The following is a 56687-nucleotide window of genomic DNA, read 5'->3' on the forward strand; positions in this document are numbered from 1 at the left end:
GGGGGGGGGGGGGGGGGGGGGGGGGGGGGGGGGGGGGGGGGGGGGGGGGGGGGGGGGGGGGGGGGGGGGGGGGGGGGGGGGGGGGGGGGGGGGGGGGGGGGGGGGGGGGGCGCGCGCGCCCCCCCCGCGGCCCCTGCGGAGGAACTGGTTCCGGCGGATCCCGGGGATCCGGGAGAACCGGCGGATCCGACGGGCCCGGGCGCACCGGCGCGCCCGGAGGAACCGGCAGGGACCGCGGACCCGGTGGCGCCGGTGGAGCCGGTGGAGCCGTGTGGCGGGGCCGGGTGCGGCGGACGGCCCGCGGGCGCGGCGACCTCGGTCGCCGCGGCCGCGGGCCGCCGCCAGGGAGTCGTGTCGGTCACCGGGCCGCCGGTCCCTCAAGGGCCCTGCCGCCCGGAACACCCGGAATGCCCGGACCGCCCGCGCCCCCGGGCGACGGCAGCGCCCACCAGGCCGCCAGGCCGATGATCACTCCGGTGAGCACGGTGGACGGGCCTCCGATGTCCGCGTACAGGAAGTCCGTCAGCTGCCACACCAGGAGGCCGAGCGCGATCAGCCCGCAGTCGCGGATCCCCCGCGCCGGGCGGTCGGCGGCGTACCGGCGCAGGCCCGCGACGAGGAGCGCCGCCCAGCCGCCCGCCAGGGCGAGCAGTCCGGTCAGGCCCTGTTCGCCGAGGATGAGGAGGTACATGTTGTGCGGGGACAGCAGCGGCTGCTTGATGAACCCCTGGCCCGCGCCGGCGGTGTCGCTGCCGGAGGACAGGCCGAGCGAGGAGTGGCCGTCCCGGTGGGCGGGGAAGCCCTTGAGCCCCACCCCCACCGCCGGCCGCTCCCGCCACATCGCCACGGCGGCGGCCCACATCGTGTAGCGGTCGGTGACCGACTGGTCGGGCGCGCTCGACACCTGGGTGATGGAGGTCAGCCGCTCCGCGACCATCTCGGAGCCGACGCCGAGCCCGCCGACCAGCACCACGCCCAGCGCGGTCAGCGCGGTCAGCACCGTCAGTGCCCGCCGGATGCCGGCCAGGCCCATCACCAGCAGCGCGGCCCCCGCAGTGGCGATCCAGGCGCCCCGGCTGAAGGACAGCACCAGCGGCACGACCAGGACCAGCGCGCAGCCCCCGGCGATCCTGCGGACCCTGGCCGGGAGGCCGGGCGCGAGGGCGGCGGCGGTGGCCGCGATCAGCCCGTACGCGACGACGGTGGCCATGCCCATGACGTCGCCGGGGCCGAAGGTGCCCACGGCCCTGATGTCCTCGCCCTGGTAGGAGGCGCCGGTGTGGGTCGCGAACTGCGCGACGCCGACGGCGCCCTGGACGAGGGCCAGCACCACGAAGCACCCGGCGGCGAGCCGGAATTCGCGGGCGTCGCGCACCAGCAGCACCACGGCCGCCGGGACGAGCACGAAGACCTGGAGGTAGCGCACGAACCCGGGCAGGGCGGCGTACGGGTCCCCGGCGGTCATGGTGGAGACGGCAAGCCCGACGCCCGGGGCCCCGAGGACGAGCACGCCCAGCGGGGTCAGCGTCCGTACCCGGCCCCGCAGGGCCTGTACGGCGCAGACGAGGGCGAGCAGCAGCGAAGCGGCGTCGGCGGGGCCGACCTTCCCGGAGGCGGTGGCGTCCCCTGCGGGGAGCGGGGCGAGGAGGAACAGGACGGTCGCGGCCAGCGGCAGCAGCGGCCAGTGGCGGCGCAGCGGGCCGGCCAGGTCCGTGATCCGGGCGGGCCCGGCGGTGGCGAGGCTCATCGGTCAGCTCCCTCCCAGCCGGAAGCGGAAGAAGGAGGCCGCGGTGCGCGCCAGGATCCACAGGTCCTGCCACAGCGACCAGGTGTCGATGTAGTGGTTGTCGAAGCGGGCCCGGTCCTCGATGGAGGTGTCCCCGCGCAGTCCGTTGATCTGGGCGAGTCCGGTGATCCCGACGGGCATCCGGTGGCGGGCCTCGTAGCCGGGGTGGACGCTGCTGAACTTGGCGACGAAGAAGGGCCGTTCGGGGCGGGGACCGACCAGGCTCATGTCACCCCGTACGACGTTCCACAGTTGCGGCAGTTCGTCCAGGGAGGACTTGCGCAGGAAGGAGCCGACGGGGCTCATCCGGCGGTCGCCGGCGACGGTCCAGCGGGTGGCGGACTCGTGCTCGTCGGCGCGCAGGGTGCGGAACTTCAGCAGGGTGAAGGGGCGTCCGTAGAGGCCGACCCGTTCCTGGTGGAAGATCACCCCGGGTCCGTCGGAGAGCCGTACGGCCAGCGCGCAGGCGCCCATGACGGGGGCGGCGGCGAGGAGGGCGAGGGCGGCGAGGAGGGAGTCGATGGCCCGCTTCGCGGTGCGTTCGGCGGTCCGGGCGGGGCGCGGCAGCAGCGGCTGTACGGCGTACCCCCACAGCTGGTCGGCGGGCTGCGCGACGCGCATGCCGGTGACCTTGGCGGTACCTGCGGGGTCGGCGAGCCAGAGCCGGCAGCCGTGGTCGTGGAAGAGGCGGACCAGGGAGGCGGTGCGTTCGTCGGCTTCGGGGGGCCGGGTGAACACGGCGTGTCGGACGGAGTTCTGGATGACGGCGCGCCGGACGTCCTCGTGGGTGGCGAGTACGGGGAGCTGGCCGCGTTCCCCGTCGGCGGGTGCGGCGGTGTCGGCGATGCCCACGGGCCGCAGTCCGTACTCGGGGCGTCCGTGCAGTGCGGCGGCTACGGCGCCCGCCCCGTCCCCGGGGCCGACGACGAGGGTGGAGACGGGGTGGCGCAGGGCCGAGCGGCGGCGGAGCGCGTGGACGGTGCCGCGGCCGGCGCAGACCAGGAGGGTCTGGAGGGCGACGGCGCCCAGGAGGGTGCTCCAGCCGAGGGACTGCCGCGGCCCGGTGGTGGCGAGGACGGCGGCGGCCCCGCACCACAGCACGGCGGCCCGCCCGGCCAGCGCGGGCAGTTCGAGCAGGGCGGAGGGGGTGAGCCGGGGCCGGTAGAGGCCGCCCTGCGCGTGCAGGGCGGCGAGGAGGACGAGGAGCAGGACGATGCAGGGGCCGGTGGCCGACGGCGGCAGGACGTCCGCGGGCAGGGTGGCCGCGGTGACGGCGACGGCCAGGGCGTCGGCGGTCACCAGCGCGGCGGCGCCGTCGCGGCGGATGGTCCGCCGGGGCCGGACGGCGGGCCGGGCCCGGTCGGTCCGGGGTCCGCGCGGGGGGTGGATCGCGGGCACGGTGCGGCGGGCTTCCGCGGGTGGCGCGGGCGCGAAGGCGCCGCCGCCGGCGGGCGCCGTGGCGCCCTGCCCCGTGTGCCGGGCGGGTGCGCTGTCCATCGTCATCGGCTGACGCTCTCCTGGTTCAAGGGCCGGGGCCTGCCAAGCAGTTCGTGGTACAGGCCGGTGACCGCGTCCGTGGTCCGCCGCACGTCGAACTCCGTCCGGGCGTACTGCTGGGCCTGCTCCCCGAGTTCGGTGAGCAGCCGCGGCTCGGTGAGCAGCCGTCCCAGGGCCTTGGCCAGCGCCGTCGGGTCCTCCGGCGGTACCAGGCAGTGCCGTCCCTGGCCGGGCGGCAGGCTCTCCCGGGCACCGCTGACGTCGGAGACCAGGACCGGGCGGCCGCAGGCCATGGCTTCGAGCGGGGCGAGCGCCATGCCTTCCCACCGCGACGGCAGTACAACGAGATCGGCGGCCCGAAGCCACGGGCGGATGTCGGCGGCGGCCCCCGCGAAGTGCACGCCGGGCGGCGCGGCGCGGCGCAGCCGTTCGGCGTCGGGGCCGTCGCCGACGAGGGCGAGGCGGGCGCCGGGGACGTTGCCCAGCAGTTCGGGCCAGGCGCGCAGCAGGACGTCCTGGCCCTTCTGGGGGCAGAGCCGGCCGACGCAGACGGCGAGCGGCCCGTCGCCGGTGAGGCCGGCGGGCAGCGGGAGGGCGGCCCGTGCCTCGGCGCGTTCGCGGTCCGGGTCGCGGTGGGCGGGGCGGAAGCGGTCGAGGTCGACGCCGTTGCGGATGACGGACCAGCGGGCGGTGACGCCTTCGGATTCCCCGGCCCGGCGTTCGGACTCGCTGACGCAGAGCACCCGGTCGGCCCAGCGGGCTGCGGTCCGTTCCCAGCGCAGCGCGAGGGCGGCGGTGGCGCCGCCGACGGCGTCGAAGGACCAGGCGTGCGGCTGGAACACGGTGGGTACGCGGCCTCGTACGGCGATCCGCCCGGCCAGTCCCGCCTTGGCGCTGTGGAGGTGCAGCAGGTCGGGGCGGACGTGGCGGATCAGCCTGGCGGCGCCGAGCACTTCGGCGGGCAGGCCGGGGCCCGGGGAGCGCCCGGCGTGCCAGGTGAGCACCTCGGCGCCGGCGGCGCGGGCGTCGTCGGTGAGCCGCCCGCCGCGCGGGCAGCCGACGAGCACCCGCAGTCCGGCGGCGGCCTGGGCCCGTACGAGGTCGGTGACGACCCGGGCGACTCCGCCGTCGACGGGCTGCACGAGGTGCAGGACGGTCAAGGGCTCCGGGGCGGGTGTGGGGGCTGGTGAGGACTGTTTCCGCACGGGAAGTGGTCTCCTGCGTTCAGCGGCGCGCGTCTGTCTGAACGAAGAGCACACCGAGGAATTGACCCTGACTTTCGCCCGTGAACCTGAAGTTCAGGGTGTGGGCGCCCCCGGACAGGGCGGGGCTCAGATCGAACACGTCCGCGTCATATCCGAGGTTATTCATATGTTCGGGCTGTCGCACGAACGAGGGACGTCCGAATTCTGTGATAGTAGAATTCATCACATCATTGAAAGGGTTTTCGGCATCGCTGATGCTGATCCGGCGGCCACTGTCGGCGGTCACCGTGAGCGAGTCCCCGAGGGTCCCGCGGTCCCCGTCGTACGCCACCACCCCGGCGCGTCCCGCAGCCCCGGCCGGCACGTTCAGCCCCGCGATCTCCACGGTCTCCCCGGCGGCCTCCCCGGCGCCGGCGGCCAGCGACTCGAAGCCGTCCCACAGGGAGATCCGGCGCAGCGGCTCCTGGGGGTGCTCGTACGCCACGACCAGGGTCCAGCCGCCCCAGGCACCCACTTCGGAGTGCCCCATGGCGATGTTGAGCTGGGCCACCGTCCACAGGCCGGCGCCGCCCTTGCGCACCATCGGGGTCACGTCGGCGGAGGCCTGATAGGCGTCGCTGCCCGCGTCGGTGTGGTGGCCGACCACGGTGTCGGCGAGCACCGCCTTGTAGGCGCCGCCCGGTTCGGCGACCAGCACCCGGCCGTTGTCCTCGGGCGGCTTCTGCTCGCCCACGCGCAGGTTCCCGCCCCAGTACAGCCGGGCGTACGAGACCTTCGCGCCCTGCGGCACCTTGAGTTCGGCCCGGGTGGAGTTGTAGGTGTCGGGGTCCTTGTCGACCTCGTCGTAGAACATCTCGAAGTCGCCGTTGACCCCGGCCGCCCCCTTCTGCACCTCCGGGCACGGCTCGGCCTGGGGGGACTCGGCCGAGCGGCAGCTGATCGAGGAGTTGGAAGCCCGGACCAGGCCGCCGTGCTGGACCGCCTGGTAACGCTGCGTGAAGGGGATCCGGGGTGATTCGCGGACGGCGGCGGAAGGGGCCGGGGGCGCGGCGGCCTCCGCCACGGGGACGAGTGCGGAAAGCGTGAGGCAGGACAGCAGGCCGACTGTGCCGAGGATTCTGCGGGAGGAACCCATGACGCCTGTCTCCATTTTCGATCAAGGGGACAAAACAGAAGTGCACTTTGTCAGAAATCAGGCGGGAAATCACGCCGGACTCGCTCATACGGCCTTTTGGGCGATGAATCGCACCCTCGTGTCGGGCGGGTCGTTATGGGTTGCACCATTGTTCGAACCGAAAGGAAAAGCGGGGATGGGGAAGGGACCGGTGCGCGGCACCACCACGGCCGTCGCGAGCGGCGCCACGCAGCCGGCCGCCGCGAGCGCCGCGACGCCGCCGGGCGGCGCGGGCCTCCCCTGCGCGCGCGGCGGGGACGGGGCGACCGCGCGCGGCGGCACCGTCAACGCGACCGCCCTGCTCAACCCCCCGTTCGGCGACACCCGCGTGAACGCCTGAGCGTCAACCGTGCCGTCCGAAACGGCGGCATCCGAGTGAAGTCACGCAACCCGGGCCGGGGGCGGGCCGTTGATCCGGGTGCTCCTGTACCGGGCAATCCTGCAAAAAAGGGACGATAATGATCAAGAAGTTTGTGGCCGGCGCAGCGGTTGCCGCCTCCGTCGTGGGTCTCGGTGCCGCCATGGCCCCGCAGGCGATGGCCATCGGGAACGACAACGGCATCAACACCGTGAACGGCAACAACTCCGCGCAGATCTATGGCAATCAGGCCACCTACGGCAACATGAGCCCGCAGATGGCGCTGATCCAGGGCTCCTTCAACAAGCCCTGCATCGCCCTGCCGGCCAAGGCCAACGTCCAGTCGGTGCTGGCCCTCCTCAACGTCGGTGTCCAGGACATCCCGGTCCTGTCCAGCCCGCAGAACCAGCAGTGCACCGAGAACTCCACCCAGGCCAAGGGCGACGAGGCCCTCTCGCACATCCTGGACAACATCCCGGTCCTCTCCGGCAACGCCTCCGCCGGCAGCTGACCGCACCCAGCGCCCCGCGCCAGCGAGGCCGCCGCACCCTCGGGGCGCGGCGGCCTCGCCGCATGTCGGGACCGCGCCAATTCCACCACCGCAAATGGGGGCGGGAATTGCACGGACGAGCGGCCGGACCATCGGAGTGAATTCGTCCACACCCTCCGGAAAATCCCGGTTTCTTTTCCCCCGGCCGCTCGTTGTTATTTGTGCAGCGGATACACCTCTGCGGGAAGGATTGAAATCAAATGACCTACAAGAAGGCAGTCGTCCTGGCCGCCGGCATCCTGATGGCCGCCGGTGCCGCCGCCCCCGCCATGGCTGACGCGGGTGCCGCGGGCCAGGCCGTCGGCTCCCCGGGCGTCCTGTCCGGCAACCTCGTGCAGGTCCCGGTGCACGTCCCGGTGAACGTCTGCGGCAACACCGTCAACGTGATCGCGCTGCTGAACCCCGCGTTCGGCAACACCTGCGTCAACGCCTGACGCAGCGCCTGTGCCCACCAGGGCAGACCTCCTCGGGTGGCCTCGGAGTGCACGGCGGTGCACTCCGAGGCCGTCTTCGATTGAGCACCGGCCCCCGCGCCGGTAGACAGGGAAAGACCCATGCGACAGGTACTGAGCCGACAGGTACTCGGCAAGGGGGTGCTCACGGCGGCGGCCGCCTCCAGCCTGCTGTCGATCGCGGCCGGCGCGGCCTACGCGCATCCCGGGGCGATGTCCGAGGCCTCTCATTCGCCGGGCGTGCTGTCCGGCAACAGCGTCTCGGTACCGATCACGTTCGCGCCCAACGTGTGCGGCAACAGCGTGGACGGGGGTGCGGCGCTCAACCCCGCGATGGGGAACACCTGCGTCAACACGACCGGCTCCGACGCCGGCCACGACTACGAGCGCTACCTGAGCCCCGAGAGCTCCGCGGCCCTGGAGCGCTACCTCGACGAGCGCGACGAGCGCGAGCAGCACCGGGGCGGCCGGCACGCCCTGCCCGCGCAGCGCCAGGACGAGGAACGCGGCTACGGGGGCGGCGGCCACGAGGAGCCCCGCTCCCACGCCCCCCGGCACGCGGCACCCCGCCCGCAGCAGGACCCGCACGAGGACCGGGGCGGCTACGGCGGCCCCGGTGACGGGGACCGGGGCCCCCAGGGCGAGGAGGAGTGCGACGACCACCCCCCGCAGCCCGCGCCGCACGCCGGACACCCCGCGCCCCACCCGGCCCCGCCCGCCCCCGCCCCGCACCACCCGCAGCCCAAGCCCCTGCCGAAGCCCCAGCCCCAGTCGCACCCGCACCCCGCGCCCCACCCGGCGCCGGTCGCGGAACACCCGGCCCCGGCCCCGCACGTCCCGGCAGCGCAGGCACCCGCCCCGCAGCCGGAGGAGCAGCCGGAGGAGCAGCCGCACACCCTCCCCGCACCCGTACCGGCCCCGGAGGCTCCCCGGCCTCCGCACCCGGTGCAGCAGCCCGAGGAGCAGCCCCACACCCTCCCCGCGCCCGTCCCGGCGCCGGCCCCCGCACCGCCCGCCGCGCGGGAGGAGGCACCCGCTCCCCGGCCGCCGCACGGCAGCCTGCCCGTGGAGCGCCCCGCGCCCGCCCCCGTACCGGTTCCGGAGGCCGTGCCCGCGGCCGACCAGCCTCCGGCGGCCCCCGCCGGTGACGTCCCGGTGCACCTGCCCCCGGTGCCGGCTCCCGTCCCCGCGCCGGCTCCCCCCGTGACGGCCGCCCCCGCGCCGGTCCCGGCGACGGCTCCGGCACCCGCCCTCGCGACGGCCCCGGAGCTGGCCGCGACCGGGGCCGGCCAGGCCGGAGCCGCGGCGGCCCTCGCCGCGGCCCTGGTCCTCGGCGGCGCGATCCTGTACCGGCGGTCCCGGATCGCCTGACCGGGAATACCGGTAATCAGAAGAATCGCAGGAATCGCAAGAAATAGCGGCCGGAGAATCCCTTGACGGATTCTCCGGCCGCTGCCGTGTGCCCGGTCCGCGTTTCCGCGGCGGCGGGTAATCGTTACCCAGGGCGAAAGCGGCGCGACGGGCGCCGCCGATGCCTCCGCCCCCGAAAAGAAGAGGATTTCGATAATGAAGCTCTCCCAGGTCGCCGCTGTCGTCGTCGGCTCCGTCGCCGCCCTCGGCGCCGCGACCCCCGCCTTCGCCGCCGACGCGCCGGCCTCCATGCCCCCCATGAGCGCGACGGGCGGGCTGACCGAGGTGCTGAACGCCGCGGGTCCCGTCACCGAGTCGCTCCCCCAGACGGTGGGCAACGGTCTGGCCGAGCAGGGTCAGACGGTCGACAAGGCCGTCGACACCGTGCAGAAGGTCAACACCATCCGCAACAACGCCCCCGGCGAGGTCCTCGGTCTGGCGAACGGCGCCACCCAGGCGTCCCCGCTGCTCGGCGGGGTGAAGCTCAACGGCGGTCAGTGAACCGGCCCCGGACATGACCGTGGGCGCCCCCGGCGAGGCCGGGGGCGCCCACGGTCACGTGGTGCCGACTGGGACGTACGTACGTCAGTCGTTGACGCAGACGTTGCCGAACGCGGGGTTCAGCAGGCCGATGACGTTCACGGAGTTGCCGCAGACGTTGACCGGAACGTGGACCGGGACCTGGGCCAGGTTGCCCGAGAGAACACCGGGGGAACCCACGGCCGCGCCTTCGGCCGAGGAGTCGGCGGACGCGGCGCCCGCGGCACCCGCAACGGCGAGACCGGCGGAGGCCAGGGCCACGGCGGCCTTCTTGGCAGCAGAGTTCATGGGAAGTGCACCTTCTCTTCGATGTCCTGCCCCGATCCCGGGGCTCACACCGAGCGAAACGGTCCACCACCCGAGACGACACGGTTCCGGGCCGGATCTGACCTGTTCAGCCCAATAGTCGTAACCATCGGACCCGGAACCCGCCGTCCACGCAGGCTAGTTGCGCAGGGGAATGTCCGGAATCGTCGGGATTGACGGGATCGCGGGAACCAGGGCGTCCACCGGCGGGACGGCCGGAGTCGACGGCAGGGCCGGAACCGTGACCGGGAGCCTGGGGAGCTCGATCGGCGGGAGCTTGAGGTCCGGCAGACCCGGGATGGCCGGCAGGGCGGGCAGTTTCGGCAGCTGGATCGACGGCAGGTTCACCCCGGCGGGCAGCAGGCCCGTAAGGGACTTGAGGAGGTCCTCCAGCGTCTTGGCGAGGCCTGCGAGCAGGTCGTCGACCGGGCCCGCCGCGACCCGCTCCTCGATCCTCTCCACCTGCCGCCGCACGGAAGCCACCCGTTCGGTGACGGTGGCACCGGAACCGTCCGCGGCGCCCGCGGGGGCGGCCGCGCCGGACAGTATGACGACCGCGAGGGCCGACGGGACGAGGACGCGGGCGCGGGACGGCTTGGTGCGGTGCATGAGGTTTCCTTCTGTGGTCGCACAAAAGCGGAACAAATTGATCCACTCCTTCACCCACCGTGCGAACACCTCGTACGGAGCGCAACCGCATCGTGAGCGCGCGGCCGGCGCCAGGGGCTGCGTACGGGCTTCGCGCAGGCGTCCGGAGCGACCTCACCCGGGTTGGGGAAAAAGCGCCGCGCGAACGGGCCGATTGAGTGAAGGGGCGGAACCAACCCCCCGGCTGGCCAGTTGACCAGGGCGCTCCACACGTGGGCACTCGTGCGAAAGAAGGACCAGTGATGTTCAAGAAGATCATGACCGCCGCCGCGGTCTCCGCCGTCGCCGTCGGGGCGGGCGCGGCCCTCGCGACCCCGGCCATGGCCATCGGCAACGACAACGGGATCAACACCGTCAACGGCAACGGCGCCTCCCAGATCTACGGCAACCAGAAGACCGAGGGCGACCTGAGCCCGCAGCTCGGCCTGGTCCAGGGCAGCCTGAACAAGCCCTGCATCGCCCTGCCCGCCAAGGTCAACGCCCAGTCGCTGGTGGCCCTGCTCAACATCGGCGTCCAGGACATCAACGTCCTGTCCAACCCGCAGAACCAGCAGTGCACCGAGAACTCCACCCAGGCCAAGGGCGACGAGCCGCTCTCGCACATCCTGGACAACATCCCGGTCCTCTCCGGCAACGGCTCCATCGGCAGCTGATTCCCGCTCTCCCTCCCGGTCAGGGCCACGGCGCCCGTGGAGCGAAGTGACGGGGCCCCGGCGGCGTCCGGCCGCCGGGGCCCCCGCACGTGCGCGGCCGCCGGGTCAGCCGGTCCAGAAGTCCCACCACCGGGTGAGGACCAGCATGCCGATCACACCCAGGTGCAGCGCGGGCGGCGCCCAGCCGAAGTCGGCGAAGAAGGTCCGCAGCGGGCCCGGGGCGGGCAGGATCCCCGTACGGACGGTGTACGCCGTGACCGCCCAGAACATCAGCAGCGTCGCCGTCCAGGCCAGGCAGCACCACAGGCACAGGGCGTTGATCTCGTAGAGCGACTGCACCATCAGCCAGGCGCAGAAGCCGGTGCCGAAGAGGGAGCCGGCGTTCAGTCCCAGCCAGAACCAGCCCCGGTAGCGGGCCCCGGCCAGCAGGCCCGCGGCCGCGCAGACCACGACGGCGTAGCAGGCCAGCCCGAGCATCGGGTTGGGGAAGCCGAACGCGGCGGCCTGCTCGCTCTTCATCACGCTGCCGCAGGAGACCACCGGGTTGAGGCTGCACGCCGGCTTGAAGTCCGGGTCCTCCAGCAGGAGGAACTTGTCGAGGGTGATCACCCAGGAGGCCAGCAGTCCGGCGGCCCCGGTGACGGCCAGCAGCCAGGCCAACGTCTTTGACGGCGGGGCCGGTTCGCCCTCGGGGCGGTTGCCGGAGCGGCGCTGCTGGCGCGGGACGCTCACTGTATTCGTTGCCATGCCGCCCATATTCCCCCCATTAACCACATAACGGCGCCAACCCTGCCCAAACGTGCGCAAGTTGACCTGAAGGTGTGGTGGGAACCCCTGATACTTCCCGGACGTTTTACCGAACCCCGGACGTGATGTCAGCGCCAGGGGCTACGTTGTGCTTCCGCGAAGTGACAAGCTGCGACGGCCTGGAGACCCACCTTGAGCGATCCGTACGAGACAACCGAGGCGCACCTCGAGCGACTCCTGGGCCGCGCCCTCAACTCCTTCGACCTCCCGGACCCGCTGGTCGAGCGCCTGGGGGCGGCGCTCGCCCACAGCTCTTCGCTGTACACCACGCACCACAGCCCCTCGGCGGGGCTGTGGCGGGAGACCCACCGGCACACCTACCTGCTGCCCGACGGCGCCGCCGTCTCCCTCTGGGAGCTCGCCTACCGGCTGAAGGGCGACCGCGGCACCCGGTGCGAGGTGTACGCGGGCAAGGACGAACTCCGGCTCGCCGTGGCACGGATCTTCGGTGAGACCCCGTCGGACGCCGTGCTGTCACCGCTCGGGGACCGCGGGGACGAGGACGGCCTCGACGGCGATCTGGCGCTCCTAGGAGCCCTGTTCGCCGCTTCGGCGCCGAGGGAGCGGCACCGCGAGTACACGGTGGAGCAGTCCGCGGACCACGCCCGCCGGGTGCTGCGCCGGGCGGAGAACGCCGACCGCCCCGGGGAGCGGGTGGCGGCACTGCTGCGCTCGGCCTACGCGCACCAGATCACCCAGGCGTTCGGCGGCCGACGGTGCCTGGCCGACGGCCGGGACGCCGGTTTCAGCCTGTACGAGCACTCCTTCGTGCTGCTCGACGGGACGGAGCTCAGCCTGTGGGAGGTCGAGCACACGGCCACGCCGGACGGCCGCCACATGTGCGAGGTCTACGAGAGCGAGGCCGCCGCGCGCGGGGCGATGAAGATGCGGACCCGGGTCCGTTAGCCCCGGGCCGGACTCCCCCGCCTCCGCTCGGGCTTCCGTCGTCGGCCAGGCGTCGGTCAGGGGGAGGTCCAGCGGCGGGTCGGCGGTGACGCGGACCGCGTCCGGGCGCAGGTCCGCGGGCGTCGGCATGGCGCTGCCCGGCAGCTGGACGGCGGCCGCCCCGTGGGCCAGCGCCGAGGCGAGGGCGGCCGGGCCCGCGCCTCCCGCGATCAGGAATCCGTGATCTTCGTGAGGGTGCCGTCGGGTTCGGCGACCGCGATGTTCGACCGGGTCCTTCCGGCGATGGAGACGGCGGTGACGTCCACGCCCTGTGCGCCGAGGAGTTCGGCGAGCAGGGCGCCGGAGGCGCCGCCGAGCGGGAGGACGGCGGTGGCGTGCACGCCGGCCGCCGCGACGGCCCGTGCGACGTTGACCCCCTTGCCGCCGGGGTCGACGCGGTCCCCGGCGGTGCGGTGCACCTCGCCCCGGACGAGTGCAGGCACTTCGCAGGTCCGGTCGAGGGAGGGGTTGGGGGTGACGGTGAGGATCATACGAGCACGACTTCCGTACCGGCGGCCTCGATCAGGGCCTGGTGGGCCGGGTCGAGCCCGGTGTCGGTGATGAGGACGTCGACGTCCGCGAAGGAGCCGAAGCGGGAGAAGCGTTCCTGGCCGGCCTTGGCGGAGTCGGCGAGGAGCACCACGCGGCGGGCGGCGGCGATCGCGGCGCGTTTGACGGCGGCCTCGGCGGGGTCGGGGGTGGTCAGGCCGACCTCGGCGGTGAAGCCGTTGGTCGCGAGGAAGAGGACGTCGGCGCGGATTTCGGAGTAGGCGCGCAGGGCCCAGGCGTCGACGGCCGCGAGGGTGCGGTGGCGGACGCGGCCCCCGACGAGGTGGAGGTCGACGCCGGCGTGGTCGGCGAGTCCGGCGGCCACGGGCAGGGCGTGGGTGACCACGGTGAGCGCGAGCGTCTCCATGCGGGCCATTCCGGCCGCGACCCGGGCGACGGTGCTGCCGGCGTCGAGGATGACGCTGCCGCCGACGGGAAGCCGGGCGAGGGCGGCGGCCGCGATGCGGTCCTTCTCGTCGGGGGCGGCGGTCTCGCGGGAGGTGAGGTCGGGCTCGAAGCCGAGCCGGCCGGCCGGGATGGCCCCGCCGTGCACGCGGCGCAGCAGCCCGGCGCGGTCGAGGGCGGTGAGGTCGCGGCGGACGGTCTCGGAGGTGACCTGGAACCGCCCGGCGAGGGAGAGCACGTCGACCCGTCCGACTTCGCGTGCGAGGCGCAGGATCTCCTGTTGGCGCTCGGGTGCGTACATGTGGGTTTACGTCCGTTCGATGCCCGGTTGTGTGACCTTGGCTCCGACGGTACCCGCATATGGGGGATATGACCAAGCGAAACGGACATGCCCGCCCACGAGGGCGGGCATGTCCGTGCGCGGAGCCGGAGCCTAGGCGGCCGGGGTCGGGGTCGGGGCGACCGCGTCCTCGCCGCCGCTCCCGCTCTCGTACTCGCGCTGCTGGTCGGCCATCGAGACCTGCTTGCGCGGCAGCAGGAACATCACCGCGAAGATCAGGACGAGGACCGCCACGACCCACCACAGGGCGCTGCGGAAGGCCTCGACGTAGGGCGGGCCGTAGATCATGTCGTCGTCGAGCACACCGAAGAAGACGACGGAGGTCAGGCCGAGGCCGAGGGCGTTGCCCATCTGGCCGGTGGTGTTGATCAGGCCGGAGGCCGATCCGGCGTGCTCGCGCGGCACCTGGGAGAGCACGGTGTCGGTCAGCGGCGCCACGATCAGGCCCATGCCCAGGCCCATGACGATCAGCGGGGCCGCCATCTGCCAGGACGCGATGCCCATGCCGTAGTGGTCGGACTCCCAGATGTAGAGGAGCAGGCCGGCGGCCATGAGCAGCGCGCCCGCCTGGAGCACCTTGCGGCCGAAGCGCGGGACGAGCTTCTGGACGGAGATGCCCGCGGCCACCGAGACGGCGATCGAGAAGGGGATGCCGGTGGTGCCCGCGCGCAGGGCGCTCCAGCCGAGGCCCATCTGCATGTAGAGCGTCCAGACGAGGAAGAAGATGCCGGTCGCGATGCCGAAGGTCAGCTGGACGGCGATACCGCCGGCGAAGCTCTTGACCTTGAAGAGGGACAGCTCGACGAGCGGGGAGCCGTCCTTGCGGATCTTGTACTTCTCGTAGAGGACGAACGCGGCGAAGACGACGGGCGCCAGGCCCATGCAGACGAAGCCCCACAGCGGCCAGTCGTTCTCCCGGCCGTGGGTGAGCGGGAAGATCAGCATGACCAGCGCGAGGGTGGCGAGCACGACGCCGACCAGGTCGAGGCGCAGGGCCTTGGGGGCCTTGGACTCGGTGATGAACCTGCGGCCCATGAGGATGGCGGCGATGCCGACGGGCAGGTTGATCAGGAAGATCGGGCGCCATTCGAGGCCGAGGATGTTCCACTCGGTGAGCAGCGCGCCGAGCATCGGGCCCGAGACGGCACCGAGGCCGATGATCGCGCCGAACATGCCGAAGGCCTTGCCCCGCTCGTGCGGCGGGAAGGTGACGTGGATGATCGCCAGGACCTGCGGGACCATCATGGCCGCCATGGCGCCCTGGAGGATGCGGGAGGCGACGAGCATGGAGGGGTCGGCGGCGATGCCGCAGAGCAGCGAGGCGGCCGTGAAGCCGGCGACGCCGAGGAGGAAGAGGCGCTTGCGACCGTAGATGTCGCCGAGACGGCCGCCCGTGATCAGGCCCGCCGCGAAGGCGAGGGCGTACCCGGCGGTGATCCACTGGATCGCGCTGGTGGAGGCGCCGAAGTCCTGGCGCATGCTCGGTATCGCGATGTTGACGATCGTGACGTCGACCAGGTCCATGAAGGCCGCGGTCATCACGATGGCGAGCGCCAGCCAGCGGCGCGGGTCGACGGGGGAGCCTGATGCTTCTGCCGGGGCGGCGTTCCGCTCTTCTCGTACGGGCCCGTTCGTTCTTTCGGGCGATGTCTTGGACGTCTCGGTGCTCATGGAGAGAAACCTAGACGGGATGTAGGTCAGATGGTGTCCGCATTCGCTGGCAATCTGGATCCATGAACGACACCCCTGCCCGGCTGCTCACCCTGCTGTCCCTGCTCCAGACCCCGCGCGAATGGCCGGGCAGCGAGCTGGCGGTCCGGCTGGAGGTGAGCCCGCGGACGATCCGGCGGGACATCGAGCGGCTGCGCGACCTCGGGTACCCGGTGGAGGCCTCGCGGGGCGCGGAGGGCGGGTACCGGCTGGTGGCGGGCGCCGCGATGCCGCCGCTGCTGCTCGACGACGAGGAGGCGGTGGCGATCGCGGTGGGGCTGCGGGCGGGCGCCGGACACGCGATCGAGGGGGTGGAGGAGGCCTCCGTACGGGCCCTGGCGAAGCTGGAACAGGTCCTTCCGGCCCGGCTGCGGCACCGGGTGGGCGCCCTGCAGTCGGCGACGGTCGCCCTGACGCGGGGTGACGGCCCGAGCGTGGACCCGCGCACGCTGACCACGATGGCGGGGGCGGTGGCCGGCCCGGAGCGGCTGCGGTTCGCCTACCGGGCGCGGGACGGGGCCGGCTCGCGGCGGCTGGTGGAGCCTTACCGGCTGGTGAGCACCGGCAGCCGCTGGTACCTGGTGGCCTACGACCTGGAGCGGGAGGACTGGCGGACCTTCCGCGTGGACCGGGTGAGCGAACCGTTCGCGACGGGGGCCCGGTTCGTCCCGCGGGAGCTGCCCATGGACGCGGCCGCTTTCGTGCGGCGCGGGCTGCAGGGCGGGGAGACGTATCCGGTCGAGGTGTCCTTCGCCGTGCCGCCGCGGGAGCTGCCGGGGTGGCTGCGCGAGACGGCCGTGGCGGAGGGTGAGGGCTCCCTCGTGTGCTTCGAGAGCGGGGACGCCCCGGAGTGGGTGGCGGCGCGGCTGGCGCTGACGGGGATGCCGTTCACGGTGCGCGGGCCGGAGTTCCTGGCGCGCAGCGCGCGGGCGCTGGCCGGCCGGCTGGCGGCGGGGGCGGGTGCGTGCGGCCCGGCCCCGGACGGGGAGCGGGCGGGGCCGGGGCGGGCATGAGGGAGCCCCGGCACCTGGGGGGGGTAGGTGCCGGGGCTCGTCCGGGGGGCGGGACGCGGGCCGGTCAGGCCACGGCGTCGAAGCCGGTGTCGCGGGCCATGCGCTTGAGTTCGAGCAGCGCGTGCTTCTCGATCTGCCGGATCCTCTCGCGGGTGAGGCCGTGCTGCTTGCCGACCTCCGTCAGGGTCCGTTCGCGGCCGTCCTCGATGCCGTACCGCATCTTGATGATGGACGCCGTGCGCTGGTCCAGCTTGCCGAGGAGGTCCTCCAGCTCCTCGCTGCGCAGCAGCGAGAGCACGGACTGCTCGGGCGAGATCGCCGAGGTGTCCTCCAACAGGTCGCCGAACTGGGTGTCACCCTCGTCGTCCACCGACATGTTGAGGCTGACCGGGTCGCGCGCCCAGTCCAGGACGTCGCCGACGCGCTTCTCGGTGGAGTCGAGTTCGGCGGCGATCTCCGCGTGCTCCGGGTCGCGGCCGTTCTCGCGGTTGAACTCGCGCTGCACCCGGCGGATCCGGCCGAGTTCCTCGACCAGGTGGACGGGGAGGCGGATGGTGCGGGACTGGTCGGCGATGGAGCGGGTGATGGCCTGGCGGATCCACCACGTGGCGTACGTCGAGAACTTGAAGCCCTTGGCGTAGTCGAACTTCTCGACGGCGCGGACCAGGCCGGCGTTGCCCTCCTGGATGAGGTCGAGGAGGGGCAGCCCGCTGCGCGGATAGCGGCGGGCGACGGCCACGACCAGGCGGAGGTTGGAACGGATGAAGACTTCCTTGGCGCGCTCGCCCTCGGCGGCCAGGGCCTCCAGCTCCTCGCGCGCGGGGGCGTCCCCCTCGCGCTCGGTCGCCTCGTCGAGGATCTGCCGGGCGTAGACGCCCGCCTCGATGATCTGCGAGAGCTCCACTTCCCTGGCGGCGTCGAGCAGCGGGGTGCGCGCGATCTCGTCGAGGTACATGCCGACCAGGTCGCGATCGGCGATCTCCCCGCCCACAGCGCGGGCGCTGCTCGCGGACTGACGACGGGCGACGGCGCGGGTTGCCATGCGTGCTCCCTTGCGATGCGGTGAGTCGGTCGCGGTGCGTCCTCGGACACTCTCCCGAGTGCCCGCTTCCGAAGGAAACAACGACTGGAATCGGGACAGAATTCCCCAGCCGGTCCCTGTTTTCCGAGATCTTGCAGTATCCTGCCCCGCCATCCTTTACGCGGATCTGACAGGACCGTCGCGAGAGCCCGTGGAGGCGCAGGTCAGAGCGGGGACGAAGGTCATCGCGCACACCCTCGCCGGCCGACCCGGCCACCGCTCCCGTGAGACCGCCGTCACATCCGCGGGGCGCATTTCACCCAGGAGCGGCACCGCTCCCGGCCGCACTTCCACCCCTGAAGACGGGCCGCACCGGCCCCCGGTTGCCTGGACTGGCGATCGAATGCCCGAATACGTCACAAGTGGGATGTTTCACTCCTGCCCGGCCCCCGCCCCCACCCGTCCGGGTGAGCTTTCGGCATATCCCACCGGCACGGGACACCCCTCCCTGGCGTCGGAGGGTCGCTTGTGCCGCCCGGTCGGCGACGCCCACACTGAAGGAGGTGCTGAACCATGACCGCCCTCGCCCACGAGACGCTGGAGGCCGCAATGCCGAGGGTCACGACTGCCCCGTCGGACCTGGACGACGTCCTGTGGCAGGCATGGAAGGCCATGGAACTCCCCGAGGGCTACCGCGCCGAGATCATCGAGGGGTTCATCGAGGTGTCACCCACGGGCCGCTACACACACGGACAGGTCGCGAACCGGCTGCGGGACGCGCTGGTCGTCCTGCTCGCGCGGAGCGGGTTCGTCGCCCGCCAGGACATGAACGTCATCCACGAGCGCAAGGTGTGGATCCCCGACGTGTTCATCACCCTGGAGGACGCCGAGGAGCACGTCACCGAGGACGGCCTCGGGATCGAGGCCTCGGCCGTCCGTCTGATCGTCGAGGTCGTCTCCCCCGGCGGGGACGGCATCACCCGCGACCGCACCCGCAAGCGCCGCGCCTACGCGCGCGCGGGGATCCCCGTCTACGTCCTGATCGACGACTACGACGACGGCGGCACCGTCACCGTGCTCAGCGCACCCGATCCCGAGGCGGCCATCTACGCCGACGAGGTCAGGAGCGCCTACGGGTCCGGCGCCACCGTGCCGGAGGGCCCCGCCAAGGGGTTCACCATCGGCGAGGAGATCACCGGGCCCCGCCGGGGGGCCTAGCCGAACTGGAGGGAGCGCTTCGAGAGGCCCATCCAGAAGCCGTCCACCGGGGTCCGCTGGGCGTGGAGGTCGTCCTCGGCGGCGCCGAGGGTGACGAAGAGCGGGGCGAAGTGTTCCGTGCGGGGGTGGGCGAGGCGGCCCGCCGGGGACTTGGCCTCGAAGTCGAGCAGGGCGTCGACGTCGCCGGCGGCCAGGGACTCGCGGCCCCACGCGTCGAACTCCGCCGACCAGCCGGGCACGCCGGGGCCGGTGTGCCGCAGGGCGGCCAGGTTGTGGGTGAAGAAGCCGCTGCCGACGATCAGTACGCCCTCGTCGCGCAGCGGGGCGAGCTTGCGGCCGATGTCCATGAGCCGGGCCGGGTCCAGGGTGGGCAGGGATATCTGGAGCACCGGTATGTCGGCGTCCGGGTACATCTCCACCAGCGGGACGTACGCGCCGTGGTCCAGGCCGCGGTCCGGGATGTCCTGGACGGGGGTGCCGGGGGTCCGCAGCAGCTTGCGGACCGAGGCGGCCAGCTCCGGGGCGCCGGGAGCCCCGTAGCGGACGCGGTAGTAGTGCTCGGGGAAGCCCCAGAAGTCGTAGACGAGCGGCACCGGTTCGACGGCGCCGAGGGCGAGCGGGGCCTCCTCCCAGTGGGCGGAGACCATCAGGATCGCGCGCGGCCGGGGCAGGTCCGCGGACCAGGCGGCGAGCTCGGACGGCCAGAGCGGGTCGTCGGCGAGCGGCGGGGCCCCGTGACTGAGGTACAGCGCCGGCATGCGGGGGGTGGCGGTGGTCATCGGGGCGCTCCTCGGTCATCGGTGCGGGGCCGCGGCGGGCGGTGCGGTACCGCTCCACAAAGACTAACCCCGCTTCGTTCAAATTTGAACGAAGCGGGGTGTTCAGTCATTCCCGTACCGGCTGCGCCCCCGTCAGTGGGCGATCACCGGGACCTTGAGCCCGGCGTCCTCGGAGTCGGCGCCCGCGCCGCCGGCCACCGGACCGCCGGAGCCGGGGCGGCCCGTGTTGATCAGTGTGAACGCGATGGTCGCACTGATCGCCAGGATGCCGACGGCCCACCAGATGGCGGCGGAGTAGCCCTCCACCATCGCCTGGGCCTGGACCAGCTTCCCGGCCGCGCCGCCCGCCGCGGCCTGCGCCGCGTGGTCGGTCAGGTACGCGGTGGTCGCCGAGGCGGCGATGGTGTTCAGCAGAGCGGTGCCGATCGCGCCGCCGACCTGCTGGGAGGTGTTGACCATGGCCGAGGCGACACCGGCGTCGGCCGGGTTCACCCCGTACGTGGCCAGGGACATGGCCGGCATGAAGGCGGTGCCCATGCCCAGACCCAGCAGCAGCTGCGCCGGCAGGATCAGCGCCGGGTACGAGGAGCCGACCTCCAGCTGGGTCAGCAGCAGCATGCCGGTGGCGGCGAGCAGGAAGCCCGGCCCCATCAGCAGCCGCGGCGCGACGCGGGTCATCAGGCGGGCGCCGATCTGGGTGGAGCCCGTGATCATGCCCGCGATCATCGGCAGGAAGGCGAAGCCGGTCTTGACGGGCGAGAAGCCCTTCACGACCTGGAGGTAGTAGGTCAGGAAGAGGAACAGGCCGAACATCGCGATGACGGCGAGACCCAGCGACAGGTAGACGCCGCCGCGGTTGCGCTCCAGCAGCACGCGCAGCGGCAGCAGCGGGGACTTCACCTTGGACTCGACGGCCACGAAGGCCAGCAGCAGCGCGGCGGAGGCGATGAACAGGGACACGGTGATCCCGTCCGACCAGCCCGCGGACTCGGCGCGGGTGAACCCGTACACGAGCGAGACCAGTCCCAGGGTGGAGAGGATCACGCCCGGGACGTCGAGGCGGGCGCTGTTGCGGGAGCCGGCCGGCTCGCGGATGACCATCCAGGCACCGGCGGCCGCGACGATCGCGAAGGGGATGTTGACGAAGAAGGTCCAGCGCCAGTTGAGGTACTCGGTGAGGAAGCCGCCGAGGATCAGGCCGACGGCGCCGCCGCCGCCCGCGATCGCCCCGTAGATGCCGAAGGCCTTGGCGCGCTCCTTGGCGTCGGTGAAGCTGACGGCCAGCAGGGAGAGCGCGGCCGGGGCGAGCAGCGCGCCGAAGGCGCCCTGCAGGGCGCGGGCGCCCAGCATCATCGCCTCACCGGTCGCCGCGCCGCCCAGCGCGGAGGCCAGGGCGAAGCCGGCGAGGCCGGTGATGAAGGCGTTCTTGCGGCCCCACTTGTCGGCGATGCGGCCGCCGAAGAGCAGCAGTCCGCCGAAGGCCAGCGCGTACGCGGTGATGACCCACTGGCGGTTGCCGTCCGAGATGCCGAGGTCGGTCTGGGCGGAGGGGAGTGCGATGTTCACGATGGTCGCGTCGAGGACGACCATCAGCTGCGCCAGCGCGATGAAGACCAGGGCCTTCCAGCGACTGGGATCGGCGCCGGCCGGCGCGGGGGCCGCGGCTGTTTTGGACATGGGGGTACCCACTTCACTGTGCGGAATGACTGAAAAGAACTACTGAGAAACGAAAAGACCGAAATGCGATATCGAAGCTAGGGGACGCCGGGTGGTCGCGTCACATGGTTTTACGCCGCAGGTCTTGCAACGTGGTTGCGGCTCCGGGCAGTTGGGATCGAGCCGGGGCCCGCAGCCCGTCGAGGAAGAGCTGGAGGTGGCGGTGGGCGAAGCGGTCCGCGCCCATGCAGTCCGTCCCCGGCAGGGGGCGGCTGAGCTGGGACAGGGCCACCATCAGGTCACCCACGCCGATGTCGGTGCGCAGCAGCCCCTCGCGCCGGCCGGCGGCGACCAGGCTCTCCACGGCCACCCCCAACGCGTCGCGGGCGGCCAGGAGTTCGGGGTGCTCGTGGTCGAAGTCGGCGGAGAGCATGGGGCACAGGGCGCCGATCCGCTCGTCGGCCGCGGCGTGCGTGAAGCGGCAGAGCGCGGCGAAGGCGTCGGGCTCCTCGGCCAGGGAGTCCTCGGCCTGGGCCGTGACCCGGTCCATCACGTAGAGCACCACGTGGTGGACGAGGGCGGCCCGGTCGGGGAAGTGCCGGTAGAGGGTGGCGTTGCCGACGCCCGCCCGGCGGGCGATCTCGTCGAGCGGGGCCTCTGCTCCGGTTTCCACCAGCATCTCGCGGGCCGCCGCCAGGATCCGCTCCCGGTTGCGCACCGCGTCGGCGCGCGGCTTGGGGACCCGGCCGGGGGCCGCGGCGGAGCGGGCGGCGGGGGCGTCGAGGTCCACGGACGCCTCGGGGGCGGTCGCCGGCGTACGGCTGGGGCTTTTCATCCGGGGCCTCCCTGGGGCTGGGACTCGTACGGGCCAATCGGCGCCGCCAAACGGGGAGCCGGTCCCCGCTTAGCGGGACTCCCATGCAAACGGGGATTGCGTCCCCGGTTATTTCACTCTTGAGTGTGACCCCGACCACATATAAATTTGGGCTGTTTCGTCTCGTTTGGGCGCTTCCGACGGGCGGGTGCGCCGCGGCCGACGGAGGGTGAGCGCACAGAGCGCAGTCCGGACCCGGCCGGCTGCCGCGGACCCGAAGGCGATCTCCATGCCGCAGACCCGCCACCGGATACGCAGACCCTGCCGCACCGGCGCCTACATCGGCCTGACGGCACTGGCCCTGGGCCTCACCGCCACCGCCAGCACCGGCATATCCGGCCGCGGACACTCGGCCTCCGGCCCGGTCGCGGCCAGCGCGGAGTCCGTCCTGGCGCCCTGCCGGATCGCCGGGACCATGGGCGTCCAGATGTCGGAGGGCCTGCCGACGCCCCCCGGGTACTCGCGGTCGACCGGCGAGGTCCGCGCACTGAACCTGATGATCGACTTCCCGGACGCCAAGGGCGAGGGCTCGGCACTGGACCGGCTGGCGGAGTTCTTCCCCCAGACCTCCGACTGGTTCCGCACCAGCTCCTACGGGCGGCTCACCTACCGGGCCGAGGCCCCGATACGGAACTGGCTGCGGATGCCGATGCCCTTCGCGGCGTACGGGATAGAGCGGGGCTCCGCCTACGAGCCCGGGTACCGCCAGCTCGTCGAGCACATCGCGCGGGCCGCCGACTCCGAGGTGGACTTCAGCCGGTACGACCTGATCAACATCCTGGTCACCCCGAACGCCGGACCGTCCGCCCTGGACACCGTCCTGTCGGTCACCTTCTCCGGCAACGGAGAGGCCCCGATGGCCGACGGGGTGCCGCTCGCGAACACGTCCTTCGTCTACAGCCGGCAGGACGACGGCTCCGGCACCTACCGGGAGACCGGCTACCGGGTGCTCCCGCACGAGAACGGGCACGTCTTCGGGCTGCCCGACCTCTACACCCCGGACGGGGGCGGCACGGTCGGCCACTGGGACATCATGAGCGAGGACTGGGGAGCCAACAACGACCTCCTCGGCTGGCACAAGTGGAAGCTGGGCTGGCTCGACGGCTCGCAGATCAGCTGCGCCTCGAAGTCGGGGGTCAGTGACCACGTCCTGACGCCGCTGGCCGTCGAGGGCGGGACCAAGCTGGCCTTCGTCCCGCTGTCGGAGAGCGCCGGGTACGCCGTGGAGGTCCGCACCCGGGCCGGGAACGACGAGGCCGTCTGCAAGCCCGGCGTGCTCATCTACAAGGTGGACTCCGAGGTGGACACCGGGCGCGGCCCGGTGACGGTCGCGGACAGCGCGAGCGGGAGCGGCGGCTGTACGCGGCGGCCCAACGTGCACGCGGAGCTGTCGGACGCGCCGTACCGGCCGGGCGAGACCTTCACCGACGAGAAGGCGGGGGTCAGCGTCTCGGTGGTGGGCGAGCTGCGCGACGGCAGCTACCAGGTGCGGGTCACTCGGCCGTGAGGGGACGGGCGGGCGGCGGATCCGGCGACCCCGGGCGTCCCGACCGCCCCGACCGCCCCCGGCGGCCCCGCGCCCGGCGGCCCCGCGCCCGGACGGCAGAGCCTCGACGGCCGTACGCCCCGGACGGCCGCGCCGCGGACGTCGGCAACCCGGACGGCCGCGCCCCCGAAACACCCGCGCCCCGGACACCCCGCGCCCTGGGGCACGGCTCCCCGGGGTACGGCTCCTCGGACACCCGCGCCCCGGGACATGGCCGCCACCGGCACGGGCACGCGGGCACCGCTGTGCGGCCCGATAGATTGGCCGGGTGCTCTCTCGCCTCACACGTCTGCCGCGTCCCGCCGCCCTGGCCATCTGCGCCGTGCCCGTAGCCGCGCTGTTCGCGGTGGCCGCCCTCGCGCCACTGCCCTTCGTGATCGCCCAGCCGGGCCTCACGGCCGACGTGCTCGGCGCCCGTGACGGCAAGCCCGTCATCACCGTCACCGGCGCGCCCACCCGGGACACCAAGGGCCAGCTGCGGATGACCACCATCCAGGCGACCGGCCCCTCCAGCACCGTCACCCTGCCCGAGCTGCTCGGCAACTGGTTCGACAGCGCCCGGGCGGTCATGCCGAAGGGGGCCGTCTACCCGTCGGGCGGAAGCGACAAGGAGATCGAGCAGCACAACCTGGAGGAGATGACGCAGTCCCAGTCGGCCGCCGCCCAGGCCGCCCTCGGATATCTCCACAAGGACCCGAAGGCGGTCAAGGCCGACCTCAACCTCGCCGACGTCGGCGGCCCCAGCGCCGGACTGCTCTTCTCCCTCGGCATCGTCGACAAGCTCGACGGCGACGGCAGCGGCGGCGACCTCACCGGCGGGCGCACCATCGCCGGTACGGGAACCATCACCGCCGACGGGACGGTCGGCGCCGTCGGGGGAGTGGGCCTGAAGACCCAGGCGGCCCGCCGCGACGGGGCGACGGTCTTCCTCGTCCCGAAGGCGGAATGCTCCGACGCCAAGGCCGAACTCCCCCAGGGGCTGCGGCTGATCCCCGTCACCTCGCTGTCGGGCGCGGTGGACTCCCTGCGGGCGCTTCAGCGGGGCGGGGAGGTTCCGGCCTGCTGACAGCGAGGACCAGGGGCGAACGGACCAAGCGGGCGTGTCCAGGTGCCTGAGGCTCCCGGACACGCCCGCTCGTCGTCAGACGCTCACCCAGGTCACCACAGAGGTACGGGCAGCGGAGCTGTGCTCAGTGCCGGAATGGTCCAGCGCTGCGGGTTGGTGGCGTTGCAGTCCCACAAGTAGAGCTGGGTGCCGCTCTGCATGTTGCTCGCGTCCACGCACCGTCCGGAGACCGGGTTGTACAGGCTGCCGTCCGCCCGGGGCAGGAACTGCTGGGCGGGGTGGTTGTGGCAGCCCACGATCTGGATCGGTGTGCCGTTGGCGGTACCGGCGCCGGTGGCGTCCAGGCACTTGTCCTGGTGGCGGATGGTCCCGTCGGCTCGGATGTCGAACTTCTGGGCGTTGCCGCCGCCGATCGTGTTGCAGTCCCAGGCCTGGATCCTGTTCCCGTCGACGGGCCGGCCGTTGTCGTTGTCCATGCAATGGCTCGGTTTGGCGGCCAGGGAGATGGGGCCGGTGGCTCCGGGCGCTGTGGGTGGGGCAGCGTAGGGGTAGACGGCCAGGTTGCTGACGCCGCCCTTGAGGCCCTCGTGGTAGTAGTCGGCCCTTCCGTTCTCCTTGTACCGGCCCAGGACGAGGGGGCCGCTTGGAGCGGGGCTGGTAGCCGCGTTGTGGTGGCCGACGGAGGCGAGCGCGCCGTTCACGTAGAGGCTCATCAGCCCGGTCTCGGCGTTGTAGACGGCGGTGAGCTGCTGCCAGGCGTCAGGGGTGTACCTGGCCGCGTCGTTGACGGTCTTGGTGGACCAGTCGTACGCGGAGCCGTCGACGTCGGCGTAGGTGAGCCCGAAGGCCCAGTTCTTCGAGTTGGGATCGGCGAAGATCGCGAAGGCGCTGTTGCGGTTGTTGTCCTGGCTGATGACGGCACCGCTGGCCCCCGGCTTCACCCAGGCGCTGATGGTGAAGCTCTGCCTGGTATCCACGACCGGTTCCGCTGTGTTGATGGACGATGCGGGCCCGTTGAAGGCGGCGTACGGGGTGTTCCGTCCGGCGATGGAGGCGGTGGGCCATGTGATCCCGGCTGCTTCCGCAGGGAAGTCTCCGACACTACTGGGCGTACTGGTGCTGCTGGAGGGGCCGGTCAAGTTCCACTGCGCCTTGGGCGCGACGAGGTTGCCGAGGAAGGACGGCGTCTGATTGATGCCCGTGACATTGAGGGGCTGGCTGGTTCCGGTGCCGTTGAAGGTTGCCAGCTGCTGGTTGGCGTCGACAGCCCACAGGTCGGCCAGCTTGTCCGAGGTGACGTCACCTGCCGAACCCAGTTTCGGGTAGGCGCTCTTGCCGATGCCCGTGGCGATCTTCACACGGCTGGCGGCGCCTCCCCAGGTGGTGGGGTCGAGCAGACCATTGGGGCCCTTGCTGCCCAGAGTGCGGAAGACATCGCCGGAGGCGTCGTCTCGGAGCCACAGGTCGGGTACGCCGTCACCGTTCAGATCTCCGGGTGCGACAACGGTGAACTTGTCCCAGTCGCCGTTGCCCACGAGGACCGGCTCGCCGTTGCTGTCGAGAGTGTTGAAGATGCTGCCGTAGTAGGCCCAGAGCTGCTTGTCCTGCTTGACCAGAAGGTCGGGTGCCCCGTCACCGTTGAGGTCGCCGGGCGTGATGATCTGATCGGCGTTGTGCCAGTGGTCGTCGCCGTTCCAGTCGCTTCCGTAGTCACAACCGATGGCGGGGTCCTTTACTGGGCAGGCTACGGTCAGTTCGACAGGGTTGTTGACGACCGAGCCGAGACCGTTGTTTGGGTAGGTCCAGAGTTTCCTCTGAGCCATGTCGGACGGCTGCCGCAGCGCGACGAGGTCGTTGTAGCCGTCGCCGTCCCAGTCGCCCTGGGTCCCGATCTGGGCCCCGCTGAGGGAGACGCCGCCCTTGGCGGCGGCTGAGAACTTGCCGTTTCCCTGGCCGGCGTACGTGAGCAGGCTGCCTTGGGAGTCGACCGTCCAGATGTCCCGGATACCGTCGCCGTTCAGGTCGTTCGGCCCGTCCTGGGACTGGGAGCGGTTGGCATAGTAGAGGTAGATGGCTGTGTCGGAACGGTTGCCAGCCTTGTCAACGGTCATCGCGTATACGAAGTGTGGGCCGGCCCCCGGTGGTGTGATGTTCACGCTGGTTCCGGGAGCGACGGCCTGCGGTGCTGGTTCGGAGTCCGTGTAGTAGAGGACTTCCTTCGCGTCGGTGACACCATTGGCGGAGAAAGTGAACGCCCCTGCGGTTCGGGCCTTGCCAGTGGTGGCAGGCCATCCGTTTCTGCCATCCGGGAACTGGGGGGAGCTGATCACAGGAGGCTTGCTGGGTCGTGAGCGGTCCATCCTGAACGTACAGGCTGTCCAGTCGGAGTACGTCCTGTCCTGGTCTTTGGCACGGACTGCCCACTTGTAAATGCCGTTTGGCAGGGTCGAATCCGGAACGCTCCAGGTGGCGACTTTGCCGTTGTTGGTCGGGACTGACTGTGTCGCCACCACCTTGAAGCCTCGTTCGCCGGGAGGTCCGATCAGCGACAGCTTGGAGAGCTGGAACTCGGCTTCGAGATTCCCGCTGTCTGGATCCTCGATGGTCGCGAACAGGCTCACGTGGGCATCGCCGATGAGGTCACCCACAGGGCCCCAACCGCAGGTAGCGGAGGGGTTGGTTCCCAGGTTCCGCGGAGTATGCGGCGGGTAGTTGTACTCCGTCTCCAGCGTGATCGTCTTCGGGTCGAAGCGCTTCCACTGGTACACGTCGCCCTCGTTCGAGGCGTAGAGACCCAGTGTCACGCTCGCCCAGCCCTTGGAGGCGGATTCCTTGGCCGCCTCCGTGGCATCGAACTCAAGGTTGCCCTGTGCGCAGCCCTCGTAGCCCTTGGCGGCGGTGACGGTCGTGAGTCGCGCCCCCTTGGCCGGCTGGTTGTTCCACGTGGTCTTGGACGAGATGGGGCCGGTGGTCCACAGTTCCACCGGAGTCGCCGTGCAGGACCAGGACCAGGTCTCCTTCACGCGGAAGGTCGACTTCGAGACCAGAGCCCCCTTGATGTTCGAGGTGTCCAGCTGGAAGAAGGAGCGCGAGAGCCCGTTCGTGTCGCTCTCGTAGCCGACCCGGACGTCCTGCTTGGTGTTCCAGTACGAGTTGTTCGGCCAGCTCCGGTAGGCCCAGGCCCAGTTCTGGCGTTCGCCCCACGCGACCGAGGGGTCGATGTAGACCGGGTACTTCGTCTGAGCGCTGGACAGCAGGGCCTGGTCGGGCCGGATCTCCAGGGCGTCGCCGGCGACGGTCGTGGGCATCTGGGCGTCCTTGGCCCCTGACGGCGTCACGAACGCGTCCGAGGGCGCTCCGCCGCCGGGTCCGGGATCGGCGGCCAGGGAGCGCGCAGATGCCGCCGAGCGGGCCTGGGGAGCGGGGGCGGCTCCGGTGGTCGTGGAGTCCCACATCATGGGGGCCGAGGCGGTGAAGACGTTCTGCCCGGCAGGGTTGACCGCGGTCAGCAGTCCGGTTGTCGGGTCACTGGTGACGTTGAGACCAACCGTGTCGAGCTTGAACTTCAACAGCGCCAGATCCGGATGCTTCGCCGCCTCGGGCGTCTTGACCACCAGCAGCTGTGAGAAGCCCTCGACCTCGGCCTTGAGCTGTAGGTCCACGTCCGGCAGGACGTTCGGGTACGTGGCCACGTTCTCGGCCAGCGTCGGCTTCGGCAGTGGCTTGGGCCAGGTCAGCGACAGCGTCCGTCCGTCCCGTACGCCGGTCAGCAGGGGGCCCATACCGCCGCCCGAGAAGGCGATCGAGACGGCCGACGCGTTCGGCGTGACCTTTCCGTCCGAGCCGAACCGCAGTGTCGGGTCGGACGCGACCCAGACCCCGCCCTGCCGCACCCGCACCGTCGTTCCGTAGCGCTTGACCGACCACTTGCCGCTGGGCAGCGCCCAGGTGTCCGAGGAACCCGTCCGGGCCGACGTCAGCTCGTAGGGCTGACCAGTTTCTTTGGCCTTGGCGAGAGCGAAGTCCTCCGCGCTCATGGAGCCGTCGGCCACCGGGTCGGTGGCGGCGACAGCCGCGGTGGCAGGCTGTAATACGGCCAAACCGCTAGCTGCTATTGCGCCAATGAGAGTCATGGAAATGGCTCTCGACATCCCTTGCCGGCCAAGCTTTCCGGAGGGGGGTCTTTCGGTTTTCACCCGAACTCCAATCATTCGATATTCGCGGCGACTGTACTCGACCGGCCGCGGCAGAGGCACCCTGTGACCTGCAAGATTCGATGCTTCTGGGGTTTAATGTGGCGTTTTGATCCGGGAGATATGTTTTGTATCAATTGGCGTTCCGCAACCTCGAATTCAAGCCAGTGTCGGCGTGTCGGACTCGCGAATTGGGGCTGTTAGTCTGCGCCGGTAATTTCCTGGAAATGTGGGGTGGGGTGTGAGACGATCTCGAATGAGAGGGCTTTCCGCGGCATTGGCCGCAGTGGTCCTCTCCGGCCTGCTACCGAGTGTGGTGGCCGTAGCGGATAGCAAAGGTGGACCGTTACTTCCCGAGCTCAAGCAGCCGAAGGCCGTACCGGTGGCGCCGGTCCGGACCGGCGGAACGAAGAAGCCCGATGCCGCGGTGGAGAGACCGTGGCGGGCTCCGAAGGTGGCCTGGCCCGCAGCGAGTTCGGCCGAGGTGGACCTGGCGTCGGGCACGGCCACCAAGGCCATTGCCTCCGGCGGGCAGGCTTCTACTGCCGGGTCCGGCTCCCTGCCGGACGGGAAGTTCCCGGTCGCGGTGCACGCCGCACCGGGCGGCGGCGTCGCGGCACCGGCCAAGGTGAAGGTCGCCGTCAGTGCCCGGGACGGCGCCCGTAAGGCGGGTATCGACGGCCTGCTGCTGTCGGTAGGACGCTCGGACGGGGCCCAGCAGCCCGCGTCGGCCAGGGTCGAGGTGGACTACAACGGCTTCCGTGACGCCTACGGCGGCGACTACGCCTCCCGCCTGCACCTGGTGGAACTCCCGGCCTGCGCGCTGACCACGCCGGACCGTCCTGAGTGCCGTAGTCAGAAGCTCCTGGAGACACGGAACGACACCCGCTCGGGCAAGCTCACGGCCCAGGTCACCGTGCCGGGTTCAGCGCCGCAGGCGGCCAAGCCCGCCGGACTGTGGGCCGCACCGGCGGCTGCCGCCGGATCCACGGGCATGGTCCTGGCGGCGACGGCCGGCGCTTCCGGTTCGAGTGGCGACTACAAGGCGACGCCGATGGGGCCCTCGGGCTCCTGGAACGCCGGTGGATCCACCGGGGCGTTCTCCTGGTCGTACAACGTCGCGACACCTGCCGTACCGGGCGGCCTTGTGCCGAAGATCTCCCTGGACTACAACTCCCAGTCGGTCGACGGCCGCACTGCCGCATCGAACACCCAGGCGTCATGGATCGGCGACGGCTGGTCCTGGGATCCAGGCTTCATCGAACGCAAGTACAAGCCGTGTGTCGACGACAAGACCGGCAGTACGAGCACCGCCAAGATCGGTGACCAGTGCTGGTTCAACGACAACGCCACGCTCTCGCTCAACGGCAAGTCCACGGAGCTCGTCTTCGAACAGGGGAAGGGTTGGCACCCCGCGTCCGATTCCGGGGAGAAGGTCGAGAAGCTCACCGGTGCCACCAACGGTGACAACGACGGTGAGCACTGGAAGATCACCACGACCGACGGCATGCAGTACTTCTTCGGTCTGAACCGTCTTCCGGGCTGGAAGGACGGGTCCACGCCCACGACGAACTCCGCTTGGACGGTTCCCGTCTACGGCAATCAGGCGGGCGAGCCCTGCTACAACGCCTCCTTCGCGAGCGCCTGGTGCCAGCAGGCCTGGCGGTGGCAGCTCGACTACGTGGTGGCCCCGGGTGGCAGCGCCATGGCCTACTACTGGAAGGCGGAGAGCAACAACTACGGGCGGAACGTCTCCCAGACGACCGGCAAGGGCACCGTCACCCCCTACACGCGCAGCGGCTGGCTCGATCACATCGACTACGGCCTGCGCGCGGGGTCGGTCTACGGCGCCAAGGCCATGGGGCAGGTCACCTTCGACGTGTCGGAGCGGTGCCTCACCACCTGCGGGACTTTCGACGAGGCCAATGCCAAGAACTGGCCCGATGCACCCTACGACCAGTTCTGCAAGGACGGCTCCGCAGAGTGCAAGAACCAGTTCTCGCCCACTTTCTGGTCGCGCATGCGGCTCACGGGCATCAACACCAAGGTTCTGACCGGCGGTACGTACAAGGACGTTGACTCCTGGGCTCTGGAGCAGAGCTTCCCGCCCTCGGGTGACGGCATTTCCACACCCCTGTGGCTGAAGTCCATCACCCGCACGGCCAAGGCCGGCGACGCCCCCGACGTGACCCTGCCTCCCGTCAGCTTCGCGGGTGAGCAGAAGGCCAACCGTGTCGACAAGACGGGCGATGGGCTCGCCCCCTTCATCCGCCTGCGCCTTTACCAGGTGACCACGGAGTCCGGCGGCACGATCGGCGTCACCTACTCGCAGCCTGACTGCACCACCGCCACGCTGCCCGCGGCGGACGCTACGAACGCCACCCGTTGCTATCCGGTCAAATGGGCCTTCGAAGGCGAGACGGCGAAGCTGGACTGGTTCAACACCTACGTCGTGAGCCAGGTCGTGGAAGGCGACAACCTGGCCGATTCACCCGACAAGGTGACCTCGTACAGCTACCTCGGCGGAGCAGCCTGGGACAAGAGCACGGACGAGTTCACCAAGTCTGAGGATCGCGTCCATTCCGTCGCCCGCGGATACGAGCGCGTACAGGTCCGCGTCGGTGCCGTCGACGATCCGAAGTCCCTGACCGAGATGCGCTACTTCCGCGGTCTCGACGGCAAGGAGGTCAAGGACGGCACCGGAGCGGCGGTCACCGACCGCCCCGAGTTCGCCGGGCGGCCCCGGGAGTCGGCCACCTACGACGGTGACGACACCGGAAAACCCCTCACCGCGACTTCCAGTACCCCTTGGCGCTCGGACATCGTGGCCAGGCGGGTCAGGCCCGGTCTGCCCGACCTCGTGTCGTACAGGACGGGAGTCGAGAAGGCCTCCACCCGTACCGCTGTGACCGGTGGGACCCGTACGACCGAAGTCACCCGGCACTATGACGACTACGGCATGGTCGACTGGGAATCCCAGTCCGGCGACATCGCGAAGAGCGGCGACGAGACCTGCACGACGAGTAGCTATGCCCGTAACACGGCGAGCTGGATCCTGGACAAGGTGAGCCGTGTCGAGACCGTGGCCGCGCCTTGCGGCACGGCGGTCAATCGGCCGACGGACGTCATCTCTGACAGCCGGACCTACTTCGACAACGGGGCGTTCGGCACCCTGCCGGGCATCGGCCTGCTCACCAAGACCGAAACGATCAACGCGAACGGCGACGGCTACGACACCGTTTCCTCGGTCCCCAGCACCTGCGGCGCCACCAAGGACCAGCTCTGCTACGACGCCTACGGGCGCCAGCTGGCCATCGCCGACGCGTACGGCAGGCTCACCACCATCGCCCTGACGCCCGCCACCGGAGAAGTCGCGACCACCATGGTCGTGACGAACCCGAAGGGCCACGCGGTGTCGTCGGAGCTGGACCCCCTGCGTGGGCAGTCCACGAAGGTGACCGATGCCAACGGCAAGGTGACCACGACTTCCTATGACGCCCTCGGGCGTACCTCGAAGGTCTGGTTGCCCAACTGGTCGGCAGCCGGAAACCCGGACAAGCCGAGCCGCCAGTTCGAGTACGTGATCCGCAACGACGGCCCGAACGTCGTCGTCTCAAAGTCGCTGACTCACGATTACCAGTACTCGGTGGACTACTCCATCCAGGACGGACTGCTGCGCCAGCGCCAGTCCCAGACCGCGTCGCCCGACCTTTCGGGTCGTCTGATCACCGAGACGTTCTACGACACGAAGGGCCGGCCCTGGCGGAACTCGGGCACCTACTACGCCAACGGCCTTCCCGAGGCGCAGCTCACGACCGGCCTGGAGAGTGCCTATCCCGCGTCTGTCGACACGATCTACGACGGTGCCGACCGCCCCACGGCGGTTATCTCCAAGAAGTTCGGGGTGGAGACGAAGCGGACCACCACCAGCTACGGCGGTGACACCACCACGGTCATCCCGCCGCAGGGCGGTACCTCCACGACCACGGTCGTGGATGCCCTGGGTCGGACGGTCGAACTCAAGCAGTACACCGACCCGGGACGCATGACGTCGCAGTCCACCCGGTACACGTACAGCAGGCTCGGACGTCTGGCCCAGGTCACCGATCCGAGCGGTGCCCAGTGGACGTACACCTACGACGTACGTGGCTCTCAGTCAGAGGTGAACGACCCGGACAAGGGCACCACGAAGACCGCCTATGACACGGCAGGCAAAGCCACGGACGTGACCGACGCCCGTGGAATCACCCTGCACACCGACTACGACGAGCTCGGACGCCCCACGGCGGTCAAGCAAGGCGGAACGGTCCTTACGTCGAACCTCTACGACACCGTGGCCAAGGGGCGCCTGAGCAAGTCGACCCGCTACATCGACGGTCGGGCCTACGAGTCGGAAGTCACGGTCTACGACAACCTCTACCAGCCACTGCAAGCACAGGTGAACATCCCGGCGGCACCTGACGCCGGGGCACTGGCAGGCACGTACAAGTGGACGAACACCTACAACATTGCCGGGCAGCTCCTTACGACCAAGCAGCCGGCCATGGGAGATCTGCCTGCAGAGACGGTCGGCAGCACCTACAGACCGGTCTCCGGCCTCCTCAACACCATGGGTGCGGGCAACAGCCGGCTCGTCTCGGCGATGACGTACGACCACTACGGCCGCAGCATCCGCCAGGAACTGGGAGCTACTGGCCAGAGGGTGTTCACCTCGACCGAATACGACGAACACACCGGCATGGTTTCGCGGTCCTACAACGATCGGGAGGCAGCACCGAACAGGCTCGACGACACGCGCTACACCGCTGACCCCGCGGGCAACCTGACGGCCATCGCCACGGCCTACGGCCAGGACTCGGACCGCACCACGGACACCCAGTGCGTCGGTCTCGATGCCCTGCGCCGCATCGTCGAGGCATGGACCAATCAGGGTGAAACCTGTGCGGCAAAGCCATCCGACGCGGTCGTCGGCGGACCGGACGCCTACTGGACGACCTACACCTACGACGCGGTGGGCAACCGGAAGACGGAGACCAAGCACAAGACGGATCCGGCGGCGGCCTCCGACACGGTCCGTACGTACGCGGCGCCGGCGGCGGGCAAGCACGACCTCACCAAGGTCACGCAATCGGGCACCGACGCACGGGACGAGTCCTTCACCTACGACGCATCCGGCAACACCAAGACCCGGAGGATCGGAACAGCCGAGACCCAGTACCTGGAGTGGGACGCCGAGGGGCACCTCAAGGCCCTCGACCAGGGCACGTCCAGCAACTCGTTCGCCTATGACACTGCCGGCCAGCGTCTGCTCCGAAAGGATTCGACCGGCGTCACCCTCTACCTCCCGGGCGGCAACGAGCTCAAGCTCGACAAGTCCGGCAAGGTTACGGGGACCCGCTACTACGGCGGCGTCGCGATGCGTACGGGCGGCAAACTCACCTTCACCCTGGCCGACCACCACGGCACAGGCACCACCCAGATCAGCGCCGATGCGACGCAGACCGTCGAGCGTCGCAAGACGGGGATCTTCGGTGAGGAACGGGGCACCCAGTCGACAGCTTGGACCGGCGACAAGGGCTTCGTCGGTGGAACCAAGGACGCGGACAGCGGATTCACCCACCTCGGAGCCCGCGAATACGACCCTCTGACGGGTCGCTTCATCTCCGTGGATCCGCTGATGGACCTCTCCAGCTCGCAGCAGCTCCACGGGTACGTGTACTCCAGCAACAACCCCGTTTCTCTCAGCGATCCCACCGGCGAGATCGAGCGGGACTGCCTGAACGGCAACTGCGGCGGCCACTACAACCCACGTGACGACAATCTGTCCGTCAACGACCCGGCCCGCCCCAACGGGATGACGGGCGGTTACGACAGTACCCCCGCCGTCTACAGGCCGACTGTCAACGATCAGGTATGGCTCGACAAGAGCGACAAGCCGCTCCGCCTTCCCAAGAACGCCTCGCCGAAATTCGTGAAGGAATACCGGAAGCAGCTCACCATTGAGCTCCGTTTTGTCGTGAACAATGAACGGGGGACGATCTGGACGGCGCAGACGACGGCGCTGCTGAACGCCTGCGAAGCCACCGACTGCGCTGATCTCGGATACTACGCCGAGCTCAATATCGCTGCGAAGCTCGTGAACGGCGAGGTCCAGCCCTATGAGATACCCGGAGGATCCGGCGGCGGCATAAGGCTTCGGGACGGTACCCGGACGAAGCCCGCCAAGGGTAGCGGCTGCAATTGCTTCCTCGCGGGCACTCAAGTGGTCATGGGTGATGGCAAATCCAAGGCCATCGAGACGATCGAGGTCGGCGACTACGTCATCGCTACCGACCCGAGGTCGGGGGAGACCGGAAAGCGTCGCGTAACCCAGCTGATCGTCACGGAAGACGACAAGCACTTCAACAAGCTTGCCATTGCGACAGAGAAGGGGGTCGAGGAACTCACCGCCACACACGAGCACCCCTTCTGGTCGCCATCCCAGAACGCTTGGGTTACCGCTGGCGATCTGACGGCCGGGATGTCGGTGATGGTCGAGGGTGGCGGTACAGCAATCCTCGTCAAGAACGACCCGTATTCCCAGCGCGCGAAGACGTTCAACCTGACAATCGAAGACCTCCACACGTACTATGTACTGGCAGGGGCCACGCCGATACTCGTCCATAACGCGAAATGTGTTATTGACGGTAGTGGTGCGGCCAAGGGTGTTCTTGAAGTGAGCGACCGAGTGAAATCGGTCGGTGCGGTGAAGAATTTCAGCCCAAACGAGCCAAGAGACTTCGTCTTCGATCCGACTACGGGGCGTTTCGCAACTGGCGCCGATCAAGGGGTTGGTGGTCATGATTCTCTTGGGGATGCCATTGGTGCGGACAAATCTGCCATGGTGGGGGGACGGCTACGACGAGGGCCCGGTGGGGAGTTGCAAACCAATGAATGGTCCGGCCATTATGGGATGAACTGGGATGCTTCGAAAAGAAAGGAATTCCAGAGCTTCATGAACCGGCACGGAATATCCGTGAGTCACACTGAGGGTATGAATTGGTGAGTAAGGTGACGTCCCAAGGTGCTCCTCTCTTGGGGTGGCTTCGGTGACAGCGGGCGATCTCACTGCTGAGCTATCGGCCGTGCCTGGGAGGTGCTGGATCGTCTCCTCCTATCCAGGTCAGGCTGGAGTCGTTACGTGGCTGCCGCTGATGCAGATCAGCAGGACCAAAATTTGGTTGGGGCTCGATAGGCAGGGTGTGTGGACGCTCGGTCGACTCGATGGTCCAGTGGAATCATCGGCGACGGATCTTCCCTCGTCATGGGTGACGATTCTTGATAAAGATGAGTCATCATTTCGATCGGATTTGACTTCTGCTGCTGAACGAGTTCAGATTTCAGTTGAAAATCTTCAGAATCTGGTTCCCGTTGAAGATGTACTGGTGATGGCAGTCGGAAGTCGAAGTAATTACTGGGTCGAGCGAGCGGTTCATTGGATGTCCGCAAGGGATCTCTCGCAAGGTGATTTGGGCATTCTTCGAGAATTGTCCACTGCTAATTGGGTGAATCAACGGATTCGTCATGCCGCCAGGCGCCTAGTGAAGCTGTCTGAGTAAGCAAGCAGACGCCCTCCCGAGCCTTCCGGGAGGGCGTCCGTGGTTTTGGTGGAAATGGCGGCAATAGTGTAAGTGTATGGCTGTGGTGAGTGTGCCGTCATGGCAATCGCTGGTTGAGTGGAGGGTGTTGATGGTTTGGCGTTGAGGGCGGAGTCGAATGCGTGTGTAGACATCGATACGTGGCCGACGAGTTCTAGAGGTGCTTGGCCAGGCGTTCGTCGCTGAGGTGACGCGCTCATTCATGGGTCAGTCGACATGATGTTCTCGCCCTACTGCTCCGCCATTCTCCTTGACTGAGTCAGAGCACCCTCATCGGATAAAGCGCTCCTTGAAGCGGTGCGCGTAGTGGCGGTGGAAGGCGAGGGGAGCGGGGCGAGCGTCACCTCGATCTTGAGGTTGATGGCGGAAATATTGAGGTGTCGGCGAGGTGCTTCAGGCTTGGGATGGCTCAGAGGCAGACGGACTCGCTGCGGGCGCTTCAGCGGGGCGGGGAGGTTCCGGCCTGCTGAGCGGGCCGGGCGGGGTGCGGTCGAGGCCGCGCCAGGCGGGGAAGAGGAGCGGGGTCAGGGTGGTCAGGAAGTAGACGGCGCCGAAGGCCAGGAGGGCGTGCGCGATGCCTGAGGCGTCCACCAGGAGGCCCGCCGTGAGGCCGCCCAGGGGCATCACCAGCTCGCAGCCCGCCATGGTCACGCCGGAGACGCGGCTGCGCAGTTCCTCGGGGACCAGCTCGTACATCACCGTGCCGAGGATCGGGTTGAGCATGCCCGCCCCGAGGCCGGAGAGGGCCATGACGACCGCCAGCGGTGGGGCGGTGTCGGTGAGGGCGGCCGTCACGTAGCGGGGTGCGCCGCACAGGAGGAAGGCCACCGCGAACACCGCCCGGCGGGGGAGGCGCTCGCCCCACGCCCCGTAGAGCAGGGCGCCCAGCAGGGCGGAACCGCCGAACAGGGAGATCATCAGGCCGACCGCGCCGGCGCTGCCGAGGTCCTCGCGGCCGTGCACGGGCAGCAGGACCGAACTCCAGCCCTGGTCCAGCCCGTTGGTCATCATCACCATCAGGGTGACGCCCATCAGGAGCCGGGAGCGGGTCAGGAAGCGCCAGCCCTCGGCCATGTCGGCCCGGTAGGCGCCGAACGTCACCTTCTCCGGGGCGAGTTGCGGGTCGGCGGCGGCGACCCCGCGCACGAACGCCGTCATCAGCAGTGCCGAGACGGCGAAGGAGGCCGCGTCCAGGAGCAGGACGGTCTCGGCGCCGACGAACGTGATCAGCAGGCCGGCCGTGGCGGCCCCGAGCATGCGGGCTCCGCGCGAGACGGCGTCGTAGAGGCTGGACGCCCGGCCGATGGTGGTGCCGGCGTGCTCGGCGAGGGCGGGGAGCAGGACGTTGCGGGCGGTCAGGCCCGGGGTGTGCACGAGGCCGCTGACGGCCATCAGCGCGCACAGCATCCAGAACTCCAGCAGTCCCGCGAAGTGGAGCAACGGGATCGCGCCGACCGCGAGTGCGCAGATGAGGTCGGAGGCGGCGGAGACGCGGCGGCGGCCGATCCGGTCGATGAGCGGGCCGCCGACGAGCGCGGCGACGATCACGGGCAGGGTGGCGCAGAAGGCGACGACCCCGGCCCGGCCGGCGCTGCCCGTGGTCTGGAGCACGAACCACGGGACGCCGATCAGGGTGAGCGAACTACCGGCTATGGAGATGGTGTTGGCGGCCAGGAGTGCGGTGAAGGGGCGCCTGTCGGGGCCGCTCATGCCGCGTGCTGCCGGACGCGGGCGTGGACGTGGGCCGGTTCCATCAGGCGCAGTCCGGCGCTGATCAGGGCCTCGCCCAGCCGGTTGCGCAGGGCCGGGACGGCATGGGCGGCGTGGACGGCGGGGGCCCCGGGGGTGGCGCTCTCGTGCGCGAGGTGCCAGGCGGCGGCCTCGGCGGCGAGTTCGGCGGTGCGGGCGGCGTGGATCTCGGCGTGGATCTCGGCGAACGGGAAGGCGTGCATGGCAGGACTCCTTCTGCGGAGGGCGGGCAGGGGTGCGCGGACCGTCGGGGCGGACTACTCGGAGGCGGTGCGGCGCGGGAAGGTGTGCGTGTGGACGCGGACCATCTCGCTGTCCTCGACGGGCGGCAGGTCGCGGTAGCTGTTGATCAGCTCGTGCATCCGGTGGATCAGCTCGTGGCTCTGCTCGGGCGTCAGGCGGAGCGTGAAGTCGCTGAGGTCCGCTCCGCGCCTCCACTGCGCCGTCCACTCGTGGGCCTCGCCGAGCCAGGTGCTCAGCTCCTGCGTGTGGATCTTCATGATCTCGCCCAGGAAGACGTCGGCCGCGCCCCTGGTCTCGGGGTCGTCCGCGAACATGAGCGACTCGTCGAACCGCGTGCCGTCGTGCGAGGCCTTCCACCAGCGTTCGCGCCCCTTGCCGTGTTCGGGAGCGTCCTCGACGAAGCCGTGGGCGGCGAGCTGGCGCAGGTGGTAGCTGGTGGCTCCGCTGGACTCGCCGAGCCGTTCGGCGAGCTGCGAGGCGGTGGCGGGCCCCTCCCGGCGCAGGGCGCCGAGGAGGCGGATGCGCAGCGGGTGCGAGAGGCCGCGCAGCGAACGGGCGTCGAGGGTGCGGACGTTGGGCTCGTGCGCGGGCCTCTGCTGCGGGGCGCCGGATGCGGCGTTCTCTGCGGTTTCGGTGTTCTCTGCGCTCGCTGCGTTTTCGGGCATGGCTCAACAGTAGAGTTGCAAAGAATCTTATGCAAGGGTTTCTTTGCAACGAGTTCTTTGGAACTCCCCGGACGGCTCAGCCCTCGTGCGCCGCCTGCTCCACCAGGGGGATGATCCGCAGCGGCACCGGGTTCTCCATCACGATCGCCGTCGACGCCCGGACGATCCCCTCGAAGCCGACGACCCGGTCGATCACCCGCTGGAGGTCGGCGTTCGAGCGCGCCACGAGCCGGCACAGCATGTCCCCGGTCCCGGTGGTCGTGTGCAGTTCCAGTACCTCCGGCACGCCGGCCAGGTGGGTCCGTACGTCCGAACCCTGGCCCTGCTTGATCTCCAGCGTGGCGAAGGCCGTCACCGGGTATCCCAGGGCCGCCGGGTCGACCTGCGGGCCGAAGCCGCGGATGACCCCGCTCGACTGGAGCCGGTCGAGGCGGGCCTGCACCGTGCCGCGGGCCACGCCCAGCCTGCGCGAGGCCTCCAGGACCCCGATCCGCGGTTCGCGCGCCAGCAGGACGATGAGCCTGCCGTCGAGTTCGTCGATGCCCATGGGAACCTTCCCTCCTTCGGCTGGTCATACTGCACAGATCTCTCAGCCATCCTGCGCCGGTGCTGAGCATTGTGTACAGCAGAAATGGAAACTATTGCGCAGCTTGTGGAAGGGCGGGACTCTGCGCTCATGACTGAGTCTCTGGTGAACCTCGAAACCACCCCGCACACCGCGCGTGAGGCCGACCCCTTCCCGGTGAAGGGCATGGACGCGGTCGTCTTCGCCGTGGGCAACGCCAAGCAGGCCGCGCACTACTACTCCACCGCCTTCGGCATGAAGCTCGTCGCCTACTCCGGACCGGAGAACGGCAGCCGCGAGACCGCCAGCTACGTCCTCACCAACGGCTCCGCGCGCTTCGTCCTCACCTCGGTCATCAAGCCGACGACCGACCACGGCCGCTTCATCGCCGAGCACGTCGCCGAGCACGGTGACGGCGTCATCGACCTCGCCATCGAGGTCCCCGACGTCCGCGCGGCGTACGCGTACGCCGTCGAGCAGGGCGCGCGCGGGCTGGACGAGCCGTACGAGGTCAAGGACGAGCACGGCACCGTGGTGCTGGCCGCCATCGCCACCTACGGCCAGACCCGTCACACGCTGGTCGAGCGCACCGACTACGACGGCCCGTACCTGCCCGGCTACGCGGCCGCCGAGCCGATCGTCGCCCCGCCCGCGAAGCGGACCTTCCAGGCCATCGACCACTGCGTGGGCAACGTCGAGCTCGGCCGGATGAACGAGTGGGTGGCGTTCTACAACAAGGTCATGGGCTTCACGAACATGAAGGAGTTCGTGGGCGACGACATCGCGACCGAGTACTCGGCGCTGATGTCGAAGGTGGTCGCGGACGGCACCAAGAAGGTCAAGTTCCCGATCAACGAGCCGGCGATCGCGAAGAAGAAGTCGCAGATCGACGAGTACCTGGAGTTCTACGGCGGCCCCGGCGTCCAGCACATCGCGCTCGCGTCGAACGACATCGTGGCGACCGTGCGGACGATGCGGGCGGCGGGCGTCCAGTTCCTGTCCGTGCCGGACTCGTACTACGACACGCTGGGCGAGTGGGTCGGCGACACGCGCGTGCCGATCGACGAGCTGCGCGAGCTGAAGATCCTGGCGGACCGTGACGAGGACGGCTACCTGCTGCAGATCTTCACCAAGCCGGTGCAGGACCGTCCGACGGTCTTCTTCGAGATCATCGAGCGGCACGGCTCGATGGGCTTCGGCAAGGGCAACTTCAAGGCCCTGTTCGAGGCGATCGAGCGGGAGCAGGAGAAGCGCGGCAACCTGTAGGCCGCGCGGGCCCGGGTCCCAGGGGCCCGGGCCGGCCCGCCGCCGAGGGTGGGGTGGGGAGGGGCTGCCGCTGCGCGGAGCCCCTTCCCACCCCACCCTTCCTCCGTCAGGTGGTCGAGGGGCTCGGCTTCGGTGGGTTCGGCTTCGCCGGGGTCGGCTTCGGCTTGGGCTTCGGGGGGTTGGGCTTCGGGAGTTCGGGGGCCACCCACGGTGTACGGGGCTGCATGTTCTCCGGGCCGCCCGAGGGCGGCTGGCCGATCGTGGCGAGGGCTTCCTTCGCGAGGGGGCCGCGGACCGGGGAGAAGCCCGGGTTCGTCCGCAGGGCCTCCTCAAGGTGGCGGCGGGCCGCCGCCTCGTCGCCCAGGCCCCGCTCGATCATCGCCCGGTGGTAGGCGAACTCCGCGCTGCGCAGCCCGAGCTCGGTGGCCTTCTTCGCGTGCTCCAGGGCCGCCGTGTCCTCCCCGCCGCGGTGCAGTGCCCAGCCCAGGGCGTCGGCCACCTGCACGCTCTTGTGCCGCTTCCACTCCGCCGACAGGCGGCGTACGGCGGCGCCCGCGTCCCCGTGGTCGGCCTCGAACAGGCCCAGGACCACCGCCTCGTTGACGCCGTTCGCCTCGCCGCGGGCCGCCAGCACCGACACGGCCTCGTACTGGACCCGGGCCTCCTCCGGCCGTCCCAGCGAGTCCAGCAGCTCGCCCAGCTCCAGCGCCAGCCGCGGCTCCGGCGTACGGCCCAGCGCCAGCCGGTAGTCCCGTACCGCCTCCCCGCCCCGGCCCAGCGCGGCCAGCGCCCGCGCCCGGCCGCCCAGGGCCTCCGCCCGTGCCGGGTCCGTGCGCAGCGCGGCCTCCTGCTGGCGCAGCGCCTCCGCCGCGTCACCCCGCTCGAAGGCGAGCTCCCCGAGCCGGTACAGCACGTACGCCTTCTCCGCCGGCGCCTTCGCCGCGCCCGCCGCGTGCTCCAGCGACACCACCGCGTCCTCGCGCCAGCCGCGGTCCCGGTAGACCTGGGCGGCCCGCAGGTGCGCGGCCAGTCCCTCGCGGAGCTCCGACAGCTGCTCCAGCGCCTTCTGGGCGGCCTTGTAGTCGCCGAGGCCCGTGTACGCGTCCACCAGGACCGGGTACGCCGCCCAGCGCCGCGGCGCCTGCGCCCGTACGAGCTCGCCCCACTTCTTCGCCGTCCCGAAGTCCGCGCGGGCGTTGGCGAGGGCTCCCATGCCCGTCATCGCGTCGAAGTTGCCCTTCTCCGCGGGCCGGGTGTCCAGCGACCGCTTGAGCGCCTTCTCCGCCTTCGGGTACCAGTCCGATTCGGCCGTCCGCCGCGCCTGTTCGAGGTACGCGGACCCGAGCACCGCCCACGAAGCGTCGTCGTCGGCGTGCGCGGCGACCCACTTCTCCCGGTCCGCCACCAGCGCCGTCAGGTCCACCGCGGCCGCCGGGGCGCCCACGCCGACCGCCGACGCGGCCCGTTCGCTCGGCCCCGGCGGGCGGGCGTCGTCGCCCGTGCGGGCCGGTCGGATCAGCAGGGCCCCGGCGATCAGGACCACCGCCACCGCGGCCGCCACCACCGTCTTGCGGCCGGTGAAGGTCACGGGCGGCGCGGGCTGCTGCGAATGCTCGTCGAAACCGTCCATGCGCTCACTGTGCGTCAATATGAAGAGTTCGCCGAGGTGTCCGAAGCCGGTCGCGGCCGTGTTCACACCGATGGCCCCGGCTGTCACGCTGGCCCCATGGATGACGATCTGTCGGCACGGCTTTCCGAGCGGTCTCCCGAGCAGTTCCCCGAGGAGTCCCCCGAGGAGTCCCCCGAGGGGTCCTCCGACCAGTGCCCCGAGGACCCCTCCGCGCAGCGGCTCCTCGCGCGCCTGCGCGAGGGGCTCCCGCCCGAGGCCCTCCTCACGGATCCCCAGGTCACCGCCTCCTACGCCACCGACATGGCGAGCTTCTGCGCCGCCGGCACGCCCGCCGCCGTCGTCCTGCCCCGCACCGTGGACCAGGTACGGCACGTGATGCGCACCGCGACCGCCCTACGGGTCCCGGTCGTCCCCCAGGGCGCCCGTACCGGCCTGTCGGGCGCCGCCAACGCCTCGGACGGCTGCATCGTGCTGTCCCTCGTGAAGATGGACCGGATCCTGGAGATCTCCGCGGTCGACCGGATCGCCGTCGTCGAGCCGGGCGTGGTCAACGCGGTCCTCTCGCGGGCCGTGGCCGAACAGGGCCTGTACTACCCGCCCGACCCGTCCAGCTGGGAGCAGTGCACCATCGGCGGCAACATCGGCACCGCCTCGGGCGGCCTGTGCTGCGTCAAGTACGGGGTCACCGCCGAGTACGTGCTCGGCCTCGACGTGGTCCTCGCCGACGGGCGGCTGCTGCACACGGGTCGGCGCACCGCCAAGGGGGTCGCCGGATATGACCTGACCCGGCTCTTCGTGGGCTCCGAGGGCAGCCTCGGCGTGGTCGTCCGGGCCGTGCTGGCGCTGCGGCCGGCGCCGCCCCGGCAGCTGGCGCTGGCCGCCGAGTTCCCCTCCGTCGCGGCGGCCTGCGAAGCGGTCTGCGCCGTCATGGAGGCGGGGCTGGCGCCCTCGCTGCTGGAGCTGATGGACCGGACGACCGTCCGCGCCGTCAACGCCCTCGGCCGCATGGGGCTGCCCGAGAGCACGGAGGCGCTGCTGCTGGCCGCCTTCGACACCCCGGACGCGTCCGACGGTCTCGCGGCCGTCGGCCGGCTGTGCACCGCCGCCGGGGCCACCGCCGTCGTCCCCGCCGAGGACGAGGCGGAGTCGGAACTCCTGCTGCAGGCCCGCCGGATGTCCCTGACCGCCCTGGAGGCGCTGAGGCCCGCGACGATGATCGACGACGTCTGCGTACCCCGGTCGCGGCTCGCCGAGATGCTCGCCGGCACGGAGGCCGTCGCCCGGGAGTACGGGCTGCTCATCGGCGTCTGCGCGCACGCCGGGGACGGCAACACCCACCCGGTGGTCTGCTTCGACCCCGCGGACGAGGACGAGGCGCGGCGGGCCCGGGAGTCCTTCGACGCCATCATGGCGCTGGGTCTGGAACTCGGCGGGACGATCACCGGCGAGCACGGGGTCGGGGTGCTGAAGAAGGAGTGGCTCGCCCGCGAACTCGGGCCGGTCGGCCTGGAGATGCAGCGCAACGTCAAGCGGGCCTTCGACCCGCTCGGGCTGCTCAATCCCGGCAAGCTCTTCTGAGGAGGGGGTCCCGGAGGTGCGGTCGTCGGGCGTGCGCATCACAGGTCACCGTCCGCCGACTCGTCCGAGGGCCACGGGTCGCGCAGCCACAGGTCGTCCGCCGGGGTCGGGGTCAGCAGCTCCGCCAGCGCCGCGTCCAGTCCGAGCCGGTCCGCCTCGGTCCCCGGCGGCACCACGCGCAGGGTCCGCTCCAGCCACGCCGACACCGATCCGGCCGGGGCCTCCAGCAGGGCGTCGCCGTCGGCGGAGCTGAGCGCCATGCACAGGACCGCCCTGTTGTCGATCTTCGTGGGCCAGATCCGGACGTCTCCGTGCCCGCACGGACGGAACACCCCCTCGACGAGCAGCTCGCGCGCGAAAGTCCAGTTGACCGGGGCGCTGGAGCCGGTGTGGAAGGTGACGTGCACGGCGAACGGGTCGTCCGTGAGGTACAGCAGCCTGGCGGGGACGGGGACGCTCCGCTCGGGGGACAGGACCAGCTTCAGTTCCAGTTCGCGTTCGATGACGGGGTGGTGCATGGCGGCCTCGCTTCGGTGCTTCGCTTGCGGGTGCGGAGCCGGAACGGCCCCACACCCGCAGAGAGCGCCGATGCGCCCGGGTATGACGCGACTTTCGGCACCGAACGCGAAGTTGGCCGAAACCTATCGGCTGACCGAAAACAATCGGGTGGGGTGACGTTCGCCCGAAGGCTTGGAATCTCCCGTTACCGGACCTGTCGGGAGGGGGTTCTTGGCTATGGTCCTCCCCTTGGGTCCTCCCCTGCACAATCCTCAAGCCACGATCGGAGTTGGGGACATTGACGGCCTCCCCTGGTGACGGCGAGCGCGCGGCCCGCGAGGGCTACTACCCCGATCCGTCCATCCCCGGGTACGTCCGGTACTGGAACGGCGCTGCCTGGGTCCCCGGTACGAGCCGCCCCGCCGCGTCCGTCGCCCCGGTGCCCGCCCCCGCCGCGGTGCCCGCCCCCGCCGCGGTGCCCGCCGCGGCGTTCGCGTCGGCGTCGGCTCCCGCGTCGGCTCCGGCTTCCGCGTCGGTGTCCGGACCCGCTCCCGTGGACGAGACGGGGCCGGTGTTCCTCGACGAGACCTCCGCGACCGAGGTGCTGACCGGGCCGCGGACCGGCCCCGGCCCCGGCCCCGGCGCCGTCCCCCGACCGGGACCGGGACCCGGAGCGGACTCCGATCCGGCGGGCTGGCAGGCCGACCCCCTCCACCAGGCCGGCTTCGGCGGCCCCCGCGACGTGCGCGTCTCCTGGGGCGGCGGCCCGGCGGAACCGGAGCACCGGCCCGGGGGGATCTCCCTGGCCCGGCCCGCGCCCGCCACGGCTCCCGCGGCCCCCGCCCCCGCCCGGCAGCTTCCGGCGCAGGCCGCGGTGGAGAGCGCGGGCATCCTCTCGGCCCGCCCGCCGGCCTGGCCCGACGCCCCGGGGGCCGGCGCCTCGGGCCTCACCTCCAGCTGGCCGGAGGCCGCCCCGTCCGCACCCCGGGCGCGGAGCGCGCCGCGGCCCGTGGCGCCGCCCGAGGTACGGGGCCCGGCCCAGCCGGCCCACCCCCACCCTGCCCACCCGCATCCGGCCCCGCCCGAGGCCGAACCGTACGGGGGGTGGCCCCCCTCGGTCCCGTCCGCCACGGCAGCCCCCTCGGCCCCGCCGGCCCCCTCGGCGTTCGAGCCGCGGGATGCCGGCCGGAGCCCGGGGAACGTTCCGGCGGCCGCTCGCCCGGCCCCCGCCGGGCCCCGCCCGGAAACGCGCGAGGAGGCGGCCGAGTCCCCGTCGCAGTCCCCGCCGCGGCCCCCTCGGGGTTCGAGCCCCGTGGCGCGGACCGCGCCCCCGCCGCCCCCGCCGCCGCCCCCGTCCCTCCCGCGGAGGCGACCCGGGCCGTCTTCGAGGAGATGGCCGAGCGCGCCGTACGTCCCGCCGGGCTGGTCCGCCGGACCCTGGCCCGCGCCGTGGACTCCCTCGTCCTCGCCGGGGTCGCGACGGCCGCCGCGCTGCCCCTCGTACCGGAGGCGACGGCCCACGTACAGGTCAAGGTCGACGAGGCGCGGGCGAGCGGGCGGACCACCACGGTGTGGCTGCTCGACGGCACCATCACCGGCTACCTGGGTCTGGTCCTGGCGGCCGTCCTCGTCTTCGGGGTGTTCTACGAGGCGCTGCCCACCGCCCGCTGGGGCCGCACCCCGGGCAAGAAGCTGTTCGGGGTCCGCGTGCTGGCCGCCGCCACCCTGCGTCCGCCGGCCTTCGGCGCGGCCCTGCGGCGCTGGCTGGTGTACGCCCTGCTCGGCCTCCCGGGGAGCCTGTGGTGCCTCGTGGACCGCCCCCGCCGCCGGGCCTGGCACGACCGGGCCGCCGGGACGTACGTGGCCCGGTGACCGCCGCGGCGGGGCCGCGCCGGGGGCCGGTACCCCGAACGGACGCCGTCCCGTTGCGGACCCCGCGGACCCGGGTTCGACTCGGGCCATGAGTACCGACCAGCCGCCGCCGGGCCAGCCGCCCGAGGACGACCCGTTCCTCAAGAAGCCCCAGGAACCGACGCCTCCGTCGGGTGGTTCGCCGTACGGCTCACCGCCTCCGCCCCCCGGCGGCGGCAGCCCGCCCCCGCCGCCCCCGCCCCCGGGCGGCGGATACCCCCCGCCCCCGCCTCCGCCCCCGTACGGCGGCGGCGGAGACCCGTACGGCGGGGGAGGCGGCTACGGCATGCCCGACCCGCTCGCCGGGATGCCCCCGCTCGCCGACTTCGGCAGGCGGCTCGCGGCGCGCGTCATCGACGTGCTCATCGTCGGGGTGCCGCTGTTCCTCATCCAGCTGCCGTTCGGCAGGAACCGGTACGTGGTCGACACGAACAAGGGGGAGGACGTCAGCGAGGTCATCACGAAGTCGTACAACGGCTCGGGCCTGTTGTGGACGCTCGTCTCGATCGTCGCGTACGTCGGCTACGACTGGTGGCTGACCAAGCAGAGCGGTCAGACGGTCGGCAAGAAGGCCCTGGGCCTGCGCGTCGCGATGCTGAACGACGGCAGCGTGCCCCCGTCGAACCCCTCGCTCGGCCGGGCCGCCCTGCTCTGGATCCCGACCCTGGTGTGCTGCTTCTGCCTGTGGCCGCTCGCCCTGATCGTGTCGATGCTCGTCGACAAACCGTACCGGCAGGGCCTGCACGACAAGGTGGCCAAGACCGTGGTGGTCAAGACGACTTAGGCGCGTACGCGCACGGGTCCGCGCGGGCGGCCGTCCCTCCGGGGGTGGCCGCCCGCTCCGGTGTTCCCGCTCCGGTGTGTCCGCTCCGGTGTGTCCGCTCAGAGGCGGACGGGGTGCTCGGCGGGGACCGTTCGCGGTTCGGGCACCCGGTGGGCGTCCGGGGCGGTGGCGGTGGCGGCCGCCCGCCCCGTCCGCCCAGCGGCGTGCCGGCCGCGACGGCGCGGCTGCGGCACGGTGAGCGCGACCAGCAGCCCGAGGGCGAGCGCGGCCGCGGAGATGACGGCGACGCCGAGCCCCGTGCTCGTCTGCGAGAGCAGCAGCATGGCGATCGTCGACACGATGACGGTGGCGGAGCCGTAGGCGAGCTGTGCGGCAGTCGGACGCGGCATGGCGTGTTCCGTCCTCAAGGCGGGGAGGGGGAGCCGGCTCGACCGGTCGCGCGTCAAGTGACTCCAGGACGGGATGCCCGAGCCGCACCTGAAGTAAGCGTGACCTTACCCACGGTGTCGCAGCACGGGGGGCGCACGGGTTCACGTGATGCGCCGTCACCGGCCCCCGTGGAGCGCCCTTCGCCCTGGATGACCCCTGTTGGCGGCGGAACGTCCGAATAGCGGAACTCCTTGACCGCATAGTGCAGTTGTAAGGAAGAAGTCAAGGTCTGTCTTTTCTTTAGACTCTCCGGTCAAATGTCGTCACTTGAGACGCGCGCCGCGCGGAACCCCCCGCTCCTATGGAGATGTTCCGACCTACGTTGCGGCCGCGGGAGGGGAACGACATCAAGTGACCGGCAATATCGTCAGACGACGCACCCTGCGCACCCTGGCCATCGGTGTGACCATGGCCGCCTGCGCGACCAGCGCCACCTTCTTCACCGTCACCGCGGCCCAGGCGGACACCAAGGGCCCCGGCGTCTCCGCTTCCGACCGGCAGGACCCGACCGCTCCTGCCAAGCTCGTCGACCACGACCTCAAGGGGCCGTTCAGCGAGCAGCAGGCGAAGCAGAAGAAGGCCGCCCTGGAGCAGGTGCTGAGCGGCAAGAAGGACGTCGAGCAGCGCGGCGCCTCGAAGGTCGTCAAGCTGGACGACAAGAAGTACGTCGAGCTGGGCCGCGAGAAGACCGACAAGATCTTCACGATCCTCGTCGAGTTCGGCGACCAGGTCGACAACACGACCATGTTCGACCCGGACGGCCCCGACGGCCCGAAGCCGCCCGCGCCGAAGTACGGCGGCACCCCCGGCCCGCTGCACAACCAGATCGCGCAGCCGGACCGCGCGAACAACAACAGCACGGCCTGGCAGAAGGACTACAGCCGCCAGCACTTCCAGGACCTGTACTTCGGTACCGGTCAGGGCAAGGACTCGCTGAAGACCTACTACGAGAAGACCTCCTCGGGCCGCTACTCCGTCGACGGCCAGGTCGCCGACTGGGTCAAGATCCCGTACAACGAGGCCCGTTACGGCTCGAACTACTGCGGCCAGACCAACTGCTCCAACGTGTGGGACACCGTCAAGGACGGCGTCAACGCGTGGGTGGAGGCCCAGAAGAAGGCCGGCAAGACCGACGCCGAGATCAAGGCCACGCTGGCGCAGTACGACCAGTGGGACCGCAACGACTACGACGGCGACGGCAACTTCAACGAGCCCGACGGCTACATCGACCACTTCCAGATCGTCCACGCGGGCGAGGACGAGTCGGCCGGCGGCGGCGTGCAGGGCACCAACGCGCTGTGGGCGCACCGCTGGTACGCGTACGGCACCGACGCCGGCAAGACCGGCCCGGCGAACAACAAGGCCGGCGGTACCCAGATCGGTGACACCGGCATCTGGGTCGGCGACTACACGATGCAGCCGGAGAACGGCGGCCTCGGCGTCTTCGCGCACGAGTACGGCCACGACCTCGGTCTGCCGGACCTCTACGACACCTCCGGCGGCGGCGACAACTCCGTCGGCTTCTGGTCCCTGATGTCGGCCGGCTCCTGGCTCGGCGACGGCAAGGAGTCCATAGGCAACGTCCCCGGCGACATGACCGCCTGGGACAAGCTGCAGCTGGGCTGGCTGAACTTCGACAAGGCCAAGGCCGCGACGAAGTCCACCCACAAGCTGGGTGTGTCGGCGTACAACACCAAGGACAAGCAGGCGCTGCTCGTCGATCTGCCGAAGAAGCAGGTCAAGACCGACATCGTCGCTCCCGCCGAGGGTTCCTCGCAGTGGTGGAGCAACATGGGTGACGACCTGAAGAACACCCTCACCCGCTCCGTCGACCTGACGGGCAAGAAGTCCGCCGCCCTTTCCCTCAAGGGCTGGTGGGACATCGAGCAGGACTACGACTTCCTCTACACCGAGGTGTCCACGGACGGCGGCGCCACCTGGACCGCGCTGCACGGCACCGCCGACGGTGCGGCCATCCCGTCCGACGCCTCCGGCAGCCCGTCGCTGACCGGTGTCTCCGGCGCATGGAAGTCGCTGAACTTCCCGCTCGACGCCTACGCGGGCAAGAAGGTCGACCTCCGCTTCCGCTACCAGACGGACGGCGGCGCGGGCGGCAAGGGCTTCGCCGCCGACGCCCTCAACCTGACCGCGGACGGCGCCACCGTCTTCGCCGACGGCGCGGAGAACGGCGACAACGGCTGGACCGCCAAGGGCTTCTCCCGCCAGGGCGCCGGCTTCACCAAGGAGTACGCGCAGTACTACCTGGCCGAGAACCGCCGCTACGTCTCGTACGACTCGACCCTCAAGGTCGGCCCGTACAACTTCGGCTTCTCCAACACCAAGCCGGGCTGGGTCGAGCACTACCCGTACCAGGACGGCCTGCTGCTGTGGCTCTGGGACACCTCCCAGAAGGACAACAACACCAGCCAGCACCCGGGCTCCGGTCTGATCCTGCCGATCGACGCCAACGCCAAGCCGATGAAGTGGTCGGACGGCACCCTGCTGCGCAACAAGATCCAGCCGTACGACGCCCCGTTCAGCGCCTACTCGACGGACGCGTTCACCCTGCACAAGAACGGTGAGGCGCTCTTCGTCAAGCCGAAGCCGGCCCAGCTGGTCTTCGACGACCACAAGGGCAAGTACTGGTACGAGGAGAACCCGACCGGTTCGGTGAAGGTCACTGACACCAACACCAAGATCAAGATCGCGAAGGAGACCTACGACGGCCTCCAGATGACGGTCGAGGTCGGCCCCGCCACCAAGTAACTCCGTAAAACCGCAGGTCACAGCATGATCGGCCGTCGCCCTCTAGCGGGCGGCGGCCGATCGCGTTTAGATGCGGGTGCGAGTTTTGTTATTGACGGGGGAGCTGAAGATCATGCCAGGTGGAGGTTTCGTCAGACTGCCGGGCGGCAGCGTGGTGGTCGCGCTGACGCTGCCGCGGCCGACCGGAGAGGGCGGTAACGTCCGCGTGCTGGTGCACGCCGCGAACCGGGCCCGCGCCCTGACCAGGCTGCGGAACCTCGGCATGCGGGCCGTCTACCTGCGCGGCAACGCCCAGCCGCCGACCCCGGACGAGGTCACGGCCGTCCTCCACCACCCCGACGGCCTGCTGTGGCGGTGCGCACCGGACCGGGCGACGGAACTCTGGCACCCGATCCGCGCCCTCCTGGGCAACGCCTAGCCGCGGCCGCGCGGGGCCGCAGGAGGCCCGTGGCCGCCCCGCCGGGGGCCGCAGGGCCCTGCCGGGGCCCCGCCCGGGCCCCGGGCCGTCCCGCGTCAGCGACGGCCCGGGTCGGCGCCCGTCAGGGCCACGCCCGCCGTGCGCAGCTCGTCCAGGGCGCGGGTGGTGGTGTGGGGGGCCACGGCGGCCGTGAGGTCCAGCAGGACGCGGGTGGCGAACCCGGCGCGTGCCGCGTCGAGTGCGGTGGCCTTCACGCAGTGGTCGGTGGCGATGCCGACCACGTCGACCTCGCTCACCATGCGCTCGCGGAGCCAGTCCGCGAGCGTCACGCCGTTCTCGTCGGCCCCCTCGAAACCGCTGTACGCGGCCTCGTAGGCGCCCTTGTCGAAGACGGCGGCGACCGCGCCGGAGGCGACGGCCGGGGCGAAGTTCGGGTGGAAGCCGACGCCCTCGGTCCCGGCGACGCAGTGCACCGGCCAGGAGGTCTCGAAGTCGGGCTCGGCCGGGGGCCGCGCGAAGTGCGGACCGGGGTCGACGTGGTGGTCCCGGGTGGCGACCACGTGCCGGTAGCCGGCGGTGCTCTGCCCGATCAGCTCGGTGATCGCGGCGGCGACGTCGGCCCCGCCGGTGACGGCGAGGCTGCCGCCCTCGCAGAAGTCGTTCTGTACGTCGACGACGATCAGTGCGCGGTGCATGTCACATGCCTTTCGGCTGGTTGGTGTGCGGCGGGCCCTGCGGGGGCTCTTCCCCCGCCCCGCCCCTACCCGAAACGGGCCCCCGCCCACTCCGTCCGGCGGCTCAGACGTACTCCGTCGGGATCACGGCCTCGCCACGGGAGAGCTGCGTCGCCGAGAGGGGCAGCGCGGCGCGGGCCGCCAGGTGGCGCCGGCGCGCGGCCTCCAGGGGCTCGCGGGCCACCACCTCGCCCGCCTTGACGAGCTGGGTCAGCAGCTGGTGGTCGGCGAGGGCGGCCGGCACCGGGCCGGTGCCGACGACCTCCGCCTCGGCGATCCCGTCCGCGTCCACCCGGCGCGCGGCCCACTTGCGCCCGCCGATGGAGGTCTTGCCGCCGGTGGACTTCTTCGCGACCGGGGCCAGGGCGGCCTTCGGGTCGGCGGAGACCGCCCGCGCGACCAGCTTGTAGACCATCGAGCACGTCGGGTGCCCGCTGCCCGTCACCAGCTGGGTGCCGACCCCGTACGCGTCCACCGGCGCCGCCGCCAGCGAGGCGATGGCGTACTCGTCCAGGTCCGAGGTGACCACGATCCGCGTGTTCACCGCGCCGAGCTCGTCCAGCTGCTGGCGCACCCGGTGCGCGACCAGCAGCAGGTCGCCGGAGTCGATTCGGACGGCGCCCAGGTCGGTGCCCGCCACGTCCACGGCGGTGCGGACGGCCTCGGCCACGTCGTAGGTGTCCACCAGCAGGGTGGTGCCCCGGCCCAGCGAGGCCACCTGGGCGGTGAACGCGTCCCGTTCGTTGTCGTGCACGAGGGTGAAGGCGTGCGCGCTGGTGCCGACCGTCGGGATCCCGTACCGGAAGCCGGCCGCCAGGTCGGAGGTGGAGGCGAAGCCGCCCACGTACGCGGCCCGCGCCGAGGCGACGGCGGCCAGCTCGTGGGTGCGCCGTGCGCCCATCTCGATCAGTGGCCGCCCGCCGGCGGCGGAGGCCATCCGGGAGGCGGCGGCGGCGATGGCGGAGTCGTGGTTGAGGATCGACAGGATCACGGTCTCCAGCAGCACGCACTCGGCGAAGCTGCCCTCGACCCGCAGGAGCGGCGATCCGGGGAAGTAGACCTCCCCCTCCGGGTAGCCCCAGATGTCACCCGAGAAGCGGTACGAGGCCAGCCAGTCCAGCGTCCGCATGTCGACGACGGCCCGCTCCCGCAGGAACTCCAGCACCGCGCCGTCGAAGCGGAAGTTCTCGACGGCGTCCAGCACGCGCCCGGTGCCGCCGACGACTCCGTAGCGCCGGCCCTCGGGCAGCCGCCGGGTGAAGACCTCGAAGACCGAGCGCCGGTCGGCGGTGCCGTTGGCCAGGGCGGCCTGCAGCATCGTGAGCTCGTAATGGTCCGTGAAGAGCGCTGTCGACGGCACGTCCACCGGCAGGCCCAGGTCCGCAGGGTTCATGTCACGGATGCTAGCGCACATCTCGTCAAAGTGACGAGATGTAGGGGCCCGTTTGTGCGACGGACCCCTTGCAGTGGCAGCATGGGACAAGTGAGTGTTGCTCCCATTGAGATCGAACGCACCGAATCGGCCGAAGAGACCTTCGCGGTCCCCGAACCCGACGTCCCGTGGGTGACCCTGGTGCACAACGACCCGGTCAACCTCATGAGCTACGTGACGTACGTGTTCCAGGCGTACTTCGGCTACCCCAAGGACAAGGCGACCCGGCTGATGATGGACGTCCACCACAAGGGCCGGGCGGTCGTGTCCAGCGGCACCCGCGAGGAGATGGAACGGGACGTGCAGGCCATGCACGGCTACGGGCTCTGGGCGACCCTCTCGCAGGACCGCTTCTGATGGGCGGCGTGTTCGAGACCCGCGAGGGCGGCGGCGCCACCCTGGCCCTGGACGGGATCGAGATCTCGATCCTGCGCTCCCTCGCCGTGCAGCTGCTGGAGCTGATCGGCCCCGGCGAGCCGGAGCCCGCGGCGGACGCCGACCCGCTGGCCGTGCTCTTCGCCTCCGACGGCCCCACCGAACCCCCCTCCGACCCGGCGCTGGCCCGGCTCTTCCCCGACGCCTACGGGGGCCCCGGCGCGGACGGGGGGCAGAGCGAGGAGGAGCTGCGGGCGCGCTCGGCGGAATTCCGCCGCTTCACCGAGAACGACCTGCGCACCCGCAAGCGGGAGGACGCGCTGGCCGTGGTGCGCAGCCTCGACGCCCTCGCCCCGGACGGGGAGGGCGCGGCGCTGCTGGAGCTGACCGACGAGCTGCCGCTGCGCTGGCTCGGGGCCCTCAACGACCTGCGGCTGACCATCGCGGCGCGCCTGGACATCACCGAGGACGACGAGAGCGCGGTGCTCTTCCGCCTTCCGGACGACGATCCGCGCAAGCCGATGGTGATGGCCTACCTCTGGCTCGGCGGCCTGCAGGAAACGCTCATCGAGACCCTTTAGCCGCGCAACGGCCACGCGAGGTTCGCTCAGCGGACGCTCAAATCCGGATAACGATCAGATCACCGCCATGTGGTGATCTGATCTGTTCCATGCCCTATGTCTGGATTTTTTTATGCCGTGCGTCACATTTCGACTCCTCGGTCACCCATAAGCACGTGATAAATCTTCACGACCGCCGACGGGACGCCACCCATGTCCCCCGGCCCGCTTGAACCGGCTGACCGCCGGCGTGCAACTCCATCCGTATCCGGGGGGATCGAGGACCCGATCCGCAGCCAGTGAAGGCGCGGGTCGGCGTGGAGAAAGGCGCACCAAGACATGACCTCTGTGCAGGTCGAGCAGCACGACAAGACGCCCGGTGAGGGCGCGCAGGGCGAGGGCGAGGGGTACCACCGCGCACTCGGAGCCCGCCAGATCCAGATGATCGCCATCGGCGGAGCCATCGGCACCGGCCTGTTCATGGGCGCCGGCAAGGCGATCTCCAAGGCGGGCCCGAGCCTGATCCTGGCCTACGCCATCGCGGGCCTGGTCATCTTCTTCATCATGCGGGCGCTGGGCGAGCTGCTCATGTACCGCCCCGTGTCCGGTTCCTTCTCGGACTACGCCCGCGAGTTCCTGGGCCCGTTCTGGGGGTACGCGACCGGCTGGACGTACTGGCTGTTCTGGGTGGTCACCGGCATCGTCGAGGTCACCGCGGCGGCCAAGTACATGTCGTACTGGACCCACGACAGCTTCCCGCAGTGGGCCTACGCGCTGATCTTCACGGTCATCCTCTACCTGGCCAACCTGATCTCCGTGAAGCTCTTCGGTGAGCTGGAGTTCTGGTTCTCCATGGTCAAGGTCACCGCCATCGTCGGCATGATCCTGATCTGCGCCGGCATCCTCACCATCGGCTTCTCCGACGCCGCCGACACCGCCTCCGTCTCCAACCTGTGGAACAACGGCGGCTTCTTCCCCAACGGCATCGGCGAGACGCTGATGACCCTGCAGATCGTGATGTTCGCCTTCCTCGCGGTCGAGCTGGTCGGCGTCACCGCCGGCGAGTCCAAGGACCCCGAGAAGACCCTGCCCAAGGCCATCAACACCGTGCCGTGGCGCATCGCCGTCTTCTACGTCGGCGCCCTCATCATGATCATGTCGGTCATCCCGTGGTCGAACTTCAAGGCCGGCGAGAGCCCCTTCGTGCTGGCCTTCGAGAAGATGGGCCTCGGCGTCGGCGCCGCGATCGTCAACTTCGTCGTGCTGACCGCCGCGCTGTCCTCCTGCAACTCGGGCATGTACTCCACCGGCCGCATGCTGCGCGACCTCGCGCTCAACGGCCAGGGCCCGAAGTTCTTCACCAAGCTCACCAAGAGCGGCACCCCGCTCGTCGGCACCACCTTCTCCGCCGCGCTGATGCTGGTGGGCGTCTGGATCAACTACGTCGCCCCGGGCAAGGCCTTCGACTACGTCGTCTCCTTCGCCACCATCTCCGGCATGTGGGCCTGGATCATGATCCTGGTCTGCCAGATCCGCTACCGCGCCAAGGCCGACCGCGGCGAGCTGCCGCAGTCCTCCTTCCGCGCCCCCGGCGCCCCCTGGACCAGCTGGTTCGCCCTGCTCTTCATCGGCATGGTCATCGTGATGATGGGCGTCGACAAGGACTCCCGCGTCTCGCTGTACTGCGCGCCGCTGTGGGGCCTGATCCTCGGCGCCTCCTACCTCGTCCTCAAGAAGCGCAACCCGAGCGGCGCGGCCTTCAACAAGGCGGAGAAGGCCTCGCAGTCGGCCTGAGCACCGCCCCCGGACCGTGGGTCCCGGCCGCCTGCCACGGCCGGGAAGCACGCCCCCACGGGCCTCGTGTCCATCATTCGGGCCCTCCCGTACCGCTCCTCGGTACGGGAGGGCCCGTCTGCTTATCCTGTCGCTCATGCTGACCCTCACCCAGGACCTGTACGACCGGATCGTCGAGCACGCCCGCAAGGACCACCCCGACGAGGCGTGCGGCATCGTGGCCGGCCCGGCGGGTACCGGGCGCCCCGAGCGGTTCGTGCCCATGCTCAACGCGGCCCGCTCGCCCACGTTCTACGAGTTCGACTCGAAGGATCTGCTGAAGCTCTACCGCGAACTGGACGACCGCGACGAGGAGCCGGTGATCGTCTACCACTCCCACACCGCGACCGAGGCCTACCCCTCGCGCACCGACATCACGTACGCCAACGAGCCCGGAGCGCACTACGTCCTGGTCTCCACGGCCGACCAGGACGGCCTCGGCGAGTTCCAGTTCCGGTCCTACCGGATCGTCGACGGAGTGATCACGGAGGAAGAAGTGCAGGTCGTCGAGGGCTACTGACCAGTATGCGAGCGGATGTGGTCCACGATGCGGGATCACACTCCAAACGGGGGACCGGGAATCGTTAACATGACCGCATGGTTTCCCACGACGTGAGCATCGAGACGCCCGGCAGGCTGCTGCTCGTGGCGCGGCTGCACGTCGACCTGTGCCGCCTCGCCAGCGCCATCTGTCCTGCCGCCTGAGCACCCCGGCCCCCGTGCGGGGCCGCAAGAGCCGCGCGCCCGCACTTCCCTTATCTCGCCCTCCCGACACTGGAGCCCGCCGCCATGGCCATCGAGGTCCGCATCCCCACCATCCTCCGCACCTACACCGACGGCGAGAAGGCCGTGAACGGTGAAGGCGCGACCCTCGCCGACCTGCTCGCCGACCTGGAGACCCGCCACAAGGGCA

47 protein-coding genes and 1 pseudogene (1 of these 48 running past the window's edge) are annotated in these 56687 nt (G+C 70.7%); 24 read left to right on the forward strand and 24 right to left on the reverse strand.

Translation table 11 applies throughout. From position 1 onward, the window contains the following. Nucleotides 1-358 precede the first annotated feature (358 nt). The 4 genes from ACEPPI_RS03205 to ACEPPI_RS03220 form a co-directional block, all read right to left on the reverse strand. Nucleotides 359-1747: an O-antigen ligase family protein gene (locus ACEPPI_RS03205; RefSeq protein WP_373913721.1), complete on the reverse strand. Its 1389-nt coding sequence runs from the start codon at nt 1745-1747 to the stop codon at nt 359-361. 3 nt (nt 1748-1750) lie between these two features. Further along, on the reverse strand, nt 1751-3289 hold the full coding sequence (locus ACEPPI_RS03210) for an exopolysaccharide biosynthesis polyprenyl glycosylphosphotransferase (RefSeq protein WP_373913722.1): 1539 nt from the start codon (nt 3287-3289) through the stop codon (nt 1751-1753). After that, nucleotides 3286-4443 (reverse strand): glycosyltransferase, encoded by a 1158-nt coding sequence (locus ACEPPI_RS03215; protein ID WP_373913723.1) that lies wholly within the window; start codon nt 4441-4443, stop codon nt 3286-3288. The genes ACEPPI_RS03210 and ACEPPI_RS03215 overlap by 4 nt, the downstream gene beginning before the upstream one ends. Before the next feature lie 64 nt (nt 4444-4507). Then, complete coding sequence (locus ACEPPI_RS03220; protein ID WP_373913724.1) at nt 4508-5623, reverse strand: DUF3344 domain-containing protein; 1116 nt, start codon at nt 5621-5623, stop codon at nt 4508-4510. A 175-nt stretch (nt 5624-5798) separates the two neighbouring features. On the opposite strand from ACEPPI_RS03220, the gene ACEPPI_RS03225 reads away from it, so the two are divergent. The 5 genes from ACEPPI_RS03225 (at nt 5799) to ACEPPI_RS03245 (ending at nt 8933) form a co-directional block, all read left to right on the forward strand. Further along, entirely contained in the window at nt 5799-6002 is a 204-nt protein-coding gene (locus ACEPPI_RS03225) for a hypothetical protein (RefSeq protein WP_373913725.1), read from the forward strand. Between the two features lie 118 nt (nt 6003-6120). Then, complete coding sequence (locus ACEPPI_RS03230) at nt 6121-6531, forward strand: rodlin (RefSeq protein WP_373913726.1); 411 nt, start codon at nt 6121-6123, stop codon at nt 6529-6531. A 239-nt stretch (nt 6532-6770) separates the two neighbouring features. Continuing rightward, nucleotides 6771-7004 (forward strand): chaplin, encoded by a 234-nt coding sequence (locus ACEPPI_RS03235; RefSeq protein ID WP_030238840.1) that lies wholly within the window; start codon nt 6771-6773, stop codon nt 7002-7004. 120 nt (nt 7005-7124) lie between these two features. Then, nucleotides 7125-8393 (forward strand): chaplin, encoded by a 1269-nt coding sequence (locus tag ACEPPI_RS03240; RefSeq protein WP_373913727.1) that lies wholly within the window; start codon nt 7125-7127, stop codon nt 8391-8393. Between the two features lie 195 nt (nt 8394-8588). Next, nucleotides 8589-8933 carry a hypothetical protein gene (locus ACEPPI_RS03245; RefSeq protein ID WP_373913728.1) on the forward strand — a complete coding sequence of 115 codons (345 nt, stop codon included), beginning with the start codon at nt 8589-8591 and terminating at the stop codon, nt 8931-8933. An 84-nt stretch (nt 8934-9017) separates the two neighbouring features. Here ACEPPI_RS03245 and ACEPPI_RS03250 read toward each other — a convergent pair whose 3' ends face one another. Together ACEPPI_RS03250 and ACEPPI_RS03255 are read right to left on the reverse strand one after the other, a co-directional pair. Continuing rightward, nucleotides 9018-9260, reverse strand: a complete 243-nt coding sequence (locus ACEPPI_RS03250; protein ID WP_365626473.1) for a chaplin — start codon at nt 9258-9260, stop codon at nt 9018-9020. A 156-nt stretch (nt 9261-9416) separates the two neighbouring features. Further along, nucleotides 9417-9887 (reverse strand): hypothetical protein, encoded by a 471-nt coding sequence (locus tag ACEPPI_RS03255; protein WP_373913729.1) that lies wholly within the window; start codon nt 9885-9887, stop codon nt 9417-9419. A gap of 281 nt (nt 9888-10168) precedes the next feature. Here ACEPPI_RS03255 and ACEPPI_RS03260 point away from each other — a divergent pair, with 281 nt between their 5' ends. After that, nucleotides 10169-10579, forward strand: a complete 411-nt coding sequence (locus ACEPPI_RS03260) for a rodlin (protein WP_373913730.1) — start codon at nt 10169-10171, stop codon at nt 10577-10579. A 105-nt stretch (nt 10580-10684) separates the two neighbouring features. On the opposite strand, the gene ACEPPI_RS03265 is transcribed toward ACEPPI_RS03260, so the two are convergent. Continuing rightward, nucleotides 10685-11326 carry a vitamin K epoxide reductase family protein gene (locus ACEPPI_RS03265; protein ID WP_373913731.1) on the reverse strand — a complete coding sequence of 214 codons (642 nt, stop codon included), beginning with the start codon at nt 11324-11326 and terminating at the stop codon, nt 10685-10687. Between the two features lie 192 nt (nt 11327-11518). Between ACEPPI_RS03265 and ACEPPI_RS03270 the strand changes: the two genes are divergently transcribed. Continuing rightward, nucleotides 11519-12292, forward strand: a complete 774-nt coding sequence (locus ACEPPI_RS03270; RefSeq protein ID WP_373913732.1) for a DUF6227 family protein — start codon at nt 11519-11521, stop codon at nt 12290-12292. Between the two features lie 51 nt (nt 12293-12343). On the opposite strand, the pseudogene ACEPPI_RS03275 reads toward ACEPPI_RS03270, so the two are convergent. The 3 genes and pseudogenes from ACEPPI_RS03275 to ACEPPI_RS03285 all read right to left on the reverse strand — a co-directional run. Further along, nucleotides 12344-12822, reverse strand: a pseudogene (locus ACEPPI_RS03275) (PfkB family carbohydrate kinase); the annotation flags it as partial. Continuing rightward, nucleotides 12819-13586, reverse strand: coding sequence for a DeoR/GlpR family DNA-binding transcription regulator (locus tag ACEPPI_RS03280; protein WP_373913733.1), 768 nt, complete (start codon nt 13584-13586; stop codon nt 12819-12821). The gene ACEPPI_RS03280 and the pseudogene ACEPPI_RS03275, both read right to left, overlap by 4 nt. 132 nt (nt 13587-13718) lie before the next feature. Further along, nucleotides 13719-15296 carry an MFS transporter gene (locus ACEPPI_RS03285; protein ID WP_373913734.1) on the reverse strand — a complete coding sequence of 526 codons (1578 nt, stop codon included), beginning with the start codon at nt 15294-15296 and terminating at the stop codon, nt 13719-13721. Nucleotides 15297-15358: 62 nt separating this feature from the next. Between ACEPPI_RS03285 and ACEPPI_RS03290 the strand changes: the two genes are divergently transcribed. Beyond that, the gene (locus ACEPPI_RS03290) at nt 15359-16348 is read left to right on the forward strand and encodes a helix-turn-helix transcriptional regulator (protein ID WP_373913735.1); all 990 of its coding nucleotides are present in this window, start codon (nt 15359-15361) and stop codon (nt 16346-16348) included. 64 nt (nt 16349-16412) lie between these two features. Here the strand turns inward: ACEPPI_RS03290 and ACEPPI_RS03295 are convergent, their stop codons facing one another. Next, nucleotides 16413-17390 (reverse strand): RNA polymerase sigma factor RpoD/SigA, encoded by a 978-nt coding sequence (locus tag ACEPPI_RS03295; RefSeq protein WP_373913736.1) that lies wholly within the window; start codon nt 17388-17390, stop codon nt 16413-16415. Nucleotides 17391-17942: 552 nt separating this feature from the next. Here ACEPPI_RS03295 and ACEPPI_RS03300 point away from each other — a divergent pair. Next, nucleotides 17943-18587 carry a Uma2 family endonuclease gene (locus ACEPPI_RS03300; protein WP_373913737.1) on the forward strand — a complete coding sequence of 215 codons (645 nt, stop codon included), beginning with the start codon at nt 17943-17945 and terminating at the stop codon, nt 18585-18587. Here ACEPPI_RS03300 and ACEPPI_RS03305 read toward each other — a convergent pair. From ACEPPI_RS03305 to ACEPPI_RS03315, 3 genes are all read right to left on the reverse strand, one after another. Continuing rightward, nucleotides 18584-19366, reverse strand: coding sequence for a dioxygenase (locus ACEPPI_RS03305; RefSeq protein WP_373913738.1), 783 nt, complete (start codon nt 19364-19366; stop codon nt 18584-18586). The two genes, ACEPPI_RS03300 and ACEPPI_RS03305, sit on opposite strands and share 4 nt — an antisense overlap. A 132-nt stretch (nt 19367-19498) precedes the next feature. Beyond that, entirely contained in the window at nt 19499-21043 is a 1545-nt protein-coding gene (locus ACEPPI_RS03310; RefSeq protein ID WP_373913739.1) for an MFS transporter, read from the reverse strand. Between the two features lie 100 nt (nt 21044-21143). Then, nucleotides 21144-21857 (reverse strand): TetR/AcrR family transcriptional regulator, encoded by a 714-nt coding sequence (locus tag ACEPPI_RS03315; RefSeq protein WP_373913740.1) that lies wholly within the window; start codon nt 21855-21857, stop codon nt 21144-21146. Nucleotides 21858-22125: 268 nt separating this feature from the next. Between ACEPPI_RS03315 and ACEPPI_RS03320 the strand changes: the two genes are divergently transcribed. After that, nucleotides 22126-23403 carry a M6 family metalloprotease domain-containing protein gene (locus ACEPPI_RS03320; protein WP_373913741.1) on the forward strand — a complete coding sequence of 426 codons (1278 nt, stop codon included), beginning with the start codon at nt 22126-22128 and terminating at the stop codon, nt 23401-23403. Nucleotides 23404-23710: 307 nt separating this feature from the next. Then, nucleotides 23711-24508: a S16 family serine protease gene (locus tag ACEPPI_RS03325; RefSeq protein WP_373913742.1), complete on the forward strand. Its 798-nt coding sequence runs from the start codon at nt 23711-23713 to the stop codon at nt 24506-24508. 92 nt (nt 24509-24600) lie between these two features. Here the strand turns inward: ACEPPI_RS03325 and ACEPPI_RS03330 are convergent, their stop codons facing one another. Next, a complete protein-coding gene (locus tag ACEPPI_RS03330; protein ID WP_373913743.1) occupies nt 24601-28608 on the reverse strand; it encodes a ricin-type beta-trefoil lectin domain protein in 4008 nt (1335 codons plus the stop codon). 379 nt (nt 28609-28987) lie between these two features. Between ACEPPI_RS03330 and ACEPPI_RS03335 the strand changes: the two genes are divergently transcribed. Then, entirely contained in the window at nt 28988-35746 is a 6759-nt protein-coding gene (locus tag ACEPPI_RS03335) for a polymorphic toxin type 43 domain-containing protein (RefSeq protein ID WP_373913837.1), read from the forward strand. A 985-nt stretch (nt 35747-36731) separates the two neighbouring features. Here the strand turns inward: ACEPPI_RS03335 and ACEPPI_RS03340 are convergent. The 4 genes from ACEPPI_RS03340 to ACEPPI_RS03355 form a co-directional block, all read right to left on the reverse strand. Beyond that, nucleotides 36732-38048, reverse strand: coding sequence for an MFS transporter (locus ACEPPI_RS03340; protein ID WP_373913744.1), 1317 nt, complete (start codon nt 38046-38048; stop codon nt 36732-36734). Further along, nucleotides 38045-38290 (reverse strand): hypothetical protein, encoded by a 246-nt coding sequence (locus ACEPPI_RS03345; RefSeq protein WP_373913745.1) that lies wholly within the window; start codon nt 38288-38290, stop codon nt 38045-38047. Before ACEPPI_RS03345 ends, ACEPPI_RS03340 begins: the two co-directional genes overlap by 4 nt. Nucleotides 38291-38344: 54 nt before the next feature. Next, on the reverse strand, nt 38345-38995 hold the full coding sequence (locus ACEPPI_RS03350; protein WP_373913746.1) for an ArsR/SmtB family transcription factor: 651 nt from the start codon (nt 38993-38995) through the stop codon (nt 38345-38347). Between the two features lie 76 nt (nt 38996-39071). Beyond that, nucleotides 39072-39542, reverse strand: coding sequence for an Lrp/AsnC family transcriptional regulator (locus ACEPPI_RS03355; RefSeq protein ID WP_373913747.1), 471 nt, complete (start codon nt 39540-39542; stop codon nt 39072-39074). Between the two features lie 129 nt (nt 39543-39671). Between ACEPPI_RS03355 and hppD the strand changes: the two genes are divergently transcribed. Continuing rightward, entirely contained in the window at nt 39672-40826 is a 1155-nt protein-coding gene (gene hppD / locus ACEPPI_RS03360) for a 4-hydroxyphenylpyruvate dioxygenase (RefSeq protein WP_373913748.1), read from the forward strand. 106 nt (nt 40827-40932) lie between these two features. Here hppD and ACEPPI_RS03365 read toward each other — a convergent pair whose 3' ends face one another. Then, the gene (locus ACEPPI_RS03365; RefSeq protein WP_373913749.1) at nt 40933-42543 is read right to left on the reverse strand and encodes a hypothetical protein; all 1611 of its coding nucleotides are present in this window, start codon (nt 42541-42543) and stop codon (nt 40933-40935) included. A 9-nt stretch (nt 42544-42552) separates the two neighbouring features. Here ACEPPI_RS03365 and ACEPPI_RS03370 point away from each other — a divergent pair, with 9 nt between their 5' ends. Next, nucleotides 42553-44034, forward strand: coding sequence for an FAD-binding oxidoreductase (locus ACEPPI_RS03370; RefSeq protein WP_373913750.1), 1482 nt, complete (start codon nt 42553-42555; stop codon nt 44032-44034). 38 nt (nt 44035-44072) lie between these two features. On the opposite strand, the gene ACEPPI_RS03375 is transcribed toward ACEPPI_RS03370, so the two are convergent. Continuing rightward, nucleotides 44073-44552 (reverse strand): SsgA family sporulation/cell division regulator, encoded by a 480-nt coding sequence (locus tag ACEPPI_RS03375; RefSeq protein ID WP_373913751.1) that lies wholly within the window; start codon nt 44550-44552, stop codon nt 44073-44075. Between the two features lie 1372 nt (nt 44553-45924). On the opposite strand from ACEPPI_RS03375, the gene ACEPPI_RS03380 reads away from it, so the two are divergent. After that, on the forward strand, nt 45925-46404 hold the full coding sequence (locus ACEPPI_RS03380; RefSeq protein WP_373913752.1) for an RDD family protein: 480 nt from the start codon (nt 45925-45927) through the stop codon (nt 46402-46404). 88 nt (nt 46405-46492) lie between these two features. Then, the gene (locus ACEPPI_RS03385) at nt 46493-47227 is read left to right on the forward strand and encodes an RDD family protein (protein ID WP_373913753.1); all 735 of its coding nucleotides are present in this window, start codon (nt 46493-46495) and stop codon (nt 47225-47227) included. A 98-nt stretch (nt 47228-47325) separates the two neighbouring features. Here ACEPPI_RS03385 and ACEPPI_RS03390 read toward each other — a convergent pair whose 3' ends face one another. Further along, nucleotides 47326-47616, reverse strand: coding sequence for a hypothetical protein (locus ACEPPI_RS03390; protein WP_373913754.1), 291 nt, complete (start codon nt 47614-47616; stop codon nt 47326-47328). 448 nt (nt 47617-48064) lie between these two features. On the opposite strand from ACEPPI_RS03390, the gene ACEPPI_RS03395 reads away from it, so the two are divergent. Further along, on the forward strand, nt 48065-50422 hold the full coding sequence (locus tag ACEPPI_RS03395; RefSeq protein ID WP_373913838.1) for an immune inhibitor A domain-containing protein: 2358 nt from the start codon (nt 48065-48067) through the stop codon (nt 50420-50422). Nucleotides 50423-50534: 112 nt separating this feature from the next. Beyond that, a complete protein-coding gene (locus tag ACEPPI_RS03400; RefSeq protein ID WP_266839281.1) occupies nt 50535-50840 on the forward strand; it encodes a hypothetical protein in 306 nt (101 codons plus the stop codon). Nucleotides 50841-50935: 95 nt separating this feature from the next. Here the strand turns inward: ACEPPI_RS03400 and ACEPPI_RS03405 are convergent, their stop codons facing one another. Together ACEPPI_RS03405 and ACEPPI_RS03410 are read right to left on the reverse strand one after the other, a co-directional pair. Further along, nucleotides 50936-51535: an isochorismatase family protein gene (locus tag ACEPPI_RS03405; protein ID WP_373913755.1), complete on the reverse strand. Its 600-nt coding sequence runs from the start codon at nt 51533-51535 to the stop codon at nt 50936-50938. Nucleotides 51536-51638: 103 nt separating this feature from the next. Next, complete coding sequence (locus ACEPPI_RS03410; protein WP_373913756.1) at nt 51639-52967, reverse strand: nicotinate phosphoribosyltransferase; 1329 nt, start codon at nt 52965-52967, stop codon at nt 51639-51641. An 81-nt stretch (nt 52968-53048) separates the two neighbouring features. On the opposite strand from ACEPPI_RS03410, the gene clpS reads away from it, so the two are divergent. From clpS to ACEPPI_RS03440, 6 genes are all read left to right on the forward strand, one after another. Continuing rightward, a complete protein-coding gene (clpS, locus tag ACEPPI_RS03415; protein ID WP_030239090.1) occupies nt 53049-53363 on the forward strand; it encodes an ATP-dependent Clp protease adapter ClpS in 315 nt (104 codons plus the stop codon). Continuing rightward, the gene (locus ACEPPI_RS03420; RefSeq protein WP_373913757.1) at nt 53363-53962 is read left to right on the forward strand and encodes a DUF2017 domain-containing protein; all 600 of its coding nucleotides are present in this window, start codon (nt 53363-53365) and stop codon (nt 53960-53962) included. The genes clpS and ACEPPI_RS03420 overlap by 1 nt, the downstream gene beginning before the upstream one ends. 318 nt (nt 53963-54280) lie before the next feature. Further along, nucleotides 54281-55735 (forward strand): amino acid permease, encoded by a 1455-nt coding sequence (locus ACEPPI_RS03425; protein WP_373913758.1) that lies wholly within the window; start codon nt 54281-54283, stop codon nt 55733-55735. A 136-nt stretch (nt 55736-55871) separates the two neighbouring features. Continuing rightward, entirely contained in the window at nt 55872-56294 is a 423-nt protein-coding gene (locus tag ACEPPI_RS03430) for a M67 family metallopeptidase (RefSeq protein ID WP_356217615.1), read from the forward strand. A gap of 77 nt (nt 56295-56371) precedes the next feature. Then, complete coding sequence (locus ACEPPI_RS03435; protein ID WP_311736929.1) at nt 56372-56479, forward strand: putative leader peptide; 108 nt, start codon at nt 56372-56374, stop codon at nt 56477-56479. Between the two features lie 84 nt (nt 56480-56563). Beyond that, nucleotides 56564-56687 carry the 5' end (the start) of a MoaD/ThiS family protein gene (locus ACEPPI_RS03440; protein WP_356217617.1) on the forward strand. It continues 155 nt past the right edge of the window, so 124 of the gene's 279 nt are visible here — the first part of the coding sequence; the start codon lies at nt 56564-56566; its stop codon lies beyond the right edge, outside the window.

The organism is Streptomyces sp. AB3(2024) (assembly GCF_041862025.1).
Lineage (GTDB): Bacteria > Actinomycetota > Actinomycetes > Streptomycetales > Streptomycetaceae > Streptomyces.

Bases quoted from the DNA above. Each gene is read 5' to 3' on its own strand.
- ACEPPI_RS03230 (WP_373913726.1), top strand. From the start codon at position 6,121: ATGATCAAGAAGTTTGTGGCCGGCGCAGCGGTTGCCGCCTCCGTCGTG.
- ACEPPI_RS03255 (WP_373913729.1), bottom strand. From the start codon at position 9,887: ATGCACCGCACCAAGCCGTCCCGCGCCCGCGTCCTCGTCCCGTCGGCC.
- ACEPPI_RS03355 (WP_373913747.1), bottom strand. From the start codon at position 39,542: ATGGGCATCGACGAACTCGACGGCAGGCTCATCGTCCTGCTGGCGCGC.
- ACEPPI_RS03315 (WP_373913740.1), bottom strand. From the start codon at position 21,857: ATGAAAAGCCCCAGCCGTACGCCGGCGACCGCCCCCGAGGCGTCCGTG.
- ACEPPI_RS03345 (WP_373913745.1), bottom strand. From the start codon at position 38,290: ATGCACGCCTTCCCGTTCGCCGAGATCCACGCCGAGATCCACGCCGCC.
- ACEPPI_RS03385 (WP_373913753.1), top strand. From the start codon at position 46,493: ATGAGTACCGACCAGCCGCCGCCGGGCCAGCCGCCCGAGGACGACCCG.
- ACEPPI_RS03260 (WP_373913730.1), top strand. From the start codon at position 10,169: ATGTTCAAGAAGATCATGACCGCCGCCGCGGTCTCCGCCGTCGCCGTC.
- clpS (WP_030239090.1), top strand. From the start codon at position 53,049: ATGGGACAAGTGAGTGTTGCTCCCATTGAGATCGAACGCACCGAATCG.
- ACEPPI_RS03340 (WP_373913744.1), bottom strand. From the start codon at position 38,048: ATGAGCGGCCCCGACAGGCGCCCCTTCACCGCACTCCTGGCCGCCAAC.
- ACEPPI_RS03225 (WP_373913725.1), top strand. From the start codon at position 5,799: ATGGGGAAGGGACCGGTGCGCGGCACCACCACGGCCGTCGCGAGCGGC.
- ACEPPI_RS03265 (WP_373913731.1), bottom strand. From the start codon at position 11,326: ATGGCAACGAATACAGTGAGCGTCCCGCGCCAGCAGCGCCGCTCCGGC.
- ACEPPI_RS03380 (WP_373913752.1), top strand. From the start codon at position 45,925: ATGGCCGAGCGCGCCGTACGTCCCGCCGGGCTGGTCCGCCGGACCCTG.
- ACEPPI_RS03235 (WP_030238840.1), top strand. From the start codon at position 6,771: ATGACCTACAAGAAGGCAGTCGTCCTGGCCGCCGGCATCCTGATGGCC.
- ACEPPI_RS03205 (WP_373913721.1), bottom strand. From the start codon at position 1,747: ATGAGCCTCGCCACCGCCGGGCCCGCCCGGATCACGGACCTGGCCGGC.
- ACEPPI_RS03430 (WP_356217615.1), top strand. From the start codon at position 55,872: ATGCTGACCCTCACCCAGGACCTGTACGACCGGATCGTCGAGCACGCC.
- ACEPPI_RS03405 (WP_373913755.1), bottom strand. From the start codon at position 51,535: ATGCACCGCGCACTGATCGTCGTCGACGTACAGAACGACTTCTGCGAG.
- ACEPPI_RS03210 (WP_373913722.1), bottom strand. From the start codon at position 3,289: ATGACGATGGACAGCGCACCCGCCCGGCACACGGGGCAGGGCGCCACG.
- ACEPPI_RS03420 (WP_373913757.1), top strand. From the start codon at position 53,363: ATGGGCGGCGTGTTCGAGACCCGCGAGGGCGGCGGCGCCACCCTGGCC.
- ACEPPI_RS03320 (WP_373913741.1), top strand. From the start codon at position 22,126: ATGCCGCAGACCCGCCACCGGATACGCAGACCCTGCCGCACCGGCGCC.
- ACEPPI_RS03410 (WP_373913756.1), bottom strand. From the start codon at position 52,967: ATGAACCCTGCGGACCTGGGCCTGCCGGTGGACGTGCCGTCGACAGCG.
- ACEPPI_RS03375 (WP_373913751.1), bottom strand. From the start codon at position 44,552: ATGCACCACCCCGTCATCGAACGCGAACTGGAACTGAAGCTGGTCCTG.
- ACEPPI_RS03310 (WP_373913739.1), bottom strand. From the start codon at position 21,043: ATGTCCAAAACAGCCGCGGCCCCCGCGCCGGCCGGCGCCGATCCCAGT.
- ACEPPI_RS03240 (WP_373913727.1), top strand. From the start codon at position 7,125: ATGCGACAGGTACTGAGCCGACAGGTACTCGGCAAGGGGGTGCTCACG.
- ACEPPI_RS03220 (WP_373913724.1), bottom strand. From the start codon at position 5,623: ATGGGTTCCTCCCGCAGAATCCTCGGCACAGTCGGCCTGCTGTCCTGC.
- ACEPPI_RS03425 (WP_373913758.1), top strand. From the start codon at position 54,281: ATGACCTCTGTGCAGGTCGAGCAGCACGACAAGACGCCCGGTGAGGGC.
- ACEPPI_RS03395 (WP_373913838.1), top strand. From the start codon at position 48,065: ATGGCCGCCTGCGCGACCAGCGCCACCTTCTTCACCGTCACCGCGGCC.
- hppD (WP_373913748.1), top strand. From the start codon at position 39,672: ATGACTGAGTCTCTGGTGAACCTCGAAACCACCCCGCACACCGCGCGT.
- ACEPPI_RS03250 (WP_365626473.1), bottom strand. From the start codon at position 9,260: ATGAACTCTGCTGCCAAGAAGGCCGCCGTGGCCCTGGCCTCCGCCGGT.
- ACEPPI_RS03435 (WP_311736929.1), top strand. From the start codon at position 56,372: ATGGTTTCCCACGACGTGAGCATCGAGACGCCCGGCAGGCTGCTGCTC.
- ACEPPI_RS03300 (WP_373913737.1), top strand. From the start codon at position 17,943: ATGACCGCCCTCGCCCACGAGACGCTGGAGGCCGCAATGCCGAGGGTC.
- ACEPPI_RS03295 (WP_373913736.1), bottom strand. From the start codon at position 17,390: ATGGCAACCCGCGCCGTCGCCCGTCGTCAGTCCGCGAGCAGCGCCCGC.
- ACEPPI_RS03245 (WP_373913728.1), top strand. From the start codon at position 8,589: ATGAAGCTCTCCCAGGTCGCCGCTGTCGTCGTCGGCTCCGTCGCCGCC.
- ACEPPI_RS03390 (WP_373913754.1), bottom strand. From the start codon at position 47,616: ATGCCGCGTCCGACTGCCGCACAGCTCGCCTACGGCTCCGCCACCGTC.
- ACEPPI_RS03350 (WP_373913746.1), bottom strand. From the start codon at position 38,995: ATGCCCGAAAACGCAGCGAGCGCAGAGAACACCGAAACCGCAGAGAAC.
- ACEPPI_RS03305 (WP_373913738.1), bottom strand. From the start codon at position 19,366: ATGACCACCGCCACCCCCCGCATGCCGGCGCTGTACCTCAGTCACGGG.
- ACEPPI_RS03290 (WP_373913735.1), top strand. From the start codon at position 15,359: ATGAACGACACCCCTGCCCGGCTGCTCACCCTGCTGTCCCTGCTCCAG.
- ACEPPI_RS03280 (WP_373913733.1), bottom strand. From the start codon at position 13,586: ATGTACGCACCCGAGCGCCAACAGGAGATCCTGCGCCTCGCACGCGAA.
- ACEPPI_RS03370 (WP_373913750.1), top strand. From the start codon at position 42,553: ATGGATGACGATCTGTCGGCACGGCTTTCCGAGCGGTCTCCCGAGCAG.
- ACEPPI_RS03285 (WP_373913734.1), bottom strand. From the start codon at position 15,296: ATGAGCACCGAGACGTCCAAGACATCGCCCGAAAGAACGAACGGGCCC.
- ACEPPI_RS03400 (WP_266839281.1), top strand. From the start codon at position 50,535: ATGCCAGGTGGAGGTTTCGTCAGACTGCCGGGCGGCAGCGTGGTGGTC.